Annotated in this window: 47 protein-coding genes; 23 read left to right on the plus strand and 24 right to left on the minus strand. The window is 61.0% G+C overall.

What is annotated here, in order from left to right; genetic code table 11:
* Window positions 1–232 precede the first annotated feature (232 nt).
* On the minus strand, window positions 233–1,432 hold the full coding sequence (gene tyrS / locus ACIOMR_RS25050) for a tyrosine--tRNA ligase (protein ID WP_003210928.1): 1,200 nt from the start codon (window positions 1,430–1,432) through the stop codon (window positions 233–235).
* Between the two features lie 211 nt (window positions 1,433–1,643).
* Between tyrS and ACIOMR_RS25055 the strand changes: the two genes are divergently transcribed.
* A complete protein-coding gene (locus tag ACIOMR_RS25055) occupies window positions 1,644–3,059 on the plus strand; it encodes a peptidoglycan DD-metalloendopeptidase family protein (protein ID WP_003210931.1) in 1,416 nt (471 codons plus the stop codon).
* 3 nt (window positions 3,060–3,062) lie between these two features.
* Complete coding sequence (locus tag ACIOMR_RS25060) at window positions 3,063–4,154, plus strand: anhydro-N-acetylmuramic acid kinase (RefSeq protein ID WP_401196964.1); 1,092 nt, start codon at window positions 3,063–3,065, stop codon at window positions 4,152–4,154.
* Between the two features lie 66 nt (window positions 4,155–4,220).
* Here ACIOMR_RS25060 and erpA read toward each other — a convergent pair whose 3' ends face one another.
* A complete protein-coding gene (gene erpA, locus ACIOMR_RS25065; protein ID WP_003176443.1) occupies window positions 4,221–4,571 on the minus strand; it encodes an iron-sulfur cluster insertion protein ErpA in 351 nt (116 codons plus the stop codon).
* A gap of 162 nt (window positions 4,572–4,733) precedes the next feature.
* A complete protein-coding gene (gene argC / locus ACIOMR_RS25070) occupies window positions 4,734–5,768 on the minus strand; it encodes an N-acetyl-gamma-glutamyl-phosphate reductase (RefSeq protein WP_003210935.1) in 1,035 nt (344 codons plus the stop codon).
* 136 nt (window positions 5,769–5,904) lie between these two features.
* Between argC and hemJ the strand changes: the two genes are divergently transcribed.
* From hemJ to coq7, 6 genes are all read left to right on the plus strand, one after another.
* Window positions 5,905–6,333, plus strand: a complete 429-nt coding sequence (gene hemJ, locus ACIOMR_RS25075; protein ID WP_003210937.1) for a protoporphyrinogen oxidase HemJ — start codon at window positions 5,905–5,907, stop codon at window positions 6,331–6,333.
* Window positions 6,334–6,357: 24 nt separating this feature from the next.
* Complete coding sequence (locus tag ACIOMR_RS25080) at window positions 6,358–7,326, plus strand: nitronate monooxygenase family protein (RefSeq protein ID WP_177046540.1); 969 nt, start codon at window positions 6,358–6,360, stop codon at window positions 7,324–7,326.
* A gap of 63 nt (window positions 7,327–7,389) precedes the next feature.
* Window positions 7,390–8,355, plus strand: a complete 966-nt coding sequence (locus ACIOMR_RS25085) for a DUF805 domain-containing protein (RefSeq protein ID WP_401196969.1) — start codon at window positions 7,390–7,392, stop codon at window positions 8,353–8,355.
* A 62-nt stretch (window positions 8,356–8,417) separates the two neighbouring features.
* The gene (locus tag ACIOMR_RS25090; RefSeq protein ID WP_401196972.1) at window positions 8,418–9,206 is read left to right on the plus strand and encodes an SDR family NAD(P)-dependent oxidoreductase; all 789 of its coding nucleotides are present in this window, start codon (window positions 8,418–8,420) and stop codon (window positions 9,204–9,206) included.
* 46 nt (window positions 9,207–9,252) lie between these two features.
* Window positions 9,253–9,591 (plus strand): histidine triad nucleotide-binding protein, encoded by a 339-nt coding sequence (locus ACIOMR_RS25095; protein WP_003210943.1) that lies wholly within the window; start codon window positions 9,253–9,255, stop codon window positions 9,589–9,591.
* A gap of 178 nt (window positions 9,592–9,769) precedes the next feature.
* Entirely contained in the window at window positions 9,770–10,417 is a 648-nt protein-coding gene (gene coq7, locus ACIOMR_RS25100) for a 2-polyprenyl-3-methyl-6-methoxy-1,4-benzoquinone monooxygenase (RefSeq protein WP_003210945.1), read from the plus strand.
* 64 nt (window positions 10,418–10,481) lie between these two features.
* Here coq7 and ACIOMR_RS25105 read toward each other — a convergent pair whose 3' ends face one another.
* The gene (locus ACIOMR_RS25105) at window positions 10,482–10,904 is read right to left on the minus strand and encodes an OsmC family protein (RefSeq protein WP_003210947.1); all 423 of its coding nucleotides are present in this window, start codon (window positions 10,902–10,904) and stop codon (window positions 10,482–10,484) included.
* 250 nt (window positions 10,905–11,154) lie between these two features.
* Here ACIOMR_RS25105 and crp point away from each other — a divergent pair, with 250 nt between their 5' ends.
* Window positions 11,155–11,799 carry a cAMP-activated global transcriptional regulator CRP gene (gene crp, locus ACIOMR_RS25110; protein ID WP_003210949.1) on the plus strand — a complete coding sequence of 215 codons (645 nt, stop codon included), beginning with the start codon at window positions 11,155–11,157 and terminating at the stop codon, window positions 11,797–11,799.
* On the opposite strand, the gene ACIOMR_RS25115 is transcribed toward crp, so the two are convergent.
* The 4 genes from ACIOMR_RS25115 to ACIOMR_RS25130 are packed head-to-tail and all read right to left on the minus strand — an operon-like array spanning window position 11,796 to window position 14,979.
* Window positions 11,796–12,491 carry a biotin/lipoate A/B protein ligase family protein gene (locus tag ACIOMR_RS25115; RefSeq protein WP_401196977.1) on the minus strand — a complete coding sequence of 232 codons (696 nt, stop codon included), beginning with the start codon at window positions 12,489–12,491 and terminating at the stop codon, window positions 11,796–11,798. The genes crp and ACIOMR_RS25115 overlap by 4 nt on opposite strands.
* 2 nt (window positions 12,492–12,493) lie before the next feature.
* A complete protein-coding gene (trpC, locus tag ACIOMR_RS25120; RefSeq protein WP_102606385.1) occupies window positions 12,494–13,330 on the minus strand; it encodes an indole-3-glycerol phosphate synthase TrpC in 837 nt (278 codons plus the stop codon).
* On the minus strand, window positions 13,327–14,376 hold the full coding sequence (gene trpD, locus ACIOMR_RS25125; RefSeq protein WP_003210955.1) for an anthranilate phosphoribosyltransferase: 1,050 nt from the start codon (window positions 14,374–14,376) through the stop codon (window positions 13,327–13,329). The genes trpC and trpD overlap by 4 nt, the downstream gene beginning before the upstream one ends.
* A 9-nt stretch (window positions 14,377–14,385) precedes the next feature.
* Window positions 14,386–14,979 carry an aminodeoxychorismate/anthranilate synthase component II gene (locus tag ACIOMR_RS25130; RefSeq protein ID WP_003210957.1) on the minus strand — a complete coding sequence of 198 codons (594 nt, stop codon included), beginning with the start codon at window positions 14,977–14,979 and terminating at the stop codon, window positions 14,386–14,388.
* 412 nt (window positions 14,980–15,391) lie between these two features.
* Here ACIOMR_RS25130 and estP point away from each other — a divergent pair, with 412 nt between their 5' ends.
* Window positions 15,392–17,314 (plus strand): esterase EstP, encoded by a 1,923-nt coding sequence (gene estP / locus ACIOMR_RS25135; protein WP_008434445.1) that lies wholly within the window; start codon window positions 15,392–15,394, stop codon window positions 17,312–17,314.
* Window positions 17,315–17,451: 137 nt separating this feature from the next.
* Here the strand turns inward: estP and trpE are convergent, their stop codons facing one another.
* From trpE to ACIOMR_RS25185, 10 genes are all read right to left on the minus strand, one after another.
* Window positions 17,452–18,933: an anthranilate synthase component I gene (gene trpE, locus ACIOMR_RS25140; protein ID WP_003210962.1), complete on the minus strand. Its 1,482-nt coding sequence runs from the start codon at window positions 18,931–18,933 to the stop codon at window positions 17,452–17,454.
* A 68-nt stretch (window positions 18,934–19,001) separates the two neighbouring features.
* Complete coding sequence (locus ACIOMR_RS25145; RefSeq protein ID WP_063026787.1) at window positions 19,002–19,820, minus strand: phosphoglycolate phosphatase; 819 nt, start codon at window positions 19,818–19,820, stop codon at window positions 19,002–19,004.
* The gene (gene rpe, locus ACIOMR_RS25150) at window positions 19,817–20,491 is read right to left on the minus strand and encodes a ribulose-phosphate 3-epimerase (protein WP_008434441.1); all 675 of its coding nucleotides are present in this window, start codon (window positions 20,489–20,491) and stop codon (window positions 19,817–19,819) included. The genes ACIOMR_RS25145 and rpe overlap by 4 nt, the downstream gene beginning before the upstream one ends.
* Before the next feature lie 83 nt (window positions 20,492–20,574).
* Window positions 20,575–21,723, minus strand: a complete 1,149-nt coding sequence (locus ACIOMR_RS25155; protein WP_003210968.1) for an iron-containing alcohol dehydrogenase — start codon at window positions 21,721–21,723, stop codon at window positions 20,575–20,577.
* 202 nt (window positions 21,724–21,925) lie between these two features.
* Window positions 21,926–22,750, minus strand: coding sequence for an ABC transporter permease (locus ACIOMR_RS25160; protein ID WP_003210970.1), 825 nt, complete (start codon window positions 22,748–22,750; stop codon window positions 21,926–21,928).
* A gap of 13 nt (window positions 22,751–22,763) precedes the next feature.
* The gene (locus ACIOMR_RS25165; RefSeq protein ID WP_003210972.1) at window positions 22,764–23,996 is read right to left on the minus strand and encodes an ABC transporter permease; all 1,233 of its coding nucleotides are present in this window, start codon (window positions 23,994–23,996) and stop codon (window positions 22,764–22,766) included.
* A gap of 212 nt (window positions 23,997–24,208) precedes the next feature.
* Window positions 24,209–25,249, minus strand: coding sequence for an ABC transporter substrate-binding protein (locus ACIOMR_RS25170; protein ID WP_003210973.1), 1,041 nt, complete (start codon window positions 25,247–25,249; stop codon window positions 24,209–24,211).
* Window positions 25,250–25,292: 43 nt separating this feature from the next.
* Window positions 25,293–26,405 (minus strand): ABC transporter ATP-binding protein, encoded by a 1,113-nt coding sequence (locus ACIOMR_RS25175; protein ID WP_003210974.1) that lies wholly within the window; start codon window positions 26,403–26,405, stop codon window positions 25,293–25,295.
* 226 nt (window positions 26,406–26,631) lie between these two features.
* On the minus strand, window positions 26,632–27,261 hold the full coding sequence (locus tag ACIOMR_RS25180) for a response regulator transcription factor (protein ID WP_003210977.1): 630 nt from the start codon (window positions 27,259–27,261) through the stop codon (window positions 26,632–26,634).
* Between the two features lie 25 nt (window positions 27,262–27,286).
* Window positions 27,287–29,674 carry a PAS domain S-box protein gene (locus ACIOMR_RS25185; protein WP_003210979.1) on the minus strand — a complete coding sequence of 796 codons (2,388 nt, stop codon included), beginning with the start codon at window positions 29,672–29,674 and terminating at the stop codon, window positions 27,287–27,289.
* A 77-nt stretch (window positions 29,675–29,751) separates the two neighbouring features.
* Between ACIOMR_RS25185 and ACIOMR_RS25190 the strand changes: the two genes are divergently transcribed.
* Window positions 29,752–30,726: an alpha/beta hydrolase family protein gene (locus ACIOMR_RS25190; RefSeq protein WP_401196988.1), complete on the plus strand. Its 975-nt coding sequence runs from the start codon at window positions 29,752–29,754 to the stop codon at window positions 30,724–30,726.
* Window positions 30,727–30,906: 180 nt separating this feature from the next.
* On the opposite strand, the gene ACIOMR_RS25195 is transcribed toward ACIOMR_RS25190, so the two are convergent.
* From ACIOMR_RS25195 to ACIOMR_RS25205, 3 genes are read right to left on the minus strand one after another with little or no spacing between them, the layout of a single operon-like run.
* A complete protein-coding gene (locus ACIOMR_RS25195) occupies window positions 30,907–31,674 on the minus strand; it encodes a TerB family tellurite resistance protein (protein WP_102370013.1) in 768 nt (255 codons plus the stop codon).
* 1 nt (window position 31,675) lies between these two features.
* A complete protein-coding gene (gene murU / locus ACIOMR_RS25200) occupies window positions 31,676–32,350 on the minus strand; it encodes an N-acetylmuramate alpha-1-phosphate uridylyltransferase MurU (RefSeq protein ID WP_003210984.1) in 675 nt (224 codons plus the stop codon).
* The gene (locus ACIOMR_RS25205) at window positions 32,347–33,366 is read right to left on the minus strand and encodes an aminoglycoside phosphotransferase family protein (RefSeq protein WP_008434428.1); all 1,020 of its coding nucleotides are present in this window, start codon (window positions 33,364–33,366) and stop codon (window positions 32,347–32,349) included. Before ACIOMR_RS25205 ends, murU begins: the two co-directional genes overlap by 4 nt.
* Before the next feature lie 130 nt (window positions 33,367–33,496).
* Here ACIOMR_RS25205 and ACIOMR_RS25210 point away from each other — a divergent pair, with 130 nt between their 5' ends.
* From ACIOMR_RS25210 to ACIOMR_RS25260, 11 genes are all read left to right on the plus strand, one after another.
* Window positions 33,497–36,307, plus strand: coding sequence for an LPS-assembly protein LptD (locus tag ACIOMR_RS25210; protein WP_087694723.1), 2,811 nt, complete (start codon window positions 33,497–33,499; stop codon window positions 36,305–36,307).
* Window positions 36,288–37,625, plus strand: coding sequence for a peptidylprolyl isomerase (locus ACIOMR_RS25215; protein WP_003210991.1), 1,338 nt, complete (start codon window positions 36,288–36,290; stop codon window positions 37,623–37,625). The genes ACIOMR_RS25210 and ACIOMR_RS25215 overlap by 20 nt, the downstream gene beginning before the upstream one ends.
* Entirely contained in the window at window positions 37,622–38,611 is a 990-nt protein-coding gene (gene pdxA, locus ACIOMR_RS25220; protein ID WP_003210992.1) for a 4-hydroxythreonine-4-phosphate dehydrogenase PdxA, read from the plus strand. Before ACIOMR_RS25215 ends, pdxA begins: the two co-directional genes overlap by 4 nt.
* Window positions 38,608–39,420 (plus strand): 16S rRNA (adenine(1518)-N(6)/adenine(1519)-N(6))-dimethyltransferase RsmA, encoded by an 813-nt coding sequence (gene rsmA / locus ACIOMR_RS25225; RefSeq protein ID WP_003210994.1) that lies wholly within the window; start codon window positions 38,608–38,610, stop codon window positions 39,418–39,420. The genes pdxA and rsmA overlap by 4 nt, the downstream gene beginning before the upstream one ends.
* Before the next feature lie 124 nt (window positions 39,421–39,544).
* Complete coding sequence (gene apaG, locus ACIOMR_RS25230; protein ID WP_003210996.1) at window positions 39,545–39,925, plus strand: Co2+/Mg2+ efflux protein ApaG; 381 nt, start codon at window positions 39,545–39,547, stop codon at window positions 39,923–39,925.
* Window positions 39,925–40,776 (plus strand): symmetrical bis(5'-nucleosyl)-tetraphosphatase, encoded by an 852-nt coding sequence (locus ACIOMR_RS25235; protein WP_003210997.1) that lies wholly within the window; start codon window positions 39,925–39,927, stop codon window positions 40,774–40,776. The genes apaG and ACIOMR_RS25235 overlap by 1 nt, the downstream gene beginning before the upstream one ends.
* 33 nt (window positions 40,777–40,809) lie before the next feature.
* Window positions 40,810–41,139: a thiosulfate sulfurtransferase GlpE gene (gene glpE / locus ACIOMR_RS25240; protein ID WP_008434417.1), complete on the plus strand. Its 330-nt coding sequence runs from the start codon at window positions 40,810–40,812 to the stop codon at window positions 41,137–41,139.
* A 285-nt stretch (window positions 41,140–41,424) separates the two neighbouring features.
* The gene (locus ACIOMR_RS25245) at window positions 41,425–43,347 is read left to right on the plus strand and encodes a PrkA family serine protein kinase (RefSeq protein WP_003210999.1); all 1,923 of its coding nucleotides are present in this window, start codon (window positions 41,425–41,427) and stop codon (window positions 43,345–43,347) included.
* A 126-nt stretch (window positions 43,348–43,473) separates the two neighbouring features.
* The gene (locus ACIOMR_RS25250) at window positions 43,474–44,745 is read left to right on the plus strand and encodes a YeaH/YhbH family protein (protein WP_003211000.1); all 1,272 of its coding nucleotides are present in this window, start codon (window positions 43,474–43,476) and stop codon (window positions 44,743–44,745) included.
* Window positions 44,742–46,304 carry a SpoVR family protein gene (locus ACIOMR_RS25255; protein WP_102370017.1) on the plus strand — a complete coding sequence of 521 codons (1,563 nt, stop codon included), beginning with the start codon at window positions 44,742–44,744 and terminating at the stop codon, window positions 46,302–46,304. The genes ACIOMR_RS25250 and ACIOMR_RS25255 overlap by 4 nt, the downstream gene beginning before the upstream one ends.
* Window positions 46,305–46,367: 63 nt before the next feature.
* Entirely contained in the window at window positions 46,368–47,603 is a 1,236-nt protein-coding gene (locus tag ACIOMR_RS25260) for a multifunctional CCA addition/repair protein (protein WP_401196999.1), read from the plus strand.
* Here ACIOMR_RS25260 and folK read toward each other — a convergent pair.
* Together folK and folB are read right to left on the minus strand one after the other, a co-directional pair.
* The gene (folK, locus tag ACIOMR_RS25265; protein ID WP_003211005.1) at window positions 47,573–48,091 is read right to left on the minus strand and encodes a 2-amino-4-hydroxy-6-hydroxymethyldihydropteridine diphosphokinase; all 519 of its coding nucleotides are present in this window, start codon (window positions 48,089–48,091) and stop codon (window positions 47,573–47,575) included. The two genes, ACIOMR_RS25260 and folK, sit on opposite strands and share 31 nt — an antisense overlap.
* Window positions 48,082–48,435: a dihydroneopterin aldolase gene (gene folB, locus ACIOMR_RS25270; protein ID WP_177008799.1), complete on the minus strand. Its 354-nt coding sequence runs from the start codon at window positions 48,433–48,435 to the stop codon at window positions 48,082–48,084. Before folB ends, folK begins: the two co-directional genes overlap by 10 nt.
* 74 nt (window positions 48,436–48,509) lie before the next feature.
* Between folB and plsY the strand changes: the two genes are divergently transcribed.
* Window positions 48,510–49,079, plus strand: coding sequence for a glycerol-3-phosphate 1-O-acyltransferase PlsY (gene plsY / locus ACIOMR_RS25275; RefSeq protein ID WP_087694725.1), 570 nt, complete (start codon window positions 48,510–48,512; stop codon window positions 49,077–49,079).
* Between the two features lie 33 nt (window positions 49,080–49,112).
* Here the strand turns inward: plsY and tsaD are convergent, their stop codons facing one another.
* Window positions 49,113–50,138, minus strand: a complete 1,026-nt coding sequence (gene tsaD, locus ACIOMR_RS25280) for a tRNA (adenosine(37)-N6)-threonylcarbamoyltransferase complex transferase subunit TsaD (protein ID WP_177035239.1) — start codon at window positions 50,136–50,138, stop codon at window positions 49,113–49,115.
* Window positions 50,139–50,269: the final 131 nt, after the last annotated feature.

Raw genomic sequence — 50,269 nt, forward strand, 5'->3', positions numbered from 1 at the left:
CACGCTGCTGTCAACACCTCTTTTTCTCCGCTTTCGACCGAGAAGATCGAACCGTTAATAGGGCCAAACAACACTGCCTTACTAACTCCTTCTGGGCTTCGATGATCTGAAGCAGCTTGCTGTCGAAACCCACATAACTCTTTGTTTACCAAGGAGTTTTCCGTTTCGACTGCGCCGGAAGTGGGGCGAATTATAGACAGATATAAAACGCCGTCAACAGTTAATTTCAGGTTTATTCGGATTTAAGCGTAATACGCGCAAATGCCTTCTTGCCGGCCTGGCAAACGTGGGTCGCGCCCAGCTCGTATATAAAGGTGCGATCGACAACCTCGCCATCTATACGCACACCGCCAGACCCCAGAAGGTCGCGCGCCACCGCCGAGTTCTTCACCAGGCCCGCCTTATTAAGGACGGCAGCGATCGGCATTGCCTCGCCAGCAGTCAATTCAATCTCAGGCAGATCATCCGGCAGCTCGCCATCCTTCATACGGTTACCCGCAGCACGGTGAGCACTGGCCGCAGCCTCTTCACCATGGAAGCGCGCAACAATCTCTTCAGCCAGCTTGATCTTCACATCCCGCGGGTTAGCCCCAGCTTCCACTTCAGCACGCAGTGCATTGATCTCATCCATCGAGCGGAAACTCAACAGTTCGAAGTAACGCCACATCAGCGCATCCGGAATCGAAACCAGCTTGCCGTACATCACACCCGGCGCTTCCTGGATACCGACATAGTTACCCAGGGACTTGGACATCTTCTTGACGCCATCCAGCCCTTCCAGCAACGGCATCGTCAGAATGCACTGAGCCTCTTGCCCATACGCACGCTGCAGCTCACGCCCCATCAGCAGGTTGAACTTCTGATCAGTACCGCCCAGCTCGACATCGGCACGCAACGCCACCGAGTCATACCCTTGAACCAATGGGTACAGGAACTCATGGATAGCGATCGGCTGATTAGTGGAGTAGCGCTTATCGAAGTCATCGCGCTCGAGCATGCGAGCAACGGTGTACTGGGACGTAAGACGAATGAAATCCGCCGGCCCCATCTGATCCATCCAGGTGGAGTTGAAGGCCACCTCGGTCTTGGCCGGATCAAGAATCTTGAAGACCTGGGTCTTGTAGGTCTCGGCGTTATCGAGAACCTGCTCACGGGTCAGCGGCGGACGCGTAGCGCTCTTGCCGCTCGGATCGCCGATCATCCCGGTGAAGTCACCTATAAGGAAGATCACCTGATGCCCCAGTTCCTGGAACTGGCGCAGCTTATTAATAAGCACCGTATGCCCAAGGTGCAGATCCGGCGCCGTCGGATCAAAGCCGGCCTTAATACGCAGGGGCTGGCCACGCTTGAGCTTTTCGATCAGCTCAGCTTCGACCAACAGTTCTTCCGCACCACGTTTGATCAGCGCTAGCTGCTCTTCAACCGACTTCATAACAGACCCGCAAGGCTCAGATTCAAAAGGGAACCAACCATACAAGATCAGGGACTAATTACAAGTTTTGCCCTGCGCACGGACACCGTTCAGCAAGCCCAGCGTTCGCAAGCTTGCACCACAGATGATTTGGTTATATTTTATACAGTTATTTCATCTTCATCATGTCATTCATCTTTTCCAATTCATCTTTTCAAAGTCAAAATTACTTATGACCACAGAACCGTCTAAAGCGCCGCCGCTTTACCCGAAGACCCACCTGCTCGCCGCAAGTGGGATCGCCGCCCTTCTGAGCCTGGCACTCCTGGTATTTCCTTCCAGCGACGTAGAAGCCAAACGAACGACCCTAAGCCTTGACCTTGAAAGTCCGGTTGAGCAACTGACACAAGATCAAGACGCTTCCGACGCACTTCAAGCCACAAATGGCGCAGCCGAATCGCCGTTTGCCCAGATCGAAAGCAGCGCCGAAGACACCAAGGAAACCGCGCAAGCCGAACCTGCGGTAGTAGAGGCACCCAAGAACCCGCTGCACCGGGAAGTCATTGTTGCCAAGGGCGACACCCTTTCGACCCTGTTCGAAAAGGTCGGCCTCCCCGCCGCGACGGTCAACGATGTACTGGCAAGCGACAAGCAGGCCAAGCAATTCACCCAACTCAAGCATGGCCAGAAGCTTGAATTCGAACTGGCGCCCGACGGCCAGCTGACCAACCTGCACAGCAACGTCAGCGACCTGGAAAGCATCACCCTGACCAAAGGCGCCAAGGGCTTTGCGTTCAACCGCATCACCACCAAGCCGGTCATGCGCTCCGCCTATGTACACGGCGTGATCAACAGCTCGCTGTCGCAGTCCGCCGCCCGCGCCGGCCTGTCCCACAGCATGACCATGGACATGGCCAGCGTGTTTGGCTACGACATCGACTTCGCCCAGGACATTCGCCAGGGTGACGAATTCGACGTGATCTACGAACAGAAGGTCGCCAACGGCAAGGTCGTCGGCACCGGCAACATCCTTTCTGCGCGGTTTACCAACCGTGGCAAGACCTACACCGCCGTGCGCTACACCAACAAACAAGGCAACAGCAGCTACTACACCGCCGATGGCAACAGCATGCGCAAGGCGTTCATCCGTACCCCGGTTGACTTCGCCCGTATTAGCTCGCGTTTCTCGATGGGTCGCAAGCATCCAATTCTGAACAAAATTCGCGCTCACAAAGGCGTCGACTACGCCGCCCCGCGTGGCACGCCGATCAAGGCTGCCGGTGACGGCAAGGTCTTGCTGGCTGGTCGCCGTGGCGGCTACGGCAACACCGTGATCATCCAGCACGGGGCCACCTACCGCACGCTGTATGGCCACATGCAAGGTTTCGCCAAGGGCATCCAGACCGGCGGCAACGTCAAGCAGGGCCAGGTGATCGGTTACATCGGCACTACCGGGCTGTCCACCGGCCCGCACTTGCACTACGAGTTCCAGGTCAACGGCGTGCACGTCGACCCACTGGGCCAGAAGCTGCCAATGGCCGACCCGATCGCGAAGGCCGAGCGCGCTCGCTTCCTGCAGCAGAGCCAGCCATTGATGGCCCGCATGGACCAGGAGCGCTCGACTCTCCTGGCGTCGGCGAAGCGCTAAGCCATGTCGCTCTATATAGGTGTGATGTCCGGGACCAGCCTTGATGGCCTGGACATTGCGCTGATCGAGCAAGGCCCGGCGATCAAGCTGATCGCCACCCACTACATCCCCATGCCTGAATCCCTGCGTTCCGAGCTGCTTGGCCTGTGCGCCAGCGGCCCGGACGAGATTGCCCGTTCGGCGCTCGCGCAGCAGAACTGGGTGACGCTTGCCGCCCAAGGTATTCACGCCCTACTCGATCAGCAGAACCTCAAGCCCCAGGACATTCGAGCGATTGGCAGCCACGGTCAAACCATTCGTCACGAACCTGCACGGGGTTTTACCGTGCAGATCGGCAACCCGGCGCTGCTCACCGAATTGACGGGAATCACCGTCGTCAGTGATTTCCGTAGCCGCGATGTCGCCGCCGGAGGCCAAGGCGCCCCGCTGGTGCCTGCATTTCATGAGGCACTGTTTGGCAAGCGTACGGGCAACCGCGCCGTACTGAATGTGGGCGGCTTCAGCAACCTCAGCCTGATCGAGACCGGCAAACCGGTCGCGGGCTTCGACTGCGGCCCGGGGAATGTCCTGCTGGATGCCTGGATTCACCAGCAACGCGGCGAGAACTTCGACCGCGATGGCCAGTGGGCTGCCAGCGGAAAGGTTGAACCCCAGCTACTCAAGGCATTGCTCAGTGATCCGTTCTTTGTGACCAAGGGGCCAAAAAGCACCGGTCGCGAAGTCTTCAACCTGGGATGGCTTGAGCATCACCTGGGACGATTGCCGCCATTCGCAGCCCAGGACGTGCAAGCCACATTGCTCGAGCTGACTGCCCTGACCATCGTCGAATCCCTGCAAACCGCCCAACCACAGACCGAAACCCTGCTGGTCTGCGGCGGCGGCGCCCACAACGCAACCTTGATGAGCCGCCTGAGCGCCCTGCTGCCGGCGACCCAGGTCAGCAGCACCGCCACCTGCGGCGTAGACCCTGACTGGGTCGAAGCCATGGCGTTCGCCTGGCTGGCCCATTGCTGCCTGGAAGGCATCGCCGCCAACCGCCCCAGCGTCACCGGCGCCCGCGGCCTTCGTGTACTCGGCGCGATCTACCCCGCCTGAATCCCACACAGCAAAACGCCGCTTGGCCCTATCAAGGCCAAGCGGCGTTTTTATATCCGCTGTCGATCAGATCGAGAACGAAGACCCGCAACCACAAGTGGTGGTGGCATTCGGGTTCTTGATCACGAAGCGCGAACCTTCCAGACCTTCCTGATAGTCCACCTCGGCTCCTGCCAGGTACTGGAAGCTCATCGGATCGACAACCAGGCTGACGCCCTCGCGCTCAACGATGGTGTCGTCATCGGCCACGTCTTCATCGAAGGTAAAACCGTACTGAAACCCTGAACAACCGCCGCCCGTAACAAATACGCGCAGCTTCAAGCGATCATTACCCTCTTCATCGACCAGGCTCTTCACCTTGTGCGCAGCACCGTGGGTGAATTGCAAAGCCGTGGGGGTGAAGGATTCAACGCTCATGCTGATAATCTCCCGGCGTAGCGCCGCCATATGCGTGATGGCGGGCATTATCCGCTTCTCCTAGAAAAGCGGTCAACTATTGTTACGGTATATCAATCTGCGCAGCGGCCATTAAAAACACGAAAGGCCCGATCAACGGGCCTTTGCGCAACAGCAGAAAATTTACGGCAGCATGCCCGCGTGGGACAGGCCCAGCTTCTCATCCAGGCCAAACAGGATGTTCATGTTCTGCACAGCCTGGCCCGAAGCGCCCTTGACCAGGTTGTCGATGACCGACAATACCACCACCAGGTCACCATCCTGTGGACGATGCACTGCGATACGGCACACGTTGGCACCGCGCACGCTGCGGGTCTCCGGGTGGCTGCCCGCCGGCATCACATCGACGAACGGCTCATTGGCATAGCGCTTTTCAAACAGCGCCTGCAGGTCTACCGAGCGATCAACGACCGTCGCATACAGTGTGGAGTGGATCCCGCGGATCATCGGTGTCAGGTGCGGCACAAACGTCAGGCCGACATCCTTGCCCGCAGCACGACGCAGCCCCTGGCGAATTTCCGGCAAGTGACGATGGCCTTTGACTGCATAGGCTTTCATGCTTTCCGACGTCTCGGAGTAAAGCGAACCTACAGCGGCCCCACGACCAGCACCACTGACGCCCGACTTGCAGTCCGCAATCAGCCGCGATGCATCCGCCAGCCCGGCTTCCAGCAATGGCAGGAAACCCAACTGCGTAGCGGTCGGATAGCAACCCGGCACGGCGATCAGGCGTGCTTGCTTGATCTGCTCACGATTGACTTCCGGCAGGCCGTACACCGCCTCTTCCAGCAACTGCGGTGCACCGTGAGGCTGGCCGTACCACTTGGCCCACTCATCGGCGTCCTGCAGGCGGAAGTCTGCCGACAAGTCGATTACCTTGGTACCGGCGGCCAGCAACTCGCCCGCCAGGGCATGGGCCACACCGTGAGGCGTGGCAAAGAACACCACATCACACGCGCCCAGGGTCTTGATATCCGGAACGCTGAACGCCAGGCCGTCATAGTGGCCTCGCAGGTTCGGGTACATATCGGCCACAGCCAGGCCGGCCTCGGATCGGGAAGTGATCACCACCACCTCAGCTTGCGGATGCTGAGCCAACAGACGCAGCAATTCGACACCGGTGTAACCCGTGCCGCCGACGATACCGACCTTGACCATATACCTGCCCTCAACGAACCCACTGGAAAGCCGTCGATAATAGGGTTCGTATCGTCCTGCGACAACCTTCAACATGACGTGTAGACGCAAGAGCCACTACTATCTTCAGCTACCGTGAACCTGGGAATAACTAAAAATGCTTTATCTATGGGTCAAAGCCTTTCATATCGTCAGCATCGTCTGCTGGTTTGCCGCGCTGTTCTACCTTCCGCGCCTGTTCGTCTACCACGCCCAAAGCGAGGACACCATCAGCAAGGAACGCTTCAGCGTGATGGAGCGCAAGCTGTACCGCGGCATCATGGGCCCGGCGATGATCGCCAGCCTGGTGTTCGGCGGATGGCTGATCTACCTCAACCCGGCCATCTTTCAATCCGGCGGGTGGATCCACGCCAAGTTGACCCTGGTAGTACTGCTCATCGGCTACCACCATATGTGCGGCGCGCAGGTAAAACGTTTCGCCCGTGGCGAAAACACCCGCAGCCATGTCTTTTATCGCTGGTTCAATGAAGTGCCAGTTCTGATATTGCTGGCTATCGTAATTTTGGTCGTGGTCAAACCGTTCTAATCTCTATTACTCGGGGTACTTCCAATGTCGCTGCCCGCTTCGCTCGAACAAAATCTGCGCCTGCCCGTCGTGGCTGCGCCGATGTTTCTGATCTCCAACCCGCAACTGGTGCTGGCCTGCTGCCGCAACGGGATCGTCGGCAGCTTCCCTGCCCTCAACCAGCGGGAAAGCAGCGGCTTCAAGGCGTGGCTGGAAGAAATCGAAGCGGGCCTGGCGCTGCTGGAGAACCCGGCGCCTTATGCGGTCAACCTGATAGTGCACAACAGTAACCCGCGGGTGGAAGCTGACCTGGCGATCTGCGTCGAGCACAAGGTGCCGATCGTCATCACGAGCCTGGGCGCGGTGAAAGAATTGGTAGACGCGGTGCATAGCTACGGCGGCCTGGTATTCCACGATGTCACCACCCGGCGCCACGCCGAAAAAGCCGCTGAAGCCGGCGTCGATGGCCTGATCGCCGTTGCGGCGGGCGCCGGTGGCCATGCCGGCACCTGGAGCCCGTTCTCGCTGATCGCAGAAATCCGTCAGTTCTTCGACAAAACCCTGCTGCTCGCCGGTTGCCTGAACCACGGCCACGAAATCCTCGCCGCGCAACTGCTCGGCGCCGACCTGGCCTATTTCGGCACGCGTTTTATCGGCACCACCGAAAGCCATGCCCCGGATGCCTATAAAGAGATGCTGCTCACATCGCGCGCCGCCGACATCGTGCACACTCCAGCCGTCTCCGGTGTTCCCGCAAGCTTCATGCGCCAGAGCCTGGAAAATGCCGGTTTCGACCTCGCCGCGCTGCAAGGCAAGGGTGAAGTCAATTTTGGCTCCAAGCTCAAGCCACTCAACGACGAAGCCAAAGCCTGGAAGACCGTGTGGTCCGCCGGCCAGGGCGTCGGAGAGATTGATGATTTGCCCAGCGTCGATGAACTCGTGGCCCGCCTGGATGCCGAATACCGCAAGGCGCTCGAGCATGCGGCACAATTGCCTGAACGCTGGCCACGCTGATCCGCGATCCAAAGCCTGCTGATCAAGGCAGGCCTCCCCTATTCAAGTGACAAGGATGCCCGCATGAGCGACAACCGTTTCAAGATTGTGTTTGATGGCGCATTGCTCCCGGGTGTCGAAAGCACCACCGCCAAGCTGAACCTCGCCGAGTTGTTCAAAAGTGATGTCGACGCGATCGAAAAGCTTTTCACCGGCCGCCCGGTCGCGCTGAAACGCGACCTTTCCCGCGCCGATGCCGAGACCTATCTGCAAGCGCTGAAAAACGCCGGGGTGGATGCGCGGATAGAAGAAGAGCAGCCGGTCGCCTTCAGCCTTGCCGAAACCCATGAAACGGACTCCGTCAGCGCGACTGACTACACCCGCCCCGCCGCATCGCCTTACGCCCCGCCCCGAGCCGCGGTTGGCGAGAACCTGCCGGAGTTTTCCACCCTTAAGGTATTCACCGTCAACGGCCGGATCGGACGCCTGCGCTTCCTGGCGTGGACGCTGGTGCTGAGCGTGGTGATCCTCCTCGTCTCCAGCGTGTTCTTCACCGTCGGACTTGGTATCGCTGCGGTCTCTCCGACGATTGCCATGGTCATTGGCTTCCTCGTGGGGATTGCCATACTCGTGGCCGCTGTGTGGGTCAGCGTACAGATCACCGTGCAGCGCCTGCATGACCTGGGCTGGTCCGGCTGGCTGTGGTTCCTGCACCTGGTGCCCTTCGTTGGCAGCATCTTCCCGATCCTGCTGATGGTCCTCCCCGGTAACACGGGCGCAAACCAGTACGGCGCGCCACCACCGCGTAACTCCACTGCGGTGAAAATCCTCTCCGCATTGTGGCTCGCATTCATTCCGCTGGTATTTGCCGGCGCGGTGTTGGTTGGCATGAGCGGCTACCTGGATCAACTGGAAAGCGATGTAGGTGGCAGCTACGAAAGCAGCTCCATCAACTCCGATGACGACAGCGACCAGGCCACCACCGTCGATGAAGTCGATGTGCAAAGTGCTGACGACACAGCCGAACCTGTAGACTCTACGCAACAGTGAAAAACGCCCGACGCCTGTGACGCCTCTGTCACAGGCCCGGTAGCGTTGCGATGGAGAAACGCATGACCCGTTACGCTCTGATCACCGGTGCCTCCAGCGGCATCGGCCTGGCCTTGGCCGAAGCACTGGCCCGTCGCGGCCGCAGCTTGATTCTGGTGGCCCGCCAGCGTGATCAGTTGGAAAGCATTGCAATCGAATTGACTCAGCGCTTCGGCGTCGAGGTGCTGTTCCGTGCCTGTGACCTGGGCGAGCCCCTGCGGCTCTCCGGGTTCCTGCTGGAACTGGAAGAAGGCGAGCGGCAGATCGACCTGCTGGTCAACTGCGCCGGCATCGGTACCAGCGGCCCGTTCCTGGCGCAGGACTGGATGACCGAGCAGGACCTGATGGAGGTCAACATCCTCGCCCTGACCCGCATGTGCCACGCCCTCGGCAACGCCATGGCCCTGCACGGCGGCGGGCAGATTCTCAACATCGCGTCGGTTGCCGCGTTCCAACCCGGCCCGTGGATGAGCACTTACTACGCCAGCAAGGCCTACGTGCTGCACTTTTCCGAAGGCTTGCGCGAGGAACTGAAGACCTGCGGCATCAAGGTTTCCGTTCTTTGCCCCGGCCCGACCCGCACCGCATTCTTCGGCACCGCCCAAATGGACACCGCCAAGCTGGATCGCAGCCAACAGTTGATGAGCCCGGAAGAAGTCGCGCTCTACACCGTGCGTGCGCTGGCCAAGAACAAAGCCATCATCATTCCCGGCCGGCGTAATCGCTGGCTGGCGTTCAGCCCGCGCCTGAGCCCGCGCTGGCTGACCCGCAAGATCGCCGGCGCGATCAACAAGGCCTATTGCCCGCGCTGATCGCCTGAGTACACTCACCCTGCACTTTCACAATGGAGAAACAGCTGTGGATACTCTGTTCACCAAGATCATTAACAGAGAAATACCCGCGAAGATCATCTACGAGGATGACCAGGTCCTGGCCTTCCACGACATCGCGCCAATGGCACCCGTGCATTTCCTGGTGATTCCGAAAAAGCCGATCCGCACCCTCAACGACCTCACCGAGGAAGACAAGGCGCTGGCCGGGCATATCCTGTTCACCGCCCAGCGCCTGGCGGTTGAGCAAGGCTGTGAGAAGGGCTTCCGTGTGGTGATGAACTGCAACGAAGATGGCGGACAGACCGTTTATCACATCCACATGCATGTTCTAGGTCAACGCCAGATGAACTGGCCGCCGGGCTGAGCACTACCTGTGGCGAGGGAGCTTGCTCCCGCTGGGCTGCGTAGCAGCCCCAAAAACGAGAGCGCTGCGCACTCCAGCGCGAGCAAGCTCCCTCGCCACACAAGCAATTTGACCCAGCGCAAACGCTTCCCCCTCTCTTGCGGTAAACTGGCCGCCGAGATTCTTCCCGGAGGTCAGCATGACTACCCAACGTCACTACTCGCCGATTGATCGTCTGTTGCTGCAAGCCGATACGGCCATGCGCACGCTGCTGCCATTCAGCGGCCAACCGCACCGCCCGTCGCCCGCCATCGTGCGGCCCGAAGCGCAGATGAGCGAGACCGACACCCGCCACGTCGCCGGCCTGATGCGTATCAACCATACCGGCGAGGTCTGTGCCCAGGCGCTGTACCAGGGCCAGGCCCTGACCGCCAAGCTGCCGCAAGTGCGCGCCGCGATGGAACATGCCGCCGAAGAAGAAATCGATCACCTGGCCTGGTGCGAACAACGCATTCGCCAGTTGAACAGCCATCCGAGCGTGCTGAACCCGCTGTTCTACGGCTTATCGTTTGGCATTGGTGCGGTGGCCGGACTGATCAGCGACAAAGTCAGCCTGGGTTTTGTGGCCGCCACCGAGCATCAGGTGTGCAAACACCTCAATGAACACCTCGAGCAACTGCCGGCTGAAGACGAAAAGTCCCGGGCGATTCTTGAGCAGATGCGCATTGATGAAGAACATCACGCCGAAAGCGCGCTGGACGCGGGCGGCTTCCGCTTCCCGGCACCGGTGAAATTTGGCATGAGCCTGCTGGCCAAGGTCATGACCAAAAGCACGTACCGCATCTAGTTTCAGCAGAAAACAAAAAAGGGCGCTATCAAGCGCCCTTTCTTTTTGCCTGCCGATTGAAGAATCAGCCCAACTCAATGATCTCGTAATCATGAGTGATGGCAACGCCCGCAGCGCCCAGCATGATCGAGGCCGAGCAGTACTTCTCCGCCGACAACTCGATGGCCCGCTTGACCTGGGCTTCTTTCAACGCCCGGCCCTTGACGACAAAGTGCATGTGGATCCTGGTAAACACCTTCGGGTCTTCGGTGGCACGCTCGGCTTCCAGGAATGCTTCGCAGCTTTCCACCGCCTGACGGGACTTCTTCAGGATGCTCACCACATCGAAATTGCTGCAACCGCCTACACCGAGCAGGAGCATTTCCATCGGGCGTACGCCCAGGTTGCGGCCACCGGCTTCCGGCGGGCCGTCCATGACCACCACGTGGCCACTGCCCGACTCACCGAGGAACATGGCTTCGCCCGCCCATTGGATGCGTGCCTTCATCGCCCAGACTCCACTGCTAAAAAAGGGTCGCCAGCTTAGCACAGCACTTTGGGCCGGCAGCGTTTCCCATGAAAGCGATCAACAGCAGGGTTTGCTGGGTAAATTCCCTAATGAAGTCAGAATGTGTCTGTTAAGCTGGCGCCAAATCAATGGCGCATTGCCATCCATTGGATGATGTAGCTTAGCCGTTGATCGCGCTGGATAAAAAAACAAGCTCACCAACACCGTGCAGTCTTTTCGGGATACAACCATGGTTGCTATTACTCCCACACCCAAAATCAAGAACCTCGACAAACTGCTGATGCATTGTCAGCGCCGGCGTCATCCAGCCAAGCACAACATCATCTGCGCGGGCGAGCGCTCGGAATCCCTGTTCTTCATTATCAAAGGCTCGGTCACCATCCTGATCGAGGATGACGATGGTCGCGAAATGATCATCGCCTACCTCAATACCGGTGATTTCTTCGGTGAACTCGGGCTTTTCGAACAAGCCGGCAAGGAACAGCAACGCAGTGCCTGGGTGCGGGCCAAGGTCGAATGCGAAGTCGCCGAGATCAGCTATACGAAATTTCGCGAACTGGCCCAGCAGGATCCCGACATTCTGTACGCCCTGAGCGGCCAGATCGCACAGCGCCTGAGAGACACCACGCGCAAAGTCGGCGACCTGGCGTTCTTCGACGTCACCGGCCGGGTTGCCCGCTGCCTGCTGGAGTTGTGCAAGCAACCGGACGCCATGACCCATCCCGACGGGATGCAGATCAAGATCACCCGCCAGGAAATCGGGCGGATCGTCGGTTGCTCAAGGGAAATGGTTGGCCGCGTGCTCAAGGACCTGGAGGAACGCAACCTGGTGCATGTCAAAGGCAAGACCATGGTGGTCTTCGGTACGCGTTAAACCGGCAGGAAACTCGCAAGCATCTGACGGTACAACGTATCAAGCCGGGCAATCGCATCTGGCGCCGCAAAGGCTTCGTGCAGGGCGATGTGGCTTTCGGCGCGCACCCGTTGTTCCAGGCCGCATGCTTCATTGAAGCGATTGACCGCGGCGATCAATTCGACGCGATCGTCATCCAGCAGCAACGCACCATGCACCAACCCCACCGGGCGCCCGCCACTCTGGCGCCAGCGCTGGGCGGTACCGACCATTTTGCGACCATCAAGGTTGACGTTGTAGCGACCGTCGCAAAACGCACCGTCGATCTCGCCCACCGACGCGTTGCCACCCAACTCGGTCAGCAGGTCGCAAATCGGCTGGCACAGACGCTGGTAGCCGATTTCGATACGGCCCTGGTCGCCTTCACTGCGTGGTGGCGCGTAGACCAACGCGATATTGACCGTGACTGCCGATTGCGGGACAGGCTCACCGCCCGTTTCCCGCAGCAGCACCGGCCAACCGGCGTCTGCCGACACCTGGCTGGCGGTCTCGAATGCCGGAAGGCGGCTCAAACGACGAGGCATCACCAACGCTTGATCGCTGGGCTGCCAGAACAGCAGGCCGAACGGTTGCTCGCCGGCACAGACCGCGGCGAGCAAATCCTGCTCGGCCTTAAGGCCTGCCTCGACCGTCATCGCCACCGGCTGGGTCATCATCAATCCAGGGTCGAGCCACTGACGGCAACGCCACGCTCCGGGAAGAACAGGCGCTGCAATTCAGCCCCCGGGTTCTCGGCACGCATGAAGGTTTCGCCGACGAGGAACGAGTACACGCCGCTGATTTCCATCAGTTCCACATCGGCGCGATTGACGATGCCGCTTTCGGTGATCACCAACCGGTCGCGCGGGATGCGCGGCAACAGGTCGAGGGTGTTTTCCAGGCTGACTTCGAAGGTGTGCAGGTTGCGGTTGTTGACGCCCACCAACGGTGTGTCGAGGGTTTTCAACGCGCGTTCCAGTTCATCACCGTCGTGCACTTCCACCAGCACGTCGAGGCCGACGCTCTTGGCCACGGCCGCCAGTTCAGCCATTTTCACGTCATCCAGTGCGGAGACGATCAACAGCACGCAATCGGCGCCCAACGCTCGGGCTTCGACGATCTGGTAGGGGTCGACCATGAAGTCCTTGCGGATCACCGGCAGCGAACACGCCGCACGTGCTTGCTGCAGGTACAGGTCGGAACCCTGGAAATAGTCGATATCGGTCAACACCGAGAGGCACGTCGCGCCGCCCTTCTCGTAGCTTTTGGCGATGTCTTCAGGGATGAAGATCTCGCGAATCACGCCCTTGCTCGGCGAAGCCTTCTTGATTTCAGCGATAACGGCCGGCTGTTTTTCCTTGGCCTGCTTGATCAGCGCATTGGCGAACCCACGCGGTGCATCGGCGGTTTTCGCCAGGCCTTCCAGCTCAGCCAGGCTGACCCGGGCACGGCGCTCGGCGACTTCTTCTGCCTTGCGGGCCAGGATTTTTTCCAGAACGGTCGGAACACTCATCCTTCATTCTCCACTTTGAACACCGCAGTAAACGCACCCAGTTCTTCGAGCTTTTCGCGCGCCAGCCCGGTATGCAATGCATCATGAGCGAGGGCAACACCCTCTTTAAGACTGTAGGCGTGATCCGCGGCGTACAGCGCCGCACCGGCGTTGAGCACAATCATTTCTGCGGCTTTCTGGCCGTTTTCGGTCTTGCGGCGTCCCAGGGCATCGCGAATCAGTTCAAGGGAGGCTGCCGGGCTTTCTACGGCCAGGCCGTGCAGGCTCTGGCTTTTCATGCCGAGGTCTTCTGGCTCGACCCAATACTCGGTGACCTGGTCGTTCTTCAGCTCCGCCACGAAGGTCGGTGCTGCCAGGCTGAACTCGTCGAGGCCATCCTTGGAATGCACCACCAGCACGTGCTTGCTGCCCAGGCGCTGCAGGACTTCAGCCAATGGCCGGCACAGCGCCTGGCTGAACACGCCCACTACCTGATGCTTCACACCGGCCGGATTCGTAAGCGGGCCGAGCATGTTGAACAGGGTACGCAGGCCCAAGTCCTTGCGCGGGCCGGCGGCGTGTTTCATCGCGCCGTGATGGGACTGGGCAAACATGAAGCCGATGCCGACATGATCGATGCAGCGCGCCACTTGTACCGGGGTCAGGTTCAGGTAGATACCTGCTGCTTCCAGCAAATCGGCGCTGCCGCTTTTACCCGACACCGCGCGGTTACCATGCTTGGCCACGGTGCAGCCGGCAGCGGCCACCACAAAGGAAGAAGCCGTCGACACGTTGAAAATGTTCGCACCGTCGCCGCCGGTGCCGACCACGTCGACCACGCCGTCGAGGGTCTTGAGTTCAACCTTGTCGGCCAGCTCACGCATGACCGACACAGCGCCGACGATTTCGTCGATGCTCTCGCTCTTCATGCGCATGGCCATCATGAACGCGCCGATCTGCGCGTCGGTGCATTGACCGGTCATGATCTCGCGCATCACATCGCTCATTTCAGCGGTGCTCAGGTCCAGATGGCCGACGATACGGCTCAGGGCAGTCTTGATATCCATGAAAAGTCCTTAGCGCGTGCCGCCGCTCTGCTTGAGAAAGTTAGCGAACAGCTCGAAGCCCTGCTCGGTCAAAATCGATTCCGGGTGAAATTGCACCCCTTCGACGTTCAGTGTCTTGTGACGCAGGCCCATGATCTCGTCGACGGAGCCGTCTTCCAGCTGGGTCCAGGCCGTCAGCTCAAGGCACTCGGGCAGGGTTTCACGCTTGACCACCAGCGAGTGGTAGCGGGTTACCGTTACCGGCAGGTTCAAACCCTGGAATACGCCCTGGTCCTTGTGAAATACCGGGCTGGTCTTGCCGTGCATTACCTGGCGGGCGCGGACGACGTCGCCACCGAAGGCCTGGCCGATGGACTGATGGCCCAGGCACACGCCCAGGATCGGCAGCTTGCCGGCAAAGTATTGGATGGCTTCGAGGGAGATGCCCGCTTCGGTCGGCGTGCACGGGCCTGGGGAGACGACGATGCGTTCAGGGTTCAACGCGGCGATCTGGGCCACGGTCAATTCGTCGTTGCGCACCACCTTGACCTCGGCGCCGAGCTCGCCCAGGTACTGCACAACGTTGTAGGTAAAGGAGTCGTAGTTATCAATCATCAGCAACATGTGGGTTAAAACCTCTTGAATTCACTGACTTCTAATGACGGCCTTCCAAGGGAGTGACCCGCTGCCAGACGCACTTTCCGGTTGCCGGGGTTGGCCGGCAAGGGGCGTTTAACAGAGGGTGAAGAAGGCAAATCGGTACAGGTCCGGCGGGGCCGGTAGAGAAAAGTTAGGCGCGCCAACGCCAACGGGCGTGTGCCTTGACTACTCGCATCAAGAGTTTGCTGATGATCAACACGGGGAGGGTCTCATTCATACGTTCAGGCACAGTAACGTAGCCTCGCCAACGGTGCAATATCGAGCCGCAAATACGGGGGAAACTGCCCGACTGATAATTGGCGTCAAACTTTTCAGAACCCTTCCAAGGGCGCTACAGTCACAGTGCTGACAAAAAAACAAAATCATGGACGGACTCATGACCAAGATGCCCTATTTCACCCCCATCGTCGGCTGCCTCTTGGCGCTGGCATGCTCGCAAGCCTTCGCCGCGCCCTCGCCTTATTCGACGATGGTCGTTTTCGGTGACAGCCTGGCCGACGCCGGTACATTTGCCGACCCTGGCGCACCGGGCTCAACCTATCGCTTCACCAACCGCACCGGCCCGCAATACTTCGACGGCAGCGGCGAAAGCACATCGCTGATCTCCTCGACGTTATTGGGCGGCAAGCTGGGGGTTGCCCCGGGCGACCTGAATGCCTCGACCTCGCCGGAGCGCGCCGCGCTGGGCCAGCCAGACGGCAATAACTGGGCCGTCGGCGGCTACACCACCCAACAGATCTACGATGCCATCACCGGTAACTCCACCGTCACCGACAGCGACACCGGGCAGGTATTGCGTACACGTCCCGGATACCTGGCATCAACGGGGGGCCGAGCCGACCCCAACGCCTTGTACTTTCTCTCCGGCGGCGGCAATGACTTCCTCGACGGCCTGGTCCTCAGCCCCGACCAGGCCTCGGCCGCAGCCGGGCGCCTGGCCGACAGCGCCCAGGCGCTGCAACAGGCTGGCGCCCGTTATGTAATGGTATGGATGCTGCCGGACCTGGGCCTGACACCTGCCGTCAATGGCACCCCGCTCCAAGGGGCCGTCAGCACCCTGGCCGGCGCGTTCAACCAGACCCTGGTACAGCGCCTGTCGCAAATCGATGCGCAGATCATCCCGCTGAACATTCCGTTGCTGCTCAAGGAAACCTTTGCCGATCCCGGGCGTTTTGGTTTTGCCACCGACCAGAACCTCAACCAGACGTGCTTCAGCGGCACCACCTGCAGGAATCCGGTGTATGGCGTCGGCGGCACCAATCCGGACCCGACCAAGCTGATTTACAACGACACCGTGCACCCGACCGAGGCCGGCCAGGTACTGATCGCCGACTACGCGTATTCACTGCTGGCAGCGCCCTGGGAAATCACCCTGCTTCCGGAAATGGCCCAAGGCACCTTGCGCGCCCATCAGGATTCATTGCGCAACCAATGGCAAGCCGACTCCCGTAGCTGGCAGGCCGTGGGCCAATGGCGGGCGATCGTCGACGCTGGCGGCCAGCACCTGGACTTCGATGATCAGAACAGCTCGGCCAGCGGTGACGGCAGCGGCTATAACCTGAACATCGGTGGCAGCTACAGGCTCAATGACGAGTGGCGCGTGGGTGTGGCAGCAGGCTTCTATCGCCAGAGTCTTGAGGCCGGCGCCAGCGATTCGGACTACAAGCTCAACAGCTACCTGGGCACCGCGTTCGCCCAATATCAGGAAGATCACTGGTGGGCCGACGCCGCATTGACCGGCGGCAAACTGGACTTCGATAACCTCAAGCGCAAGTTCGCCCTGGGCATCAGCGAAGGCACCGAGAAAGGCGACACCGACGGCTGGCTATGGGCATTGAGCGCACGGGTTGGGTATGACATCGCCGAGCCAAACAGCGAATGGCACTTCTCACCCTTTATCAGCGCTGACTATTCGCGGGTCGAGGTGAATGGTTACTCGGAGAAAGATGCCCGGTCCACCGCGCTGACCTTTGATGACCAACAGCGCGACTCCAAGCGCCTGGGAATCGGATTACAAGCCAACTACCGCTTCACCCCGCAAACCCTGGTGTTTGGCGAAGTGGCCCACGAGCACGAGTTTGAAAACGATACGCAGCGAGTGGGCATGTCCCTCAACAGCGTGCCGGGGATTGATTTCAAACTGGACGGCTACACGCCACGCAGCAATTCGGATCGCTTGAACCTGGGGATTACCCACAAGGTGACCAAGGACCTGGCGTTGAACGCGGCCTATAACGTGAGAAAGGATGACAACTTTACCCAGCAAGGGCTGAGTGTCGGGGTGAGTCTGGATTTCTGACTCGGACTTGAAACTGACAAATACCAAATGTGGGAGCGGGCTTGCTCGCGAAAGCGGTGCGACAGTCACCTTATATATCGACTGATACACCGCCTTCGCGAGCAAGCCCGCTCCCACATTTTGATCTACGTCTGACTTCAGTCCTGCGGGGTCTGCTCAGCCAACGCCACCGCGCGGAACATCGCCCGGCGCTTGTTCAGCGTCTCTTCCCATTCCAGGGCCGGTACCGAGTCGGCCACGATCCCGCCGCCCGCCTGCACGTGCAGTTCGCCGTCCTTGATCACCGCCGTACGGATCGCGATCGCAGTGTCCATATTGCCGTTCCAGGCGAAATACCCCACCGCGCCGCCATACACACCCCGCTTCACCGGCTCCAGCTCGTCGATGATTTCCATCGCGCGAATCTTCGGTGCGCCCGACAAGGTGCCCGCCGGCAGGATCGCCCGCAGTGCATCCATCGCCGTCAACCCGGCCTTCAACTCGCCGGTGACGTTGGACACGATGTGCATCACGTTGGAGTAACGCTCGATCACCATCTTCTCGGTGAGTTTCACCGAACCGATTTCCGAGACACGCCCGGTGTCGTTGCGGCCCAGGTCGATCAGCATCAAGTGCTCGGCGATTTCCTTGTCGTCGCTCAACAGGTCCTGTTCCAGCGCCAGGTCCGCCTCTTCGGTCGCACCGCGAGGGCGGGTGCCGGCAATCGGGCGTACGGTGATCAGGTTGTCTTCCACACGCACCAGCACTTCCGGCGAACTGCCCACGACGTGGAAGTCGCCAAAGTTGAAGAAGTACATGTACGGCGTCGGGTTGAAACAGCGCAGCGCCCGGTACAAATCAATCGGCGCGGCCTTGAAGTCGATGGACATGCGTTGCGACGGCACCACCTGCATGCAGTCACCGGCAAGGATGTATTCCTTGATGGTATCGACCGCACGCTCGTAGTCATCCTGGGTAAAGCTGGAGCGGAACACCGGGTCAGCCGCCGGTGGACGGCTGAGGTCCAGGCCGCGACGCGGGGTGATCGGCTGGCGCAGTTTTTCCAGCAGCGCTTCCAGGCTCGCCTGGCCTTGCTCGAACGCATCGGCCTGGGAAGGATCCGCCAACACGATAGCGTGCATCTTGCCCGCGAGGTTGTCGAACACCACCACCGCGTCAGAAACCATCAGCAGAATGTCCGGCACGCCCAACGGATCGGGGTTCGGGGATTTGCCCAGGCGTTTTTCCACGTAGCGCACGCAGTCGTAGCCGAAGTAACCCACCAGGCCGCCGTTGAAGCGCGGCAGGCCGGCGATGGTCGGCACGTTGTAGCGCGCCTTGAATTCCTCGACGAAGGCCAGCGGGTCTTCCACATCGTGGCTTTCGATCTCGACGCCGTCCAGGGTGATGCTCACATGGTGATCATGTACCCGCAGCACCGTGCGGCACGGCAGGCCGATGATCGAATAACGGCCCCATTTCTCACCGCCCTGCACCGACTCCAGCAGATAGGAGTTGGGCTCGTCGGCCAGTTTCAGGTAGATCGACAGCGGGGTGTCGAAGTCGGCCAGGGTTTCGCAGGCCATGGGGATACGGTTGTAGCCGGCAGCGGCCAAACGCAGGAATTCTTCGCGGATCATGAGGTGCCTCGTGGCTTGAGGGTCTAACGGTCAGGTGTGCAAACGTGCCGCAGCGCGGCGAGGATCAGTCAGGCGCGCCAACGCCAGCGGGCCAGGGCCTTGATGACTTTCATCCAGAGTTTGCGAGTGACCACCACGATGGGATTTCCAGAAGGGGATGGAACAGCGTCGGGCAACGTTATCTCAGCGCCCGTTCCCAAGCAACCGGGGATTAACAGGCGCAGGTCATCAATCACCAGCGCCGGGGATTCTTCGGCAATCGGCCGGCCATGGTTGTAGCCGTAACTCAAGGCCACGCACTTGACCCCCGCCGCTTTCGCCGCCAGCACATCACTGCGCGAATCGCCGACAAACAGCGATTGGGACGCCGGGATATTGGCCATTTTCATCACGAAGAACAGCGCGGCCGGGTCGGGCTTCTTCTGCGGCAAGGTATCGCCGCCGATGATCCAGCGGAAATACCGGCCGATCTTCATCTGGTCCAACAGCGGTGCGACGAAACGCTCCGGCTTGTTGGTGATCAGGGCCATTTCCACGCCCTGCTTGTGCAGCCATTTCAGGGTGTCGCGCACGCCGGGATAAACCACGGTCAGTTCGTGGCCGTTTTCGTAGGCCACGTTGAACAGCTCAAGCGCATGCTCGGCTTCCACCTCATCGACACCCTCGGCCTCGATGTTGTTGGCCAAGGCCCGACGCACCAGCATCTGCGCGCCATTGCCGACCCACTCGCGCACCGACTCGATACCCGCCGGCTTGCGCCCCAGCTTGAGCAGCATCTGGTCCACCGCCGCGGCCAGGTCCGGCACTGAATCGATCAACGTACCGTCCAGATCGAACATCACCAGCCGTGGCAGTTTGCCGGGGAACAGTTGCTCAAAGCCACTCATGGACGCGCCAGCGCCAGTTCTGCACGCATCTTGGCGATCACTTCCTGATAGTCCGGGGCGTTGAAGATTGCCGAACCGGCCACAAAGGTGTCAGCACCGGCCGCGGCGATTTCGCGGATGTTGTTGACGTTGACGCCACCGTCGATCTCCAGGCGGATATCACGGCCCGACGCATCGATCAGCGCCCGCGCTTCACGCAGCTTGTTGAGGGTGCCCGGGATAAACTTCTGCCCGCCGAAGCCCGGGTTGACGCTCATCAGCAACACCATGTCGACTTTGTCCATCACGTACTCAAGCACGCTCAGCGGAGTGGCCGGGTTGAACACCAGGCCCGCCTTGCAACCGCCCTCGCGGATCAGTTGCAGGGTGCGGTCCACGTGCAACGTGGCTTCCGGGTGGAAGGTGATGTAGGTCGCGCCGGCTTCGATGAAGTCACCGACGATGCGGTCCACCGGGCTGACCATCAAGTGCGCATCGATAGGCGCGGTCACGCCGTATTTACGCAGGGCGGCGCAGACCATCGGACCAATGGTCAGGTTCGGCACATAGTGGTTGTCCATGACATCGAAGTGAACGAAGTCGGCACCGGCGGCCAACACGTTGTCGACTTCCTCGCCCAGGCGGGCGAAGTCGGCGGAGAGAATCGATGGAGCAATGACGAAGGGCTGCATGACGCACCTTTTTGAGCTAAATCACGATGGCGCGCATTGTATACCTCATGCTTTGCCGCGCGCACCGTGACCTCGCTCAATGGTTAATAAGCTGCCCGGTAGATTTTCTCGATATCAGCGGCGCTGAGCTTGCGCGGATTGTTGCGCATCAGCCGCTCGATCCCCGCCGCTTCTACCGCCATGGCCGGGATCGCGTCTTCAGGCACACCGAAGCTGCGCAGGCCGGACGGAATCTCGACTGCGGCACACAGTCGCGTCATCGCATCGACGGCCTGGTCGGCGGCATCCACCGCACTCAACCCCGTGATATTCACGCCCATGGCCTCGGCTATCTCCTGCATGCGCTCCACACACGCCAGCTTGTTCCAGTGCATCACGTAGGGCAGCAGCAAGGCGTTGCTTACGCCGTGGGCGATGTTGAAACGCCCGCCCAACGGGTAGGCCAACGCATGCACCGCGCCCACGCCGGCATTCCCGAACGCCATCCCGGCCATCAGGCTGGCGGTGGCCATGTCGTCCCGGGCCTCAAGGTTGGCGGGGTTGGCGTAGGCCTTGGGCAACGCCTTGGCAATCAGTTTGATCGCCCCGATGGCCAGTGCATCGGTGATCGGCGAGGCATTCAGCGACAGGTAGGATTCGATGGCGTGCACCAATGCGTCCACCCCACTGGCGGCGGTGACGCTGCGCGGGCAAGTCAGGGTCATCTGCGGGCTGATCAGGGCCACGTCCGGCAGCAGGTAATCACTGACGATGCCTTTTTTCAGTTGCGCGACCTTGTCCGACAGAATCGCCACGTTGGTCACCTCCGAACCGGTGCCGGCGGTGGTGGGAATCGCGATCAGCGGCGGGCCTTTGCGCGGCACCTGGTCCACGCCGAACAGGTCGGCCAGGGCGCCATGGTAACCGGCGTAGGCCGCCACGCTCTTGGCGATATCGATGGCACTGCCGCCGCCGACGCCGATCAGGCCGTCATGCCCGCCTTCGCGGTAGACGCGCATGCAGTCCTCGACGATGGCGATTTCCGGGTCGGGCAGCACGCGGTCGAAAATCTCGTAGGTCCGTTCGCCCAGGTGTTCCAGCGCCAGCGCCACGGTGCCGGACTTGACCAGTGCCGCATCGGTGACAATCAGCGGGTTGTCGACATCCAGCCGCGTCAGCTCGGCGGCCAGTTGCTCGATGGCGCCTGGGCCGGTGAGCAGTTTGTGGGCGATCTTGAATGAGGAAGTACTCATGTGCGCGGCCTCTTATCAGTTATGGGCTGGCACAAGACTAGCTGACTTGGGCTGGTTGTCTTGCATTCAGCTACTGAATAGACACAAACCCAATGTGGGAGCGGGCTTGCTCGCGAAGGCGGTAGGCCAGTCGATATCTCTGTTGACTGACACACCGCCTTCGCGAGCAAGCCCGCTCCCACATTTTGATCTCTGTTTGGCTTTAGACCTGGGCCGTACGCAGTTTCTCGCTGCGCCCGCGCAGCCATTCCAGGGTCAGCAACAGCACCACCGAGAAGGCAATCAGCAAGGTCGCCGCGGCGGCAATGGTAGGGCTGAGGTTTTCACGGATGCCGCTGAACATCTGCCGTGGCAAGGTCGCCTGCTCGGGCCCGGCAAGGAACAGCGTCACCACCACTTCATCGAACGAGGTGGCAAAGGCGAACAGCGCCCCGGAGATCACCCCCGGGGCAATCAATGGCAAGGTCACCCGACGAAACGCCGTCAGCGGTGACGCGCCCAGGCTGGCCGCCGCCCGCACCAGGTTATGGTTGAACCCCTGCAAGGTCGCCGACACGGTGATGATCACAAACGGCACGCCCAGCACCGCGTGCACCACGATCAGCGAGAAGAAGCTGTTGCCCAGGCCCAGCGGCGCGAAGAACAGGTAACTGGCCACACCGATAATCACCACGGGCACTACCATCGGCGAAATCACCAGGGCCATCACCAGCGCCTTGCCGGGAAAGTGCCCCCGGGTCAGGCCAATCGCCGCCAGCGTGCCGAACACCATCGCCAGCACTGTAGCCGCCGGAGCCACGATGATGCTGTTCTTCAGGGCGCGCATCCATTCCGCCGAACCGAAGAAATCCTGGTACCAGTGCAGCGAGAAACCTTGCAGCGGGTAGACCAGGAAACTTCCACTGTTGAACGACAGCGGGATGATCACCAGCACCGGCAAGATCAGGAACAACAGGATCAGGCCGCAGAGGATCCGCAAGCTGTAGAACCAGACCCGTTCCACGGGCGACATATAAGGGCTCAGCATCGCAACGGTCTCCTTAGCTCAGGCGCAGGCGGCTGGCGCCCACCAGCCAGTTGTAGATCAGGTACAGCACCACGGTGGCCAGCAGCAACAAGCCGCCCAAGGCCGTGGCCATGCCCCAGTTGATGCTGGTGTTGGTGTAGAAGGCCACGAAGTAGCTGACCATCTGGTCGTTCGGGCTGCCCAGCAAGGCCGGGGTGATGTAGTAGCCAATCGCCAAAATGAACACCAACAGGCAGCCGGCACCAACGCCTGCGTAGGTCTGCGGGAAGTACACGCGCCAGAAGCTGGCGAATGGGTGGCAGCCCAGGGAGATTGCCGCCCGCATGTAGGTGGGCGAGATGCCTTTCATCACGCTGTAGATCGGCAAAATCATGAACGGCAACAGAATGTGCACCATGGAGATGTAGACGCCGAGCCGGTTGAACACCAGTTCCACCGGTTTATCGATCAGGCCCATGCCCATCAGCGCGCTGTTGATCAAGCCGCCGGACTGCAGCAACACGATCCAGGCCGCCACGCGCACCAGCACCGAGGTCCAGAACGGCAGCAGCACCAGGATCATCAGCAGGTTGCTTTGCCGCGCCGGCAAGTTGGCCAGCAGGTAAGCCAACGGATAGGCCAGCAGCAGGCAGCACACGGTGATGACCAGGCCCATCCAGAACGTACGGGCGAAGATATCGAGGTAGATCGCCTGGTCCGGGGTGGCCGGGGCGATTTCGCCGAGGTCGTCGATGCGGTGATCGACGGCGGCCAGCAAGTAGTATGGCGTGAGGCTGCTGGTGTTGCGCCGGATCGCCTGCCAGTACGCCGGGTCGCCCCAGCGTTCGTCGAGGTTTTCCAGCGCTTCTTTATAGGAGGCAGGCGCTTCGGTGAACGGCAGCGCCCGCGCGGTTTTCGTCAGCAGGCTGCGATAGCCCGCCAGTTCCATGTTCAAGCGTTTGGAGAGGTCGCCCAGGGTCGAGTTTTTCCGGGCTTCGCCCAGGTCCTCGCTGATGGCCTGGTACACCGGCTCGCCGGGCAGGCCACGACCGTCCCAGGCCGTCACCGCCACCACCGTGCGCGGCAGGCCGCCCACCACTTCCGGGTTGCCGACGCTTTTGTAGAGCAGCGCCACAATCGGTACCAGGAACACCAGCAGCAAAAACACCACCAATGGCGCGATCAGGGCCTGGGCCTTCCAGCGGTTGAGCCGCTCGGCACGCGCCAGGCGCTGTTTCAGGGTGGGGCTGGGAATGGCGAGGGCCATGGCGAACTCCGGATCGTAAAAAAGAATGCAGACCTGTGAAGGCCCACACCTGTGGCGAGGGGGCTTGTCCCCCGTTGGGCTGCGCAGCAGCCCCAGTAAAGCCACTGTGGTTTATTAGACTGACCGCGGTGGCTGGTTTTGGGGCCGCTTCGCAGCCCAACGGGGGACAAGCCCCCTCGCCACAAAAAGCCCATCCACCCTGGGTGCGGTGGTTACTTGGCAGCCCAGGAATTGAAGCGCTGCTCCAGTTGCTCACCGTTATCCGCCCAGAAGCTCACGTCGATCTGCACCTGGTTGGCGATGTTTTCCGGGGTAGTCGGCATATCCTTCAGGATGTCCTTCGCCAGCAACGGTACCGCCTGGGTATTGGCCGGGCCGTAGGCGATGTTTTCCGAATAGGTCTTCTGCTGCTGCGGCTGCACCGAGAAGGCGATGAACTTCTTCGCCGCGTCAGCACGGTCTTTCGCCAGGCCTTTTGGAATGGCCCAGGCGTCGAAATCGTAGATCCCGCCGTTCCACACCACTTTCAAATTGCTTTCTTTCTGCACGGCAGCGATCCGGCCGTTGTAGGCAGAACTCATCACCACATCGCCAGAAGCGAGGTACTGCGGCGGTTGGGCGCCCGCTTCCCACCACTGGATATACGGCTTGAGCTCATCGAGCTTCTTGAACGCACGGTCCTGGCCATCTTTGCCGGCCAGCACCTTGTACACATCCTTCGGCGCCACACCGTCAGCCATCAAGGCGAATTCCAGGGTGTACTTGGCGCCCTTGCGCAGGCCGCGTTTGCCCGGGAATTTCTTGGTGTCCCAGAAATCGGCCCAGCCGCCTGGCGGTGCTTTCAGTTTGTCGGCGTTGTAGGCCAGCACCGTGGACCACACGAAGAAACCCACGCCGCACGGCTGGATCGCGCCCTTCACGTAGTCGCCCGGGTTGCCGAACAGTTTCGGGTCCAGGGGCTCGAACATGTCTTCGTCACAGCCACGGGACAGTTCCGGCGACTCCACTTCCACCAGGTCCCAGGACACGCTCTTGGTGTCGACCATGGCCTTGACCTTGGCCATTTCACCGTTGTATTCGCCGGCGACGATCTTGCCGTTGCCCGCGCTTTCCCACGGTGCATAGAAGGCCTTGACCTGCGCCGCCTTGTTCGCGCCACCAAAGGACACCACCGTCAAATCAGGGCCTGCCATGGCCTGTGTCGCGCCCATCAAGCTCAGGGCCAGGGCGGAATATTTCAGGGATCTCAACATTGTTGTTCTCTCCACGTGCGAGGTTGGTGAAGCAAGGGGGCGATCAATTCGCCTCTAGAAGTGGGTCGAGTGCGCGAACGTGCTCGACTTGCCAGCCAATCGGTACCACGTCGCCGACCGCCAGGGCTGTGTCCAGCTCGGCGATCGGTTGTTTCACAAAAAAATCGGTCTTGCCGCAGACTTCCAGGCGCACCCGCACGTGGTCGCCCAGGTAGATGAACTCGGCCACGCGCCCGGAGAATCGGTTGACGCAGCTTTCACTGGAGCCATTCAGGCTGACGCGCTCGGGGCGCACCGACAGGGTCACCGGGCCGCCGACCTGGCCGACGTTCACCGCCAGCGCCTCGACCTTTTCGCCGCGCGCCAGTTCGACCACGCAGCGGTCGCCGGTGTGGCTGTGCAGGCGGCCATTGAGGCGGTTGTTCTCGCCAATGAAGTTGGCGACGAAGGTGTTTTTCGGTTCTTCGTACAAGGTACGCGGGGCAGCGATCTGCTGGATCTCGCCCTGGTGGAACACCGCCACCCGGTCGGACATGGTCAGTGCTTCGCCCTGGTCGTGGGTCACGTACACCACCGTCACGCCGAGGCGCTGGTGCAGGTGCTTGATCTCCATCTGCATGTGTTCGCGCAGTTGCTTGTCGAGGGCGCCGAGGGGTTCGTCCATCAGCACCAGCTGTGGCTCGAACACCAGCGCCCGGGCCAGGGCCACCCGCTGCTGCTGGCCACCGGAGAGTTGCGCCGGGTAGCGCTGGGCGAAGGCATCGAGCTGGACCATGCTCAGTACACGCTTGACCCGCTCGCTGATGTCGGTCTTGCTCAGGCCGCGTACAGAGAGCGGAAACGCCAAGTTCTCGGAGACGGTCATGTGCGGGAACAGCGCGTAGTTCTGGAACACCATGCCGATGTCGCGCTTGTGGGGCGGCACGTTGTTGATGGAGCGGCCGGCCAGCTGGATCTCGCCGGCGGTGGGGGTTTCAAAACCGGCGAGCATCATCAGGCTGGTGGTCTTGCCCGACCCGGACGGCCCGAGCAGGGTCAGGAACTCGCCCTTGCGAATCTCCAGGTTGAGGTCTTTGACGATCAGGTTCTCGCCGTCGTAGCTCTTCTGCACGCCACGAAAGCTGACCAGCACATCATTTGAATCCACCTCGCTCATACCCGCACCTTTTTGTTTTGGACTGCCGTGGAACAAGCGTAGTCCCAGGGCAAGGCCGCGCAAATCGGGGGCCCGGAGAGATTGGCATCAGCAGGATGGAAGGTTTGGGGTAGGGATTGCCCTACACGGATGGCGGGGATAGAACAGAGCAGTTACAAACCCCACGCTACAAGCAGCAAGACCGGGCAGCGCGGCGCTCGGCAGGTAGTCGCAAACAGGTATGCCGCTATAGGAGTTTGTGCTCCATGGCGTACTTCACCAGTTCCGCCAGGGAGGTGATATTGAGCTTTTGCATCAGGCGCGCCTTGTGGGTACTGATGGTTTTGCTGCTCAACGCCAACTGCTGGGCGATGTCGTTGACGTTGGCGCCCTGGGCCAGGCGCTCGAATACCGAGAACTCGCGCTCCGACAACAACGAGTGCAATGGGCGGGAATCGGTGAGGCCGACTTCGAAGACCATGCGGTCGGCCAGGTCCGGGTCGATGTACCGCCCGCCCGCCGCGACCTTGCGGATCGCGGTCAGCAGCAGCGCCGGGTCGCTGTCCTTGGTGGCATAGCCGGCGGCACCGACCTTCAGCGCACGGGCGGCCATTTGCGCTTCGTCGTGCATCGACAGCACCAGGATCGCCGGGGGATTGTTCAGCGCACGGATCCGCGGGATGGCTTCCAGGCCGTTGACGCCAGGCATCGAGATGTCCAGCAACACCACCTCGCAGGGCACGTGGCGCAGGGTCTCCAGCAACTGCTCGCCATTGCTCGCCTCGCCCACCACCAGCAGGTCCTTGGCCAGTCCGATCAGTTGCTTGATGCCTTCGCGAACGATGGTGTGGTCTTCAGCTACCAGTACACGGATCACTGTGGATGTCCTCTTCTTTTGGTTATCAATCCAGCGGCACCGTCACACTCAGGGTGGTGCCTTCGCCCAATGCGCTGTCCAGGCTCAACTGCCCGCCCATGATCAGCACCCGCTCGCGCATGCCCACCAGGCCAAACGATACCGGGCGCCCGGGGGCCTGGACGAAACCTGCGCCGTCGTCGCTGATGGTCAGGCGCAAGTGCGCGCCCTCCACCACCAGCGTCAGCTCGACAGTATGCGCCTGGGCATGGCGCATCACATTGGTCAGTGCCTCCTGCAGGATGCGGAACAGGCCGATGGCCTTGGCGTCGCTCAGCGCCGGCAGATTATCCGGCACCTGCACCAGGCACGGAATCTGCGTGCGGGCCTCGAAACGCCGGGCCTGCCATTCGATTGCCGAGGCAATCCCGGCGTCGAGAATCGGCGGGCGCAGGGCAGTAGCCACGTCGCGCACCAGTTGGAACAGTTGGGCGATCAGGCGCTTCATGCTGTTCAGCCGCTCGTGCAGGCCAGGATCCAGTTGGGCGTAGGTCAGCTCGCACATCGAGGTTTCCAGCTTGAGCACGGTGAGCATCTGTCCCAACTCGTCGTGCACTTCCCGGGCGATGCGGGCCTTCTCTTCCTCGCGCACGGTTTCCAGGTGGGCCGACAATTCCCGCAATTGCGCGCGGGAGGCGTCCAGCTCCAGCTCGATGCGTTTGCTCTCGCTGATGTCCCAGACAATTCCGTCCCAGACCACGGCGCCGTCTTCCAGGCGTCGGGTCACGGCCTTGATATCGGCCCAGCGCTGCTCGCCCAGGCGAGTCAGGATGCGGCCCTGCCAGGCCCAGTTGCTCTCGGTCTCGATGGCCTGGTCCTGGGTGCGGTGATAACTGGCGCGGTCGTCGGGATGCACCAGGCTGCGAATGCCCATGGCCGGATGGCTGAGCACTTCCGGCGCGTAACCCACCAGGCCCTCGCTGCCCTGGCTGATGTAGGCGAACTCGATCGCCTCGCTGCGCGGCAAGCGCTCCAGGCGAAACACCAGCCCCGGCACATTGGCGGCGATCCCTTGCAGCCGCGCCTCACTTTCCTGCAAGGCCGCGAGGGCCCGGCGACGCTCGGTGACATCGTTGAGGTAGACCACCAGGTATTCGCCGTCGGCAAAGCGCAGGAAACTCAGGGACACATCGGCTGGCAATACGCTGCCATCGGCGCGCAGGCAATTGGTGGCAAAACTCTGTGGCCCGTCTTCGCTCGCCCGGGCGCGCTTCCACAGGTTGAGCCAGCGGTCCATGGTCAGCGTCGGGTCGAATTCGATCAGCGGGCGTTCGATCAGGGCGCCGGGGGCGTAGCCGAGCATGGTTTCCGCCGCCTGATTGGCGTAGCGCACATGGCTGTCCCAATTGACCCAGAGGATACCGACGGTGCTTTGGTCGATGGAGAACTGGGTCAGGCGCAAGGCTTCGGCACCGGCGGCGCGGGCGGCGCTTTCTTCGCGGGCGGCCAGCAGATTATGCTCCAGGCCGCGTTGCTGGCGGCGCTGCCAGAACACCACGGCCAGGCTGGCGAGCAATAGCAGGCCCAGCAGCAACGTGAGGTTTTGCCAGAAGCCGGGGGACTCGGTCACCCGTGGGTATTTGGGCTGCAGCCAGCGGCTGTGCAACTGGTCCAGATCACGAGCGGGAATCGCGCGCAAGGCGCTTTGCATGATATCGGCCAGCTCGGGCCAGTCGCGCCGCGTGGCCACCCGCAGCAATTGCGGCAGGCCAATATCGCCGACCACGGCAAGGCCGGCGAACTCGGTTTCGCCCGACAACCGGCTCAATTGCGCCTCATCCACCACCGCATACCGCGCCTGCTGGCTCACCAGCAATTGCAGGGCCTGGCGCTCCATGGGCACGCCTTGCAGGTTGAGACTCGGGTAGGTGCTGCGCAGGTAATCCGCCACTGCGCTGGGCATGCGCACGGCGACGCGGGATTGGTCGTCGAGTTTCTCCAGGTCGACTGCGGTGCTGCCATCACGAACCCCGACAATGTGCTGGGGCACGCGCATATACGGATCGGAGAACAACCACAGGCGCAGGCCGGCCGGGGTTTGCAGCAGGCCGGGGGCGAGGTCGACCTCGCCGTCACGCACCGCCGCCTCCAGTTGCTCCTGATTGGGAAAGTTGCGCCAGGTCAGTTCGATATTCAGCGCCTTGGCCAGCCACTGCATCAATTCGACATTGGCCCCGGACAGCCGCTGCAAGCGCCGATCGTATTGGGCATAAGGCGCCTGTAACACCAGCCCGACCCGCAGGTCGGGATGCTGTTCGAGCCATTCGCGCTGGCCGGCATCGAGCTGCGCCTGGTGAGTGGCAGGCGCAGGCACGGCGCCCGCGATCAAGGGAAAGCATATACAGCCGATAACCAGCAGGTAGCGAAAACCCATGATCCACGTCTCATATCACTGACAAATACTGACCAACCCATTAGGCTGCCGGAATCACTTCTGGCCGGAAATCAACGATGCCACTTTCCCACCGCTCGGCACTGCCAGCATTGTGCCTGTCGCTGCTGTTTACCAGCGCCTTTTGTGTCGAGGCCGCCGACACTCCCGCTCCCGCCCCGGAAAAGCCAGTGGTGCGCCAGCCCTTGCCGGAGCGCAGCCAGGAAGAAGCCAACGCCCTGGAACGACAAATCCCGCAGCAGGAACAACAACAGTTGCAGGCAGGCAGCGATTCTTTCCTGGCTTTGTGGAAGCCGGCCAACAGCGGTGAGCCTGAAGGCGTGGTGATTATCGTCCCGGGCAACGGCGAAAGTGCTGACTGGCCTCAAGCAATCGCGCCGTTGCGCAAGAAATTGCCGGACGCTTCCTGGGGCTCCCTGAGCTTGTCGCTGCCGGACCTGACCCTGGACACCTTGCCACCCCGCGTCATCGAATCGCCCAAGGCGACCGTGGAGACCAGCAGCAAAGACGCCAGCACCGTCGCCAAACCCGTGGAGCAAGCCGCCAGCGCCGAAGCGGAAGGCACTGACCCGGCCGTGGTTCCCGGCACCGATGAACAAGACAAGACCGACGCCACGCGAATCTTCGCGCGCATTGACGCCGCCCTCGCCTTCGCCCAGACCCAGAATGCCCGCAGCGTCGTATTGCTCGGCCACGGCACCGGCGCCTGGTGGGCCGCGCGTTACCTGAGTGAAAAACAACCGGCGCAGGTGCAGAAATTTGTCATGGTGGCCGCGCAGACCCCGGCGGGCCGTGCCCCGGACCTGCAACAACTGGCACCGAAACTGAAGCTGGCCACGGCAGACTTTTTCTACCAGGACAACGCCCAGGCACGCAAAGCGGCCCAGGAACGTTCCCAGGCCAGCAAGCGTTTGAAGAATGACAGCTACAAGCAGGTGTCGTTGAAGGCCCTCCCCGATAACAGCCAGGCAGGGCAAGAGCAGCTGTACCGGCGGATTCGCGGGTGGCTGAGCCCGCAAAATCCCGGAGACTGATCGTAAATCTCAAAAACACTGGAGAACAAAATGTGGGAGCGGGCTTGCTCGCGAATGCGGTGAGTCAGTCACTGCATCTGTTACTGATCCACCGCATTCGCGAGCAAGTCGAATCGTCGCACCGCCACTCCCACAATTGATCCGGTTTACACCATAAAAAAGCAGCGCCTGATGATTCTGTTAGCGAAAGTCTCGCCTTTCGCGAATCAGCGCGTAGGCGTTGTGCAGCTCGCGGGTACGTTCGGTCGCCTCCCGCACCTGGGCTGGACTGGCGCCACTGCCGGCAATCTTGTCCGGGTGGTGCCGGCTCAGCAGGCGCCGGTAAGCGCGCTTGATCACCGAAGGTTCGGTGGTCGACGTCACCCCCAGAATCCGCAACGCCTCCTGATAAGCCCCGCCACGATTGGCCAACGGCTTGCGCTCCGGCTCATAGTCAGCCGCCAGCGCCTGGATCTGCTGGACCGTCCAACCCAGCCATTTGCCCCATTGTTCAATCAACTCGCGCTCGGCCGTACTGGCCTTGCCGTCCGCCCAGGCCATGCGCCAACAGGCACGCAGCACACCTTCCGCCGCATGGGGCTGGGCCTTGAGCACGCCCAGGTAACTGCGTACCCGGTCCGAGCCGGACTTGCCGCGATTGAACGCGGCAATCGCACGGCGCTGGGCCGGCTCGGCCATGTCCAGCGAGCGCATTTCCTGGCGCGCCTGCTGGATATGCCCGTCCACCACCCGGCCGTTGCTCTTGGCCAGGCGACCGAGCAACACGAACAGCAGTTCGTCATTGCGCAACGCCGGCCGGCCGCCAAGGCGCTCGCGTAACTGGGCCCAGCTTTGCAGTTCCAGGCGCCGGTCCAGCGCCTGGCCCAGCAGTGCGCCCAACATGGCCCCCGGAATGCTGGCAATGGCAAAGCCCGCCCCGGCTCCGATCAGAGTCCCTGGCCACAACATCCTAGTGCCCCGCTGTCAGCAGGGTTTCGACTTGCGCCAGACGCTCCAGCGTCCCGACATCGATCCAGCGTCCGTTCATGTGTTCCCCCGTCACCAACCCTTTCGCCATGGCGTCACGCAACAGCGGCGCCAGCTTGAAGGCACCCGCACTGCAACCCGCGAACAGCTGGGGGTGGAGTACGGAAATGCCACTGAAGGTCAGGTTATCGGCACCGGCGGCGGCATCATGAAGCGCGCCGTCCTTCAGGTAGAAATCACCGCCGGACGGATGGTGCGGCGGGTTGTCGACCATCACCAGGTGGGCCAGCCCATCCAGCGGCTGGTGGAGGCTGGCGAAGTCGTAGTCGGTCCAGATGTCGCCATTGACCACCAGGAACGGTTCGTCCCCCAACAGCGGCAAGGCCTTGAAGATCCCGCCACCGGTTTCCAGCGGCTCGCCTTCGGCCGAGTACTGGATGCGTACGCCGTACTGCGAGCCATCGCCCAGATAGCCTTCGATCTGCTGGCCGAGCCACGCATGGTTGATGACGATATCGGTAAAGCCCGCTTTCGCCAGCGCCTCGAGGTGGTACTCGATCAGGCGCTTGCCGCCGGCCTGGATCAGCGGCTTGGGCGTGTGCAAGGTCAGCGGGCGCATCCGCTCACCTTTGCCGGCGGCCAGGATCATGGCCTTCATACCACCGCCTCGACGCGCAGGCTCGCCAGCAGTTCACCCAGTTCGCTCAACTCTGGCCGGTCCGCGAGCACCGCCTCTATATAAGCAAAGAAGCGCGGCACGTCCGCGAGGTAGCGCGGCTTGCCATCGCGGTGGCAGATGCGCGCAAAGATGCCGATCACCTTGAGGTGACGCTGCACGCCCATCAGGTCGCTGGCCCGCAGGAACTCCTCGAAGTCCGCCTGCACCGGGATACCCAGCGCGCCGGCGCGTTGCCAGTAACCGCGCTGCCATTCCCGCACGCGGGCCTGCGGCCAACTGAGAAAGGCGTCCTTGAACAGGCACGTGATGTCGTAGGTCACCGGGCCGTAGACTGCGTCCTGGAAGTCCAGCACGCCGGGATTCGGCTCGCTGATCATCAGGTTGCGCGGCATATAGTCGCGATGCACCAGGACCTTGGGCTGGGCCAGGGCGCTGTCAATCAGGTGTTCGCTGACGCGTTGCCACAGGCCAAGCTGCCGGGCGTCAAACTCGATGCCCAGCTCCCGGCGAACGTACCATTCAGGAAACAATTCCAGCTCCCGACGCAACAGCGCGACGTCATAACTGGGCAACGGGGCTTCCATCGGCAATTGCTGGAAAGCCAGCAATGCGTCGATGGCATCGGCGAACAATTGATCGGCATTTTCAGCCGTAATCACGTCCAGATAGGTTTTTTTCCCCAGGTCGTTCAGCAAAAGAAAGCCGCGAAGCAGATCTTGAGCATAAATTTTCGGAACATTTATTCCCGATTGACCGAGTAAATGAGCGATATCGACGAAAGGTTTGCAGTTTTCCTGGGGGGGTGGAGCGTCCATCACGACAAAACTGCGACCTCCTCCCTCCCACCGGAAGTAACGCCTGAAACTCGCGTCACTGCTGGCCGCAGTCAACGTGGCCGGGGGTACGACACCCCAGCCCTGGGTGGTAAAGAGGCCTGGCAATTGCTCATCAAGCCAGACTTTCAGCTGTTGCAAACGTAGATCTTGGTCGGGCATTACAAGGGTCTCCGACGGCGCTAGCCGTCAAGCGGGTCATGCTTTATTATCACGCATCTTTTTCAGACCATCGAGAGGCGTGCGGCCCACACCGCGGGCAGATGGCACGCAGGAAGCCCGGACTAATAAGATGGCATTGAAATCCCCCGCGTTTCGTAGAAAATTTCCGTTGCTGGTAACCGGCAGTCTGCTGGCCATGCAACCTTTCGCCACCTCATTCGTGGTCGCCGCGGAACAGTATGACTGCTCAGTCTCTGCTTCGGGTGCCTGGGATTGCGCGCCGAAAACGGCCGCAGCCCCGCTGCCACCGCGCCCGGTGCATGACGGCAGTGCCGTCAGCTCTGCCAGTGGCACGCCGCAAGGCGAGTCCGGCGGCGCCGCCGAGGCCGTGCCGCAGACCGCTCTGGTCACCGAAGCCAAGGGCCGCGGCCTGCGTTCGCGCAGCGCCGACTACAGCCACCTGGACTGGGTCCCTCGCGAGAAGCTCACCGCCGCACAACTGGCCGAAACCGGCCCGTACTGCTCCGGCGCGTACATCGAGCCGATCCGTCCTGGCATGAACGACAAGACGAACAAGAGCGACGCGCCGACCTTCATCGGCGCCAAGGTCTCTCGTTACGAGCAGGAACAACAAGTTGCTTCCCTGGCCGGTGACGTCGTCATGCGCCAGGGCAGCATGCAGGTCGAGGCCGACGAGGCCAACCTGTACCAGGCCGAGAACCGTGGCGAGCTGAACGGCAACGTCCGTCTGCGCGACAACGGTGCCCTGCTGGTGGGCGACCACGCTGAAGTCCAGCTGGACACCGGCGCCGCCAAGGTCGACAACGCCGAATACGTGATGCACAAATCGCGCATCCGCGGTAACGCCCTGTACGCCAAGCGTGCCGAGAACGCGATCATCCGTCTCAAGGACGGTACGTACACCACCTGCGAGCCGAACAGCAACGCCTGGCAGCTCAAGGGCAACAACATCACGCTCAACCCGGCCACCGGTTTCGGTACCGCGACCAACGTGACGTTGCGGGTCAAGGACATTCCGATCCTTTACACCCCGTATATCTATTTCCCGATCGACAACCGTCGTCAATCCGGCTTCCTGCCGCCGAGCTTCAGCACCGGTGGCGAGACCGGCTTCACGTTGGTTACGCCGTACTACTTCAACCTGGCGCCAAACTACGACGCCACGTTGTACCCGCAATACATGACCAAGCGCGGCCTGTTGATGGAAGGCGAATTCCGCTACCTCACCAAGTCCAGCGAAGGCCAGTTCGGCGGCGCGTACCTGAACGACGACAGCAGCGAGCGTAAAGGCCAGACCGACTACGAAAAAGATCGCTACATGATCAACTGGCAGCACAAGGGCGGGCTGGACTCGCGTGTACTGACCCAGGTCGACTACACCAACATCAGCGACCCTTATTACTTCCAGGATCTGAAGTCCTATCAGGAAGGGATCAAGAGCCAGGACTACGTGAACCAGCAAGGTTCGGTGACCTACCGCGGTGATACCTTCCAGGCGAAGCTGAACCTGCAGGCGTACCAGCTGGCAACGATCTCCCAGATCACGCCGTATGACCGCTTGCCACAGATCACCTTCAACGGCACGCTGCCGTACCATCCAGGCGGGGTGAACTTCACCTACGAGACCGAAGCCGTACGCTTTGATCGGGACTTGGAGAACGGAAGCTTCACGGATGAAAACGGGCTCGTATCGCCGCGGCTCGACACCTACGTAACCGGCCTGACCCGTGCAAACGGTACTCGCCTGAACGTTGCGCCGGCAGTCGACTACCCGATGAACTGGACCTACGGTTTTATTACGCCAAAGTTGAAGTACGTCTATACCAAGTACGATCTTGATTTGGACAGCATCGGCAAAAACCAGATTATCGCAGCGCAAGCCGCGTCAACTGCAGCCAACCCTTATGCCGGTGGCACCTTCAAAAGCTCGCAAGACCGTGCAATTCCGATTGCCAGCATCGACAGCGGCCTGTACTTCGACCGCAACACCAACTTGTTCGGCAAAGACTACCGTCAAACTCTGGAGCCTCGTGCGTACTACCTGTATGTACCGAACAAGGACCAGGGCGATATCCCGGTATTCGACAGCGGTGAGTACTCGTTCAGCTACGCGTCGCTGTTCCGTGACAACCGCTTCAGCGGTACTGACCGCATCGGCGACGAGAACAAACTGTCCCTGGGCGTGACCAGCCGCTGGATCGAAGAAAACGGCTTCGAACGCCAACGCGTCAGCATCGGCGAGGCCGTGTACTTCAAGAACCGCGAAGTTCAACTGCCGGGCATCCTGGCCGCGGACCGTGCGGACGCACAGTCTGATGTTTCGCCAATCGCCCTGGACTACGAGTTCCGCTTCAACCGTGACTGGCGCGCCACTGCCGATTACAACTGGGACCCGGAAAGCCACAGCCCACGCTCCGGCAGCGCGATGTTCCACTATCAGCCGGAAGACAACCCGAACAAGGTTATCAACGTCGGCTACCGCTATCGCAACGACCAGGTGGTGTACAACCAGCTGACCGGCAAATGGCAGTTTGGTGGCGACTACGGGCAGCCAGGCGACCCGAACTTCGTGAAGGATTACTACAAAATCCAGCAACACGACTTCTCGATGATGTGGCCGATCGTTCCGCAGTGGAACCTGATCACCCGCTGGCAGTATGACTATGCCCGCAACCGTACCCTGGAGGCCTTCGGTGGTTTCGAGTACGACAACTGCTGCTGGAAACTGCGCGTCATCAACCGTTACTGGGTTTCCAACGACGAATACAGCCAGATCGCCCCGCTGAACGAAAAGGGTGACCACGGGCTCTTCTTCCAAGTTGTCCTCAAAGGACTCGGCGGCCTGACCGGCGCCAAGGTAGAGAGCTTCCTCGACAAAGGCATTGAAGGTTATCGTGAACGTGAAGACCAAGCTTTCTGATTGTCTGCGCCCGCTGATGCTGGGCGCGCTGTTCCTGGGTACCGCCGCAGCTCACGCTGCGGTTCAACCGCTGGACAAGGTAGTGGCCATCGTCGATAACGACGTGATCATGCAGAGCCAACTGGACCAACGGGTCAAGGAAGTTCAGCAAACCATCGCCAAGCGTGGCGGCGGCGTACCACCGACCAGCGTGCTGGACCAGCAGGTGCTTGAACGCCTGATCGTTGAAAACCTGCAACTGCAGATCGGCGATCGCTCCGGTATCCGTATCAGCGACGAAGAATTGAACCAGGCTGTCGGCACCATCGCCCAGCGCAACAACATGAGTGTTGATCAGTTCCGCGCGGCCCTGGCTCACGACGGCCTGTCCTATGAGGACGCCCGTGACCAGATTCGCCGGGAAATGATCATCAGCCGTGTACGTCAGCGTCGCGTGGCCGAACGGATTCAGGTGTCCGAGCAGGAAGTGAAGAACTTCCTCGCCTCCGACCTTGGCAAGATGCAGCTTTCCGAAGAACTGCACCTGGCGAACATCCTGGTGCCTACGCCAGACAGCGCCAACGCTGAACAGCTCAATGCTGCCGCAGCGAAAACCCAGGCTATCTATGACCGTCTCAAGCAAGGTGCCGACTTTGCCCAGATGGCCATTGCCCAGTCCGGCAGCGACAACGCCCTCGAAGGCGGTGACATGGGCTGGCGTAAAGCCGCGCAACTGCCACCACCGTTCGACCGCGAGCTGAGTGCCATGGAAGTCGGTGGCATCACCCAGCCTGCCCGTACGCCTGGCGGTTTCATCATCCTCAAGTTGCTCGGCAAGCGCGGTGGCGAAGAAGCGCAGATGAAGGACGAAGTTCACGTTCGTCACATCCTGGTCAAGCCAAGCGAGATCCGTACCGAAGCCCAAACCAAGGAACTGGCCCAGAAGCTCTATGACCGCATCGAAGCGGGCGAAGACTTCGGCGAATTGGCGAAGAGCTATTCCGAAGACCCGGGTTCGGCGCTTAACGGCGGCGATCTGAACTGGATCGATCCGAAGGCACTGGTTCCAGAGTTCCAGGACGTCATGGCCAAGACCCCGCAAGGCGTTCTGTCCAAGCCGTTCAAGACCCAATACGGCTGGCATGTGCTGGAAGTCCTTGGCCGTCGCGCCACTGACAACACCACCCAGGCCCGCGAGCAGCAAGCCCTGACCGTACTGCGTAACCGCAAATACGACGAAGAGCTGCAAACCTGGTTGCGTCAGATCCGTGACGAAGCCTACGTAGAGAACAAGCTTCCTGGTGCCGACCAAACAGGCACCGACCAGGCAGCCCAGTGACACCCAAGCGTTTCGCACTGACACCCGGCGAGCCGGCCGGCATTGGTCCTGACCTGTGCCTGCTGCTCGCCTCGCACCCCCAGCCACACCCCCTGATTGCCATTACCAGCCGCGACCTGCTCATTGAGCGGGCCGCGCAGTTGGGTGTGGTTGTCGATCTGCTGCCGGTGGGCCCGGGCAACTGGCCTGATCTGCCGGCACCGGCCAACAGCCTGTACGTATGGGATACCCCGCTGGCGACCAAGGTCGTGGCCGGGCAACTGGACAAGGCCAACGCTGCCTTCGTCCTGGAAACCCTGACCCGTGCCGGCCAGGGCTGCATCGACGGGGATTTTGCCGGGATGATCACCGCCCCGGTACACAAGGGCGTGATCAACGAATCAGGCATCGCCTTTTCCGGGCATACCGAATTCCTCGCTGAGCTGACCCATACCGAACAAGTGGTGATGATGCTGGCAACGGGCGACCTGCGGGTGGCGCTGGTGACCACTCACCTGCCCCTGCGCGAAATTGCCGACGCCATTACCCCCGAGCGACTGGAGCGTGTGACACGCATCCTGCACGCCGACCTGCAACAGAAATTCGGCATCGCCCAACCACGCATCCTGGTCTGTGGGCTCAACCCCCACGCCGGTGAAGGTGGTCACCTGGGCCATGAAGAAATCGACATCATCGAACCAACCCTGGAGCGTCTGCGCCTTGAAGGCATGGACCTGCGCGGCCCATTGCCTGCCGACACTCTGTTTACCCCCAAATATCTGGAGCACTGCGACGCAGTGCTGGCGATGTACCATGACCAGGGCCTGCCCGTGCTGAAGTACAAAGGCTTCGGCGCCGCGGTCAACGTGACACTGGGCCTGCCGATCATCCGCACCTCCGTCGACCATGGCACCGCCCTGGACCTCGCAGGCAGCGGCAAGATCGATACCGGCAGCCTGCACGTGGCCCTGGAAACCGCCTATCAGATGGCCGAGACCCGTATATGACCGAGCATTACCAACACCGGGCGCGCAAGCGTTTCGGGCAAAACTTCCTGCACGACGCTGGCGTGATCGATCGCATCCTGCGTTCCATCCATGCCAAGCCCGAAGACCGCCTGCTGGAAATCGGCCCGGGCCAGGGCGCCCTGACCCAAGGCCTGCTGAAAAGCGGCGGCCAGCTGGACGTGGTTGAGTTGGACAAGGACCTGATCCCGATCCTCAACCAGCAGTTCGCCGGCATGCCCAATTTCAACCTGCACCAGGGCGACGCGCTGAAGTTCGACTTCACCAGCCTCAATGCAGCGCCCAACAGCCTGCGGGTGGTCGGCAACCTGCCGTACAACATCTCCACCCCGCTGATTTTTCACCTGCTGAACAACGCCGGCATCATCCGCGACATGCACTTCATGCTGCAAAAGGAAGTGGTCGAGCGTCTGGCAGCGGGTCCTGGAGGCGGTGACTGGGGTCGCCTGTCGATCATGGTTCAGTACCATTGCCGCGTAGAGCACCTGTTCAACGTCGGACCTGGCGCGTTCAACCCCCCGCCGAAAGTCGACTCCGCCATCGTGCGCCTGGTGCCTCACGCGGTGTTGCCACACCCGGCCAAAGATCACAAGTTGCTGGAGCGCGTTGTGCGCGAAGCCTTCAACCAGCGCCGCAAGACCTTGCGCAATACGCTGAAGGCTTTGCTCAGCAACGCTGAAATCGAGGCCGCCGGCGTCGACGGCAGCCTGCGCCCCGAGCAGTTGGACCTGGCCGCCTTCGTGCGCCTGGCTGACCAGCTCGCCATTCAGCCTGCGCCAGTGGCTGAATAAATAGTAGGAGCCGGCTTGCCGGCGATGGCGCACTCACGATCGCCATCGCTGGCAAGCCAGCGCCTACGGGCCTAGACTGACCGGCATCCGCTGTTCCCCCGCTTTTGCTTTTAAGGCCTCTTGCATGTCCGATCCTCGTTATCAGATCGACGTCAGCGTCGTCACCCGCTTTCTGGCGGAACAATCGCAACCCGAGCAGAACCGCTTTGCGTTCGCCTACACCATCACCGTGCAAAACAACGGCGAGCTGCCTGCCAAGCTGCTGTCGCGCCACTGGGTCATCACCGACGGTGACGGCCAGGTCGAGGAAGTACGCGGCGCCGGCGTGGTCGGCCAACAACCGCTGATCGCCCCAGGCAAGAGCCACACCTACAGCAGCGGCACTGTCATGACCTCCCGCGTCGGCAACATGCAAGGCAGCTACCAGATGCTCGCCGACGACGGCAAACACTTCGACGCCATCATCGCCCCGTTCCGCCTCGCGGTGCCTGGAGCCCTGCACTGATGGCGACGTATGCCGTCGGCGACCTGCAAGGCTGCCTGGAACCGCTCAAGTGCCTGCTCGAGCGTGTGGCCTTTGACCCGGCCAAGGATCGCCTGTGGCTGGTGGGCGACCTGGTCAACCGTGGCCCGCAATCCCTGGAAACCCTGCGCTTCCTTTATGGCATGCGCGACTCCCTGGTGTGCGTACTGGGCAACCATGACCTGCACTTGCTGGCCGCCGGCAATAACATCGAGCGTCTGAAAAAGGGCGATACCCTGCGGGAAATCCTCGAAGCGCCGGATCGCACCGAGCTGCTTGACTGGTTGCGCCGGCAAAAACTCATGCACTACGACGAGAGCCGCGACACCGCCTTGGTGCATGCCGGCATTCCACCCCAGTGGACGCTGAAGAAAGCCCTCAAGTGCGCGAGTGAAGTCGAAGCAGCCCTGGCCGATGACAACCTGTACACCGCTTACCTGGATGGCATGTACGGCAACGAACCCGTTAAGTGGGACAACGAACTGACCGGCGTCGCGCGGCTGCGGGTGATCACCAACTACTTCACCCGCATGCGTTTCTGCACCGCCGAAGGCAAGCTGGACCTCAAGAGCAAGGAAGGCGCCGACACCGCCCTCCCCGGCTACAAGCCCTGGTTCGCCCACAAGGAGCGCAAGACCCGTGAAACGAAGATCATCTTCGGCCACTGGGCAGCCCTGGAAGGCAAGTGTGATGAACCTGGCGTGTTCGCCCTCGACACCGGCTGCGTATGGGGCGGCGCCATGACCCTGATGAACATCGACACCGGCGAGCGCTCAAGCTGCCAGTGCGACTCCCCCGTTCCCGAACAACTGCAGGCCGCGGCAAAGCGCTGAGCCGCGCTTTCACACAGGCCAAAGGAGCCCGCCATGACTGAATTCAAACGTATCCCTCCCGAGCAAGCCCAGGCCCTGCGCGAGCAAGGCGCGGTGGTTGTCGACATCCGCGACCAGCCGACCTACAACGCTGCCCACATCAGTGGTGCCCAGCACCTGGACAACCACAACATCGCCGACTTCATCCGCGCCGCCGACCTCGACGCGCCGGTCATCGTCGCGTGCTACCACGGCAACTCCAGCCAAAGCGCCGCCGCCTACCTGGTGAGCCAGGGCTTCTCCGACGTCTATAGCCTCGACGGTGGCTTTGAGCTATGGCGTGCGACCTATCCTGCAGAAATTGCCGCAGGCGACGCGCAATAATTTTTTTCAAACCCCGCTATCCCGCGTGACGCTTGGCCTCGCGCCGTTTCTGACGAACGGCGCGGCCAAACTAATTTCGTATCGCGCCTTGACCTCCCCGATTCCGAACTATCCTTAAGCGCAGGCCATCCAAAACAGGGGAGAGCCGGTACACCGGCGTGCGGGTCATCGGTAGCGTTTCAGGGTGTTCTGGGGGGAAAACGGCCATTGGTGTCCACCAATGACTGCCAGCATCGACTGATTGATCCGGCGTCGGCTCCACGTATCGAGCGAGGTGACGACGTCATGAGTATTTTTAGCCACTTCCAACAACGCTTCGAGTCCACCCGCCAGGAAGAGCTCTCGCTTCAGGAGTATCTCGAACTGTGCAAAAAGGACCGCAGCGCCTACGCGTCTGCCGCTGAACGCCTGCTGTTGGCGATCGGCGAGCCGGAGCTGGTGGACACCGCAGCCAATTCGCGCTTGTCGCGGATTTTCTCGAACAAGGTGATCCGTCGCTACCCGGCCTTTGAAGACTTCCACGGTATGGAAGAATGCATTGACCAGATCGTCTCGTATTTCCGCCATGCCGCCCAAGGCCTGGAAGAGAAGAAACAGATCCTCTACCTGCTCGGCCCCGTCGGCGGCGGCAAGTCGTCCCTGGCCGAAAAACTCAAACAACTGATCGAGAAGGTGCCGTTCTACGCCATCAAGGGCTCACCGGTGTTCGAGTCGCCCCTGGGGCTGTTCAACGCCACGGAAGATGGCGCGATCCTCGAAGAAGACTTCGGCATTCCACGGCGCTATCTCAATACCATCATGTCGCCCTGGGCGACCAAGCGCCTGGCCGAGTTCGGCGGCGACATCAGCCAGTTCCGGGTGGTGAAGCTCTATCCCTCGATCCTCAACCAGATTGCCGTGGCCAAGACCGAACCGGGTGACGAGAACAACCAGGACATCTCGGCACTGGTGGGCAAGGTCGATATCCGCAAACTCGAAGAATTCCCGCAGAACGACGCCGATGCCTACAGCTATTCGGGCGCACTGTGCCGGGCCAACCAGGGTCTGATGGAGTTCGTGGAGATGTTCAAGGCACCGATCAAGGTGCTGCACCCACTGCTCACCGCGACACAGGAAGGTAACTACAACAGCACCGAAGGCCTGGGGGCGATTCCATTCACCGGGATCCTGCTGGCCCACTCCAACGAATCGGAATGGCACACCTTCCGCAACAACAAGAACAACGAAGCCTTCATCGACCGGATCTATATCGTCAAGGTGCCGTACTGCCTGCGGGTCAGCGATGAAATCAAGATTTACGACAAGCTGCTGTTCAACAGTTCCCTGGCCAAGGCTCATTGCGCGCCTGACACCCTGAAGATGCTGGCCCAGTTCACCGTGTTGTCGCGCCTCAAAGAGCCGGAAAACTCCAACATCTACTCGAAGATGCGGGTGTATGACGGCGAAAACCTCAAGGACACCGATCCGAAGGCCAAGTCGATCCAGGAATACCGCGACACTGCCGGCGTGGATGAGGGCATGAACGGCCTGTCGACACGCTTTGCGTTCAAGATCCTGTCCAAGGTCTTCAACTTCGACCCGCACGAAATCGCCGCCAACCCGGTGCACCTGCTCTACGTGCTCGAACAGCAGATCGAACAGGAACAATTCCAGGCTGAAACCCGCGAGCGCTATCTGCGCTTCCTCAAGGAATACCTGGCACCGCGCTACATCGAGTTCATCGGCAAGGAAATCCAGACCGCGTACCTTGAGTCCTACAGCGAATACGGCCAGAACATCTTCGACCGCTATGTGCTGTACGCAGACTTCTGGATCCAGGACCAGGAATACCGCGACCCGGAAACCGGCGAGATTCTCAACCGCGTAGCCCTCAACGAGGAACTGGAAAAGATCGAAAAACCCGCCGGCATCAGCAATCCGAAGGATTTCCGCAACGAAATCGTCAACTTCGTGCTGCGCGCCCGGGCCAACAACAACGGCAAGAACCCAACCTGGCTCAGCTACGAGAAGCTGCGGGTGGTCATCGAGAAGAAAATGTTCTCCAACACCGAGGATCTGCTGCCGGTCATCAGCTTCAACGCCAAGGCCAGCAAGGAGGATCAGCAAAAACACAACGACTTCGTCACTCGCATGGTCGAGCGTGGCTACACCGACAAACAGGTACGACTGCTCTCCGAGTGGTACTTGCGGGTCCGCAAATCGCAGTAAGGCAGCGACAAGCGTGCAATGCCAGGCTCCCGGTGCGCCGGTCAGCCTGGCAATCGACCGCTTGTCTTTAAGCTTCCAGCTTGCCGCTTGAAGCTTGTAACTTGAAGCTGCCCGGAGGGCTCCTACATGAGCTATGTGATCGACCGACGTCTCAATGGCAAGAACAAGAGCACGGTAAACCGCCAGCGGTTCCTGCGGCGTTACCGTGACCACATCAAAAAGGCCGTCGAAGAGGCCGTCAGCCGCCGTTCCATCACCGATATGGAGCATGGCGAACAGATCAGCATCCCCGGACGCGACATCGATGAACCGGTGCTGCACCACGGCCGGGGCGGCAAACAGACCGTCGTGCATCCCGGCAACAAGGAATTCACCAGCGGCGAACATATCCAGCGGCCCCAGGGCGGCGCGGGCGGCAAAGGCCCGGGCAAGGCCGGTAACTCCGGCGAAGGCATGGATGAGTTCGTGTTCCAGATCACCCAGGAAGAGTTCCTGGAGTTCATGTTCGAAGACCTGGAACTGCCCAACCTGGTCAAACGCAACCTGACCGGTACCGACACTTTCAAGACCGTGCGCGCCGGGATCAGCAACGAAGGCAATCCGTCGCGGATCAACATCATCCGCACCCTGCGCTCGGCCCATGCGCGACGTATCGCCTTGTCTGGCAGCAGCCGGGCAAAACTGCGGGATGCCAAGGCGGAACTGGAACGCCTGAAACGCGAAGAGCCGGACAACTTCGGCGATATCCAGGAAATTGAAGCCGAAATCGCCAAACTCAGCGCGCGAATCCATCGCGTGCCGTTTCTCGACACCTTCGACCTGAAGTACAACCTGCTGGTCAAGCAACCCAATCCCAGTTCCAAGGCTGTGATGTTCTGCCTGATGGACGTGTCCGGCTCCATGACCCAGGCGACCAAGGACATCGCCAAGCGCTTCTTCATCCTGCTGTACCTGTTTCTCAAGCGTAACTACGACAAGATCGATGTGGTGTTCATCCGCCATCACACCAGCGCCAGGGAAGTCGACGAGGAGGAATTCTTCTACTCGCGGGAAACCGGCGGCACCATCGTTTCCAGCGCCTTGAAGCTGATGCAGGAAATCATGGCCGAACGCTATCCGGCCAACGAGTGGAACATCTACGCCGCCCAGGCTTCCGACGGCGACAACTGGAACGACGACTCGCCGATCTGCCGCGACATCCTGATCAACCAGATCATGCCGTTCGTGCAGTACTACACCTACGTCGAAATCACCCCGCGCGAGCATCAGGCCCTGTGGTTCGAATACGAGCGCATCAGCGAAGCCTTCGCTGACACCTTCGCCCAGCAACAATTGGTCTCGGCCGGCGATATCTATCCGGTCTTCCGTGAACTCTTCCAGCGCAGGTTAGTGACATGACCGCCAAAGAGCATAAGCGCCAACCCATATCCACGGGGTCCGAATGGACCTTCGAACTCATCCAGGCCTATGACCGGGAAATCAGCCGCATCGCGGCGGGTTATGCCCTGGATACCTACCCCAACCAGATCGAAGTGATCACCGCCGAACAGATGATGGATGCCTATGCGTCCGTGGGCATGCCCCTGGGCTATCACCACTGGTCCTACGGCAAACACTTCCTCAGCACTGAAAAGTCCTACACCCGCGGCCAGATGGGCCTGGCCTACGAAATCGTCATCAACTCCGACCCGTGCATCGCCTACCTGATGGAAGAAAACACCATCTGCATGCAGGCGCTGGTGGTGGCCCACGCGTGCTACGGGCATAACAGCTTCTTCAAGGGTAACTACCTGTTCCGCACCTGGACCGATGCCAGCTCGATCATCGATTACCTGGTATTCGCCAAGCAGTACATCATGCAGTGCGAGGAGCGCCACGGCATCGATGCGGTGGAAGACCTGCTGGACTCCTGCCATGCCCTGATGAACTACGGCGTCGACCGCTACAAACGCCCGTATCCGATTTCCGCCGAAGAAGAACGGCTGCGCCAGAAGGACCGTGAAGAGCATCTGCAAAAGCAGATCAACGACCTGTGGCGCACCATTCCCAAACGCGCCGGCAAGAACAACGACAAGGACAATGCGCGCTTCCCCGCCGAACCTCAGGAAAACATCCTGTATTTCATCGAAAAGCACGCGCCATTGCTGGAGCCCTGGCAGCGGGAAATCGTGCGGATCGTGCGCAAGATCGCCCAGTATTTCTACCCACAACGCCAGACCCAGGTGATGAACGAAGGCTGGGCCACGTTCTGGCACTACACCCTGATGAACGACCTGTATGACGAAGGCCTGGTCACCGACGGTTTCATGATGGAGTTCCTGACGTCCCACACCAGCGTGGTCTTCCAGCCGGGCTTCGACAGCCCCTACTACAGCGGTATCAACCCGTATGCATTGGGCTTTGCGATGTACCGCGATATCCGGCGCATGTGCGAGCACCCCACCGAAGAAGACCGCCGCTGGTTCCCGGAGATTGCCGGCAGCGATTGGTTGTCGACCATCAAGTTCGCCATGAGCAGCTTCAAGGATGAGAGCTTCATCCTGCAGTACCTGTCCCCCCAGGTGATTCGAGACCTCAAGCTGTTCAGCATCATGGACGACGACCTCAAGGACGATTTGCTGGTGCCCGCCATTCATGACGAGCCGGGCTATCGCACCATCCGCGAAACCCTCGCGGCGCAGTACAACCTGGGCAACCGCGAACCCAATGTGCAGATCTACAGCATCGACGTACGCGGCGATCGCTCGCTGACCCTGCGCCACCAGCAGCACGACCGCAAACCGCTGGGAGAGTCCACTGAGGAGGTTCTCAAGCACCTGCACCGGCTGTGGGGGTTCGATATCCACCTGGAGACGCTGCAAGGCGACCAGGTGATGAAAACCCACCACGTTCCGCCGCGTAACGAGCACAGCGACAACGATTACGGCCGCCTGGACCTGGCAGTCGTGCATCTGTGAAACGGCAAAGCCTCCATTGGCGGGCCGCAGGCGTTATCCTGTGCCGCTAATGGAGGCTTTTTCATGCAAATCTACAAAGTCGGTGGTGCGGTACGTGATCGCCTGCTGGGCATCCCCGTTACCGATATCGACCGTGTCGTAGTCGGCGCTACCACTGAAGAAATGCTCGCCCTGGGCTACAAGCCTGTGGGTTCGGACTTCCCGGTATTTCTTGACCCGAAAAATGGTGACGAGTACGCCCTCGCCCGCACGGAGCGCAAGAGCGGCCGGGGTTATGGCGGCTTTGTGTTTCACGCCAGCCCCGAAGTTACCCTGGAAGAAGACCTGATCCGCCGCGACCTGACCATCAACGCCATGGCCGAGGATGACGCGGGCAACCTGACCGACCCTTATCACGGCCAGCAGGATCTGGACGCACGCATTCTGCGTCACGTTTCCCCGGCGTTTGCCGAAGATCCACTGCGTGTCCTGCGCGTTGCCCGCTTTGCCGCGCGCTATGCCGGCCTCGGCTTTACGGTAGCGCCCGAAACCCTGGAACTGATGCGCGAACTCAGCGAGTCGGGCGAACTGGAAGCCTTGACGCCCGAACGCAGCTGGAAGGAGATTTCCCGCGCATTGATGGAAAACCAGCCACAGGTGTTTATCCAGGTGCTGCGCGATTGCGGCGCCCTGAAAACCCTGATGCCGGAAATCGACGCACTGTTTGGCGTGCCGCAACCCGAGGCCCATCACCCCGAAATCGATACCGGCGTGCACACATTGAGCGTGCTGGAACAGGCAGCCATCCATGCCCAACCGTTGACCGTCCGCTGGGCCTGCCTGCTGCACGATCTGGGCAAGGGGCTCACGCCTGTGGATAAGTTGCCGCAGCACATCGCTCATGAGCAACGCGGCGTGAAGCTGATCAAGGCGATGAACGAACGCTTCAAGGTGCCAAGGGATTCCCAGGAGTTGGCGTTGCTGGTGGGCGAATATCACACCCACGGCCACCGCGCACTGGAGCTGAGGCCCTCGACATTGCTGGAGTTGCTGCAAAGCTTCGACGTTTACCGTCGCCCGCAACGCTTTGAAGAGTTTGTGGTGGCATGCGAGATGGACGCCCGCGGGCGCAAGGGCCTTGAGCAGAGAAGTTATCCACAAGCAGATTATTTGCGCGGTGCGGCGCTGGCGGCCAGAGGTGTGGCCGTCGCACCGCTACTGGAACAAGGCTACAAAGGTCCCGAACTGGGCGAAGCGCTGAAACGCGAACGGCTCAAGGCGCTAAAAGCCTACAAGAGCGAGTCCGGCGTCAACGGCTGATCCCGCCATTCGAACGCGACCGGCGCCAGTACCTGGTCAATGTGTGCATCCTGCCACAGCGCGGCAAATGACTTGCCCACCTCAGGATGCACACGCTGCGGCGCCATCAACGACAGCGGCCACAGCACAAACGCGTTCTTCAGGATTTCGGCCCGGGGCAGGATCAGGCCATCGAAGTTACCCACCAGCTCGCCATACAGCAGCACGTCGATGTCCAGCGGCAAGCCCTTGCGATCCGGGGCGTAGCGGCCATTGTCGGCCTCGATGAATTTCAGCCGGCGGTCCAGTTCCATCAACGGCAGGTCGGTATACGCCGACACCACCAGATTGAAGAATGGCCCGCTCTTTATGCCCACAGGCTGGCTTTCAAACACCGGCGAACAGCGCATCTGCGTCAGGAAACCCGCCAGCGCATCAAGGCCAGCGTGCAAATGGGCCTCACGCTCGATATTACTGCCAAGACCAAGGTAAACCTGAGTTAGCGACATCCGCGCTCGATCTCCACGCCCACACCCTTCGCGGCCGGTACGGCGCCGGGCTTGGTCAGTTTGAGGTGCAGCCAGGGAATCTGGAACTCACTCATCAACACTTCAGCAAGGCGCTCGGCGAAGGTTTCCACCAGCTGGAACTGCGTCTGCTCGGCAAAGGCCTGGATCCGCGCGGACACGCTGGCGTAATCCAGCGCCAAAGTCAGGTCATCACCGGCAGCGGCCGGGCGGTTATCCCAGGCGAAGCTCAGGTCCAGACGCAGGCATTGCCGGATACCGCGCTCCCAGTCGTAGGCCCCGATCACGGTGTCGACTTCCAGACCTTCGATAAACACTCTGTCCAAGCACTCTTCTCCGCTGCACGACAAGGGCGCGATGCCCCGTTAGAATCAGGGCGTCCTCGCCCGGAATAGTTAGCATGTTTTGGTTACTGGCGACTTTCGCCTACCTGCTCGGCTCGCTGTCCTTCGCCATTTTGCTCAGCCGCCTGACGGGAAATCCCGACCCGCGAATGAGTGGCTCAGGCAATGCCGGCGCCACCAATATGTTGCGCCTGGCCGGCAAAAAACTCGCCGTACTCACGCTGTTCGGCGACGTCTGCAAGGGCCTGCTGCCGGTGCTGATCGCCGATCTCGCCGGGCTCTCGCTGCAACAGCAAGCCTGGATCGGCGTCTGCGCGGTGCTCGGCCACCTGTTCCCGCTGTACTTTCGCTTTCGCGGCGGCAAAGGCGTTGCGACGGCGGCCGGCATGCTGCTGGGGATCTACCCACCGGCGGCGCTGCTGGCCATCCTGGCCTGGCTGCTGACGTTCTACCTGACACGCACCAGCTCGCTGGCCGCCCTCATCGCCACGCCCCTGACCCTGCCGTTGCTGGCGTGGCAGGAACCGGAGGCGCTGGTGCCGATGAGCGTGCTCACGCTGCTGATCGTCTGGCGCCACCGGGGCAATTTACGCGACCTGTTTGCCGGGCGCGAACGGCATTTTTAAATACGCCCGGTGAACCCGGCTCACGTTCGCCCGTTACAGCGGCGGCAACTGCTCCATCGGCCAGCGCGCCTGCACGCTGATTGCCAGGCTTTCATGCTGCCCGGCCTGCAAACGCTGGCAACCGGCATAGGCGATCATCGCACCGTTGTCGGTGCAGAATTCGGGACGCGCATAAAACACGTCGCCCTTCATGTCGCCGAGCATTTTCTCCAGGGAGCTGCGCAGCGCCTTGTTCGCGCTGACGCCGCCCGCGATCACCAGGCGCTTCATGCCCGCCTGTTTCAGGGCCCGCTTGCACTTGATGGTCAAAGTCTCCACCACGGCCTGCTGGAACGCCAGCGAGATGTCGCAACGGGCTTGCTCACTGTCGTCTCCGGCGCTGACGCTCTGCTGCCAGGTGTTCAGGGCAGAGGTTTTCAAGCCGCTGAAGCTGAACATCAGGCCAGGGCGATCGCACATCGGGCGCGGGAAGGTGTAGCGCCCTGCCACGCCTTTTTCCGCCAGCCGCGCAATTTCCGGACCGCCGGGATAATTGAGGCCCATCATCTTCGCGGTCTTGTCGAACGCTTCACCGGCAGCGTCGTCCAGGCTTTCCCCCAGAAGCGTGTATTGACCGATTCCGTCGACCTGAACCAGCTGCGTATGGCCACCTGAAACCAACAAAGCGACGAACGGGAACGCTGGCGGGTTTTCTTCCAGCATCGGTGCCAGTAAATGGCCTTCCATGTGGTGCACACCAAGGGCCGGAATGCCCCAGGCAAATGCCAGCGCCTGGGCGCAAGAGGCCCCAACCAGCAGGGCTCCGACCAATCCGGGGCCTGCGGTATAGGCAATGGCGTCGATCTCGGTCGGCACGCAGCCGGCCTCGTCCAGCACCTGGCGAATCAATGGCAGCATGCGTTTCACATGATCACGGCTGGCCAGCTCCGGCACCACGCCGCCATAGGCGCGATGCAGGTCGATCTGACTGAACAGTGCGTCGGCCAAAAGCCCGCGTTCACTGTCGTAAAGTGCGACACCGGTTTCGTCGCACGAGGTTTCTAATCCCAGAACTAGCATGGGTTTGCGCCTTGTAGAGGCTGAATTCGAAGGCGCGCATAATAGTCGCCACTCCCCCTCCCGACTAGCGGTTTTCGATCAGAGGCTTTGCTTTCCGGGCAATGAGGGGTTAACATCCGCAACCCTTATAA

The organism is Pseudomonas sp. NPDC087814, from assembly GCF_044742865.1.
Lineage (GTDB): Bacteria > Pseudomonadota > Gammaproteobacteria > Pseudomonadales > Pseudomonadaceae > Aquipseudomonas.

Coding starts and splice junctions, on each gene's coding strand:
- ACIOMR_RS25260 (WP_401196999.1), top strand. CDS start 46,368: ATGCAAATCTACAAAGTCGGTGGTGCGGTACGTGATCGCCTGCTGGGC.
- trpD (WP_003210955.1), bottom strand. CDS start 14,376: ATGGATATCAAGACTGCCCTGAGCCGTATCGTCGGCCATCTGGACCTG.
- ACIOMR_RS25155 (WP_003210968.1), bottom strand. CDS start 21,723: ATGAGTACTTCCTCATTCAAGATCGCCCACAAACTGCTCACCGGCCCA.
- ACIOMR_RS25235 (WP_003210997.1), top strand. CDS start 39,925: ATGGCGACGTATGCCGTCGGCGACCTGCAAGGCTGCCTGGAACCGCTC.
- glpE (WP_008434417.1), top strand. CDS start 40,810: ATGACTGAATTCAAACGTATCCCTCCCGAGCAAGCCCAGGCCCTGCGC.
- ACIOMR_RS25115 (WP_401196977.1), bottom strand. CDS start 12,491: ATGACCCAGCCGGTGGCGATGACGGTCGAGGCAGGCCTTAAGGCCGAG.
- crp (WP_003210949.1), top strand. CDS start 11,155: ATGGTTGCTATTACTCCCACACCCAAAATCAAGAACCTCGACAAACTG.
- argC (WP_003210935.1), bottom strand. CDS start 5,768: ATGGTCAAGGTCGGTATCGTCGGCGGCACGGGTTACACCGGTGTCGAA.
- tyrS (WP_003210928.1), bottom strand. CDS start 1,432: ATGAAGTCGGTTGAAGAGCAGCTAGCGCTGATCAAACGTGGTGCGGAA.
- ACIOMR_RS25145 (WP_063026787.1), bottom strand. CDS start 19,820: ATGAGTGGCTTTGAGCAACTGTTCCCCGGCAAACTGCCACGGCTGGTG.
- ACIOMR_RS25210 (WP_087694723.1), top strand. CDS start 33,497: ATGGCATTGAAATCCCCCGCGTTTCGTAGAAAATTTCCGTTGCTGGTA.
- ACIOMR_RS25130 (WP_003210957.1), bottom strand. CDS start 14,979: ATGTTGCTGATGATTGATAACTACGACTCCTTTACCTACAACGTTGTG.
- ACIOMR_RS25160 (WP_003210970.1), bottom strand. CDS start 22,750: ATGCTGAGCCCTTATATGTCGCCCGTGGAACGGGTCTGGTTCTACAGC.
- murU (WP_003210984.1), bottom strand. CDS start 32,350: ATGAAGGCCATGATCCTGGCCGCCGGCAAAGGTGAGCGGATGCGCCCG.
- ACIOMR_RS25085 (WP_401196969.1), top strand. CDS start 7,390: ATGAGCGACAACCGTTTCAAGATTGTGTTTGATGGCGCATTGCTCCCG.
- ACIOMR_RS25055 (WP_003210931.1), top strand. CDS start 1,644: ATGACCACAGAACCGTCTAAAGCGCCGCCGCTTTACCCGAAGACCCAC.
- ACIOMR_RS25245 (WP_003210999.1), top strand. CDS start 41,425: ATGAGTATTTTTAGCCACTTCCAACAACGCTTCGAGTCCACCCGCCAG.
- trpC (WP_102606385.1), bottom strand. CDS start 13,330: ATGAGTGTTCCGACCGTTCTGGAAAAAATCCTGGCCCGCAAGGCAGAA.
- ACIOMR_RS25090 (WP_401196972.1), top strand. CDS start 8,418: ATGACCCGTTACGCTCTGATCACCGGTGCCTCCAGCGGCATCGGCCTG.
- plsY (WP_087694725.1), top strand. CDS start 48,510: ATGTTTTGGTTACTGGCGACTTTCGCCTACCTGCTCGGCTCGCTGTCC.
- rsmA (WP_003210994.1), top strand. CDS start 38,608: ATGACCGAGCATTACCAACACCGGGCGCGCAAGCGTTTCGGGCAAAAC.
- erpA (WP_003176443.1), bottom strand. CDS start 4,571: ATGAGCGTTGAATCCTTCACCCCCACGGCTTTGCAATTCACCCACGGT.
- ACIOMR_RS25060 (WP_401196964.1), top strand. CDS start 3,063: ATGTCGCTCTATATAGGTGTGATGTCCGGGACCAGCCTTGATGGCCTG.
- ACIOMR_RS25195 (WP_102370013.1), bottom strand. CDS start 31,674: ATGTTGTGGCCAGGGACTCTGATCGGAGCCGGGGCGGGCTTTGCCATT.
- ACIOMR_RS25105 (WP_003210947.1), bottom strand. CDS start 10,904: ATGAAGGCACGCATCCAATGGGCGGGCGAAGCCATGTTCCTCGGTGAG.
- ACIOMR_RS25165 (WP_003210972.1), bottom strand. CDS start 23,996: ATGGCCCTCGCCATTCCCAGCCCCACCCTGAAACAGCGCCTGGCGCGT.
- ACIOMR_RS25175 (WP_003210974.1), bottom strand. CDS start 26,405: ATGAGCGAGGTGGATTCAAATGATGTGCTGGTCAGCTTTCGTGGCGTG.
- ACIOMR_RS25080 (WP_177046540.1), top strand. CDS start 6,358: ATGTCGCTGCCCGCTTCGCTCGAACAAAATCTGCGCCTGCCCGTCGTG.
- trpE (WP_003210962.1), bottom strand. CDS start 18,933: ATGATCCGCGAAGAATTCCTGCGTTTGGCCGCTGCCGGCTACAACCGT.
- estP (WP_008434445.1), top strand. CDS start 15,392: ATGACCAAGATGCCCTATTTCACCCCCATCGTCGGCTGCCTCTTGGCG.
- ACIOMR_RS25250 (WP_003211000.1), top strand. CDS start 43,474: ATGAGCTATGTGATCGACCGACGTCTCAATGGCAAGAACAAGAGCACG.
- tsaD (WP_177035239.1), bottom strand. CDS start 50,138: ATGCTAGTTCTGGGATTAGAAACCTCGTGCGACGAAACCGGTGTCGCA.
- ACIOMR_RS25170 (WP_003210973.1), bottom strand. CDS start 25,249: ATGTTGAGATCCCTGAAATATTCCGCCCTGGCCCTGAGCTTGATGGGC.
- folK (WP_003211005.1), bottom strand. CDS start 48,091: ATGTCGCTAACTCAGGTTTACCTTGGTCTTGGCAGTAATATCGAGCGT.
- ACIOMR_RS25190 (WP_401196988.1), top strand. CDS start 29,752: ATGCCACTTTCCCACCGCTCGGCACTGCCAGCATTGTGCCTGTCGCTG.
- apaG (WP_003210996.1), top strand. CDS start 39,545: ATGTCCGATCCTCGTTATCAGATCGACGTCAGCGTCGTCACCCGCTTT.
- ACIOMR_RS25255 (WP_102370017.1), top strand. CDS start 44,742: ATGACCGCCAAAGAGCATAAGCGCCAACCCATATCCACGGGGTCCGAA.
- coq7 (WP_003210945.1), top strand. CDS start 9,770: ATGACTACCCAACGTCACTACTCGCCGATTGATCGTCTGTTGCTGCAA.
- ACIOMR_RS25205 (WP_008434428.1), bottom strand. CDS start 33,366: ATGCCCGACCAAGATCTACGTTTGCAACAGCTGAAAGTCTGGCTTGAT.
- ACIOMR_RS25185 (WP_003210979.1), bottom strand. CDS start 29,674: ATGGGTTTTCGCTACCTGCTGGTTATCGGCTGTATATGCTTTCCCTTG.
- hemJ (WP_003210937.1), top strand. CDS start 5,905: ATGCTTTATCTATGGGTCAAAGCCTTTCATATCGTCAGCATCGTCTGC.
- rpe (WP_008434441.1), bottom strand. CDS start 20,491: ATGCAGCCCTTCGTCATTGCTCCATCGATTCTCTCCGCCGACTTCGCC.